The organism is Nocardia nepalensis, assembly GCF_048910785.1.
In the GTDB taxonomy this organism is placed as follows: domain Bacteria; phylum Actinomycetota; class Actinomycetes; order Mycobacteriales; family Mycobacteriaceae; genus Nocardia; species Nocardia nepalensis.
In genome coordinates, this window is sequence record NZ_JBKBET010000037.1 from 1 (window position 1) to 56,977 (window position 56,977).

Sequence of the window (56,977 nt, forward strand, 5' to 3'; positions counted from 1 at the left end):
CCCCTGCGGCCGCCGCACCCGCTCCGGCCCCGGCCGCACCCGCTCCGGCCCCGGCCGCCCCGGCACCGGCTCCGGCCCCGGCTCCCAAGCCTGCACCGGCTCCGGCCGCGACGGCTCCGGCCCCCACCCAGGAGCCCTCCGGCAACGGCGCGACTCCGTACGTCACTCCGCTGGTCCGCAAGCTGGCCGAGGAGAACGACGTCAATCTCGCCACCATCACCGGTTCCGGTGTCGGCGGGCGCATCCGCAAGCAGGACGTGCTCGCCGCCGTCGAGGCCAAGAAGGCACCGGCTCCGGCCGCGGCCGCCCCCGCGGCAGCCGCACCGGCCGCGAAGGCGCCCGCCGCCGCGGCCCCGTCGCAGCTGGCGCATCTGCGCGGCACCGTGCAGAAGGCGAGCCGCATCCGCCAGATCACCGCGACCAAGACCCGGGAATCGCTGCAGACCACCGCGCAGCTGACCCAGGTGCACGAGGCGGATGTCACCAAGATCGCGGCGCTGCGCAGCCAGGCCAAGGCCGCGTTCAAGGACCGCGAGGGCGTCAACCTGACGTTCCTGCCGTTCTTCGCCAAGGCGGTCGTCGAGGCGCTCGGCGTGCACCCGAACGTGAACGCCAGCTACGACGAGTCCACCAAGGAGATCACCTACCACGCCTCGGTGCACCTCGGCATCGCCGTCGACACCGAGCAGGGTCTGCTGTCCCCGGTGATCCACAACGCCAGCGACCTCTCGCTGGCCGGACTGGCCCGCGCCATTGCCGATATCGCCAACCGCGCCCGCCACGGCGGCCTCAAGCCGGACGAGCTGGCCGGTGGCACCTTCACCATCACCAACATCGGCAGCCAGGGCGCGCTGTTCGACACCCCGATCCTGGTTCCGCCGCAGGCGGGCATGCTCGGCACGGGTGCGATCGTGAAGCGTCCGGTAGTGGTCACCGACGAGACCGGCAACGAGTCCATCGGTGTGCGCTCGATGTGCTACCTGCCGCTCACCTACGATCACCGCCTCATCGACGGCGCGGACGCCGGTCGCTTCCTGACCACCATCCGGCACCGGCTCGAGGAAGCGGCGTTCGAGGCTGACCTCGGCCTGTAGTCGGAAGGTCGTCTGTCACGCATGAAGGTGGTGATCGCCGGTTCGTCCGGGCTGATCGGAACGGCACTCGTCGCGGCATTGCGCCGCGACGGGCATGACGTCGCCCGATTGGTACGCCGCTCCCCCAACGCGCCGGACGAATACCGCTGGGATCCCGCTCGCGCCGATCTGGACGAGCGGGCCCTGCGGGGCGCCGACGCGGTGGTCAACCTCTGCGGGGCGAGCATCGGACGACGACGCTGGAACGGCAGCTACAAACAGGAGCTGCGCGACAGCCGACTCACCCCGACCGATGTCCTTGCCAACGCGGTCGCCGCCGCGGGCGTGCCGGTGCTGGTGAATGCCAGCGGTGTGCACTACTACGGCGGCGCTACCGGCAACCGGGTGGTCGATGAAAGCACTCCCGCGGGAACGGGTTTCCTCGCCACCCTCTGCCGGGATTGGGAGGCCGCGACCAAACCCGCCGTCGACGCGGGTGTGCGCACGGTGCTGCTGCGCAGTGCCGTGGTGCTGTCGCGCCACGGTGGCATGCTCGGCATGCTGCAGCCGCTGTATTCGCTCGGCCTCGGCGGCAGATTGGGCGACGGACGGCAGTACACACCGTGGATCTCGATGGCCGACGAGATCGGCGCGATCATCTTCGCGCTCACCCACGACAGCCTCACCGGGCCGATCAATTCGGTCGGCCCGGCACCGGTCACCAATGCCGAATTCAGTCGGGCGCTCGGCCGCGCCCTGCACCGGCCGACGCCATTTGTGGTGCCCGCGTTCGCATTACGCGCGCTGATCGGTGAATTCGCCGAGGAGGCGATTCTGCGCGGACCGCGGGCGATTCCGACGGCGCTGGAGGAGGCGGGCTATCCGTTCCAGCACCAGACCATCGGTGCCGCGCTCGCGGCCACCCTCGGTCGTGACGACGACCGCTGACCCCCGGCGCCCGAAGACGCAGCGCCCGAAGACCCACCGCCGCACGGGAGTAGATCGATGGCCGAGCTGAAAACCCGACCTGCCACCGTCATTCGTGACGCACATGTGGGCGATCTGCCCGAGATCCTCGTCATCCACAACGCGAATATCGCCACCTCCACCGCCATCTGGGATCACGAGCAGGTCGATCTCGACGATCGGCACGCCTGGTTCCGCGACCGCACCGCCGCCGGTCTGCCCATTCTGGTCGCCGAGATCGACGGTGAGGTCGCCGGTTACGCCAGCTACGGACCGTGGCGGACCCGGTCGGGTTATCGCTTCACCGTGGAGAACTCGGTCTACGTCGCCGATCGCTTCCACCGCCGCGGCGTCGCGAGCGCCCTGCTCACCGAGCTGATCGAGCGCGCGCGCCGCGGGGGAACCGTGCATGCCATGGTCGCCGCCATCGAATCCAGCAATACCGGCTCCATCGCCCTGCACGAGCGCTTCGACTTCCGCACGGTCGGCGAATTGCCCGAAGTGGGCCGCAAATTCGGCCGCTGGATGGATCTGACGCTGATGCAGCTGACGCTGCCGGTCGAGGGCGACTGATTCTCGGGTCGGCCGGCGGCAATATTCCGGCCCGGTGAACTGAAGCTACTCTGTGGCATCCGCCACACCGTGCTGGTGCATACGGTGGTGGCTCTGGGCGTACCGTCAACGTTGTGAACGACACGCGCACCACGTGGTCCGCCCGATTCGATACGACCCCGATCGTGGTCGAGGATCTCGGACTCATCGACTACCACAGCGCCTGGGACCTGCAGCGGTCGATCGCCGCACAGCGGGCCGAGGGGCAGGGATCCGATCATCTGCTCCTGCTCGAGCATCCGTCGGTCTACACCGCTGGCCGCCGCACCGAGGCCGAGGATCTGCCGATCGACGGCAGTCCGGTGGTGCAGGTCGATCGCGGCGGCAAGATCACCTGGCACGGGCCCGGCCAGCTGGTCGGCTATCCGATCATGCGGCTCGCCGAGCCGGTGGATGTCGTCCAGTACGTGCGCAGGCTGGAAGAAGCGCTGATCACCGTGTGCACCGACCTCGGGCTGCACTGCGGCCGGGTCGAGGGTCGTTCCGGTGTCTGGCTGCCCGCCACCGAGTTCTACTCCGAACGCAAGATCGCCGCGATCGGCGTGCGCGTCCAGCGCGGCGTCGCCCTGCACGGCATCTCGCTCAACTGCAATTCCGCCCTCGACGGCTTCCAGGCGATCGTCCCGTGCGGCATCCGTGACGCCGGTGTCACCACGCTGACCCGTGAGCTCGGCCGGGAGGTGACGGTGACCGAAGTGAAGCCGCTCGTCGCCGATGCGATCGCCCGCGCGCTGAACGGCGAACTCCCGGTGACGGCGCACGATATCGCCCGCGTCACACCGGCCGGAGCGCCCACCACCGCCGAATGAGCGCGTGTCTCGCCTTCGCTCGGCCCGGCGCGGGCTATGGGCGGACTGCGTCCGGCTGCGTTATCGGGCAAGGCGTAAGGTCGATCGAGTGACCTCAGCTTCAGCACCGGCAGGACGCAAACTGCTACGCATCGAGGCGCGCAACGCGGAGACCCCGATCGAGCGCAAGCCTCAATGGATTCGGACCCGAGCGAAGATGGGCCCCGAGTACACCGAACTCAAGGGCCTGGTGAAACGCGAAGGCCTGCATACGGTGTGCGAGGAGGCGGGCTGTCCCAATATCTTCGAATGCTGGGAAGACCGTGAGGCCACCTTCCTGATCGGCGGCGAGCAGTGCACCCGTCGCTGCGACTTCTGCCAGATCGATACCGGCAAGCCCGCCGCACTCGATCGCGACGAGCCGCGCCGGGTCGCCGAGAGCGTGCAGGCGATGGGCCTGCGCTACTCCACCATCACCGGTGTCGCGCGCGACGACCTCGAGGACGGCGGCGCCTGGCTCTACGCCGAAACCGTCCGCGCCATCAAGGCTTTGAACCCGAACACCGGCGTCGAACTGCTCATCCCCGACTTCAATGCCGTCCCCGAGCAGCTGGCCGAGGTCTTCTCCACGCGCCCGGAGGTGCTCGCGCACAACCTGGAGACGGTGCCGCGCATCTTCAAGCGGATCCGTCCGGCGTTCCGCTACGAGCGCTCCCTCGCCGTGCTCACCGCGGCCCGCGAAGACGGCCTGGTCACCAAGTCGAACCTGATCCTCGGCATGGGTGAAACCCCCGAAGAGGTCACCCAGGCCATGCGCGACCTGCACGAGGCGGGCTGCGACATCCTCACCATCACCCAGTACCTGCGCCCCTCCCCCCGCCACCACCCGGTCGACCGCTGGGTCAAGCCGGAGGAGTTCGTCGAGCACTCCCGGATGGCCGAGGAGATCGGTTTCGCTGGGGTCATGGCCGGACCGCTGGTCCGCTCGTCCTACCGCGCGGGCCGGCTCTACGCCCAGGCCATGGCCCACCACGGCCGCGAAATCTCCCCCGCCATGGCGCATCTCGCAGCGGAGGGCACCGCCTCCCAGGAGGCCAGCTCCGTCCTGGCGCGCTTCGGCAGCTAGTCGATCAACATCCCGGCTGGAACGGAAAGCACTGTGGTTCCGGTGGCCGAGGCGGAGCCTGTGGTTGCTGCGGCGCAACCAGCTCGGTACTCGACGCGGGGCGCGGCTGGACGTCGCTACGGTGCTGGTCCGTGCCCGCGGAAACCAGGATCCAGACGGTACCGATAACGGCCGCGACCATCAGCAAGGTCGGGAGCAGTTGCGGAAGCTGGACGATGAGCTCCGCTGCTTTCGCCCGCGCGGTCGAAGTACGCGGGAGCGCCGCCGCGGACGCCCGCCGGAAGAACGAAACCCGGTTGGGCCGCTGCGGGGCGGCGGGCGGGGTTCGCGGCCGCACGGGTTCCGGCTCCGTCTGCCGGAAGAACGAAACCCGGTTCGGCCGCTGCGCGGCGGCGGGCCGCACGGGTTCCGGCTCCGTCTGCGGTGGGGTCGGTGTCGGCAACGGGGTCGCAGGGAATGATCTACCGTCGTCCGATGGTCTCCCGGAATCGACCCACGATGACCACAGGTCCGTGAAGGTCGACGACGGCGGTGCCGACCGAGCCGGCTGCGCCCGATCGGCATCGGCCGGGGCCATCGGTTCCGGCTCCATCGGTCCCGGGGCCATCGGTTCCGGCTCCACCAGTTCGGGGGCCGCCAGTTCCGGCTCCACCAGTTCGGGGGCCGCCAGTTCCGGCTCCACCGGTAGCGCGGACACGTGCGAACGCGGCGCGGCATTCGCGCGGACCGCGAACCGCGAGCGTTGCGCACCCCGCGACTGCGCCCTGGCGATATCGGCCTCGAGCCATGGCGGATACGGAGCCATGGGAGGTGCCGACAAGGGCCGCAATCCGCCGGGTGCGGTCCCCGAACCTACTATCGCGGACGAAACAACCTGCGGCCCATCATGCTTCGACAGTGATACAGCTCCGACGAGCGCCCGCGAGTTATCCGCCGTCGATGTCAGGTGATCGTCGACGGGAACTTCGGTGACATCGGAAGGCCGTGGCGGGACCGGCTCCACGAACCGTGGTTCCGAGAGCCGATCCGAATCCGGCTGTCCGGCAGCCACATTCGAACCGTCCACCGGCGGTGTATCGGAGCTGGCACCCAGCGGAGAAGACGCATGGGCAGCACCGACCAACGCCCTGGATTCCGTACGCTTACGCCGTCCCGACTGTGACGGAAATCCCTCGGCCTCGAGATCTTCGACGGTGATCACCTGCGACAGGCGAAGCTCGCCGAGTAGCGCGTGCGCCTGCTCCGCGGTCCAGATCAGCTTCCGATTCGCCGTCCGATGGAACCAAGCCCGCAACCCGGCCGACGACCCGAGGACAACAGAGTTACCGTGCTCGGGCGCTTCGACATTCGTCACGTCCCGCAGCGGCACCACCACGACCAATCCGTCGACGGAGGCATCCGGGTGCCGCTTGCGCACCAACTCCGCCAGATCGAGCGCATGGCTCGACACCTGGTCGAGCGAGCTGCTGTCGCCGTCGCGGATATGAACCGGGTCACCCTCGAACCCGAGAAGCCGCGAGCGCCCGTCGGCCTGCACCGAAAGCACCCCGGTAGCGGCCTCGGGTGCGGTCTCCTCGGCTTCGATCACGACCACCGCACGTGGTGTGATCACGACCAGACTCGCCTCCCGCGCCTGCCCTGCGCCGTTGCGGTCGGGCAGGTGGCATCCCGAAATAGCAAGCCCCACAATGACATATTGACCGGTCCAGGTTCGCATCCAGTCGAGCACGCACTGCTCGGATCGCGTAGCGGCCGCCCGTTCGTTGACAACCAGCATCGAGGTCACCCTCCCTCTCGTCGCACAGTCGACCCACCAACGGTATTCAGCGCGACCACCTCGCGAGAATTCGAAAGGCACCGTAAGAGTGGTGTTTTGGCGACAAAGGGCGTCGCAACGCCAGCGGAACGGCGACGGACGGGCCCGCCTCCTAGCAGGGCCAGCTCCGCCCTGGCACGCTTCGGCCACTTGCTCGGTTCAGTCGAGGAGCTGCATCAGCGCGCCGAAGAGCCTCGGTCCGATCAACGGGAGATGACGATCTGGTCACGGTCGAGGTTCGCGGTTGCTCGGCGTAACCCCGACCTGAACCCGACCTGCACGCCACCTCACGCGAATCTGAACACATCGGATCGTCCGATCCGTGCACGCGAGGGGACCGCTGGTGGGAAGCTCGAAGGACCGCAGGGCCGACCGAGGAAGCGAGACTCATGGTCGAGAAAGCGAGTGCGTCCGCAGGGACCAACGGTAAGGCTGTGACGGCGCAGCGGCCGGAGGACATCCGGAATGTGGTGCTGGTCGGACACAGTGGGTCGGGTAAGACCACGTTGGTGGATGCTTTGGCGCTCACGGCGGGCGCGGTGAATCGCGCGGGCCGGGTGGAGGACGGGACGTCGCTGTCGGATTACGACGAGATCGAACACCGCCAGCACAGATCGGTGCAGCTGTCGGTGGTGCCGATGGCGTGGCGCGGGATCAAGGTCAATCTGCTGGACACCCCCGGATACGCCGATTTCGTCGGTGAGCTGCGCGCGGGTCTGCGTGCGGCGGATGCCGCCCTGTTCGTCATCTCCGCGGCGGAAGGTGCCGAGGCCGTGAGCGGCGCGACCCGCGCGCTGTGGGAAGAGTGCGCGGCGGTCGGCATGCCACGGGCCATCGTGATCACCCACCTCGATACCGCACGTGCCGAATACGACGAGATGACCGAGACCTGTCGGCTGGTACTCGGCGGCGGTTCCTCGGAAAACATTCTGCCGCTGCATCTTCCGGTGTACGGGCCGAAGAATCCGGACGGTCATCGCCCGGTGACCGGATTGGTCGAACTGCTGCCGCACTGCGTCGCGGACTACTCCTCCGGGGAGGAGATCCAGTGCGAACCGTCCGCCGATCAGCTGCCGCAGCTCGAGGAGGCGCGCAATCGGCTGATCGAGGGCATCATCGCCGAGAGCGAAGACGAAACGCTGATGGAGCGCTATCTCGGCGGCGAGGAGATCGAGCTGGCGGCACTGGTCGAGGACCTCGAACGCGCGGTCGCCCGCGGCAGCTTCCATCCCGTGCTGTTCGGCGCGCCCGCCCCCGAGGGTGCCAAACAGGGCCTGGGCACCATCGAACTGCTGGAGTTGATCACCGGGGGATTTCCCACGCCATCGGAACACGCCGTCTCGGCGGTCACCACCTCCGACGGTGCGGCGTCGACACCATTGCAGTGCGATCCCGACGGTGCGTTGGCCGCCGAGGTGATCCGCACGGCCTCGGATCCGTATGTCGGGCGCGTCTCGCTGGTCCGCGTCTTCTCGGGCACCCTGCGACCCGACGACACCGTGCATGTCTGCGGTCACGGATTGGAGGACCGCGGCCACGAGAGCCACGATGTGGACGAGCGCATCGGCGCCATCACCGCACCCTTCGGCAAACAGCAGCGCCCGCTCGGCCAGGCCATCGCAGGTGATATCGCCTATGTCACCAAGCTGAGCCGCGCGGAAACCGGCGATACCCTGTCCGGTACCGCCACACCGCTGCTGATCGAACCATGGCAGATGCCCGATCCCCTACTGCCCATTGCCATTCAGGCACGCAGCAAGGCGGATGAGGACAAGCTCTCCAGCGGTCTGGCTCGGCTGGCGGCCGAGGATCCCGCGATCCGGCTGGAACAGAATCCCGATACCCATCAGATCGTGCTGTGGTGTCTGGGCGAGGCGCACCGCGATGTCGCGCTGGAGCGGCTGCGCACCAGGTTCGGCGTGCAGGTCGACGTGATCGAGCACAAGGTCGCGCTGCGAGAAACGTTCGCGGGCAAGGCAACCGGCAAGGGCAGGCACGTCAAACAGTCGGGCGGGCACGGACAGTACGCGGTCTGTGAGATCGAGGTGGAACCGCTACCCGGCGGATCGGGTATCGAATTCGTCGACCGGGTAGTGGGCGGAGTCGTACCGCGGCAATTCATTCCGTCGGTGGAGAAGGGTGTGCGCGCCCAAGCGGCGCGCGGGGTGGCGGCGGGGTACCCGCTGGTCGATATGCGCGTGACACTATTCGATGGCAAGGCGCATTCGGTCGACTCCTCCGATGCCGCATTCCAGACCGCGGGCGCGCTCGCGCTGCGCGAGGCCGCGACCGCCGCGGGTATCGACCTACTCGAACCGATCGCCGAAGTGTGGGTCGTGGTAACCGACGATTATGTCGGTCCGGTACTCAGCGATCTGTCCGGACGCCGCGGGCGCGTCCTCGGCACCGAACCGCACGGCATCGGACGCACCCGCATCCACGCCGAGGTACCCGAACTCGAACTCACCCGCTACGCAATAGATCTGCGCTCGATCTCACATGGCGCTGGTGATTTCACGCGCTCGTATACCCGGCATGAGCCGATGCCGAACGCGTTGGCGAATACGGTCCGCGAGCAGGCCAAGAAGTCGGGCTGATACCGGGCTACGGCAGATGTTTCGTCAGCGTCGAAGGAGCCGGGTGAGCAGTCCAGAGCGTTTCATTGTCGACACCGAGCATTTCGGCAAGATCGTGATCACGCGGACCGACGAAAGAGTAATCACCACACCGGTATTCGATGACTCCACCGTGGTGACCATCGAGCGCATCGGCCCGCGCACTCGGCAGCGCGTTCCCATCGGTACGCGCAACGCCAAGCGGCTGCGGGCATCGATCAATGATCGACCCATCAGGTTGACGGTCGGGCGCGGGCATTTCTACCACCGGTCGACCTATCGCGCGGTCGCCGAGGTCGACGGCAAGATTCTGCGGCTCATGCCGACGGATCTGCACGCCAGCAGATTGGTAGTCGGGCAGTGGAATCAGGGCGAGCATGTGCTCGGCGAATTCACGTTGACGGGGACGCACCAGATCGAGGCCGCCTGGACGTTGCCATTCACCTCGCGCGATCCCAGGGCAACTGTTCGCCAGCCCACCATGGAGGACGCGCTCATCGCGTATGCGCTGGTCGCGGCATTCGGCACCGGAGGCGTCTCACTATGGGACCTGGTCGAGATGGTCCTCCCGATCTGAACTTCTGCTGTCGCACAAGGTATGCGGAGTTCGCACAGGCTAGGCGGTGAGCGGTTGGGCGACAGCTCGCGGGTTCGGATGCCCGACTGAACATGGTTCGGGCCCACCCCTTCGGAAAGGAGTGGGCCCGAACCGTTCTCGCTAGCTCACCAGGTTCTTCCGAAGTTGTACGAGGGTGCCGCCATCGAGGCCCAAGCCCTGGGTCAGGAACTTCCCGAAATCGCCGATAGGCCTGCTCCATCGCAGCGAGCGCGGTGTCCAGGTACTCGTCACGAACCTCCTGCAGCGGAATGAGCAGATCCGGATTCTGCATCAGCCCGGCCTGCTTCACCTGCTCGCGCAGCTTGGCATCCGCCGCGGCCCGGTACTGGTTCGACAGCAGATAGTCCTGCCGCGCAGTCGTTTCCGGCACACCGACCGCGCGCAACACCACATACGTCAACCAACCAGTGCGATCCTTACCCGACGTGCAGTGGTACAGCGTCGCCCGATCGGTCGCCGCCAGATCTCGAATCGTCTGCCCGAACTTCGCCCGCGAATCATCGGTGAGGAAGCTCCGATACACATTCGCCATGATCTCCTCGGCCTTGCCGTTTCCGAGCAACGCCTCCTGCTTCTGCGGATCCCGAGACTGAATGGCCGCCAACATCTGCTGGAACAACCCGGTGTCATCGATCGGCCGCGCCACCTTCTGCACCCCGGCCGGCACCTTGTCGGCACCCGCGAACTGCACCTCCGCGGGCGTCCGCAAATCAATGACAGCCTTGAGGTTCAGGGTTGCGAGCTTCTGCACATCGGAGTCGGTCAACTTCTCCAGCGAATCCGCCCGAATGGCCCTGCCGGACTTGACCGTAGCGCCGTCATAGGTCCGATATCCGCCGATATCCCGAACATTGACCGCCCCTTGCAAATCGATCCGCGCCCCGGCGCTCGCCACCGTCGGCTCGGCCATCGCCACCGGAGGCGCCCCGGTAGCGGTCAACGCGAATGTCGCAAGGACAGAACCAATTAGACCAACAACTGAAATCTTCATGGCGCGGGACAGTAGAACGTGTTCCACCGCCCCTGCTGGCTTTCCCACCCAACCCGCCGCCCCTACCCCACTCACCGAGACCCCCATGCCACCCACCGAGATTCGGCGCCTACCGCCGACGACTCTTCAGGTATTCAGCCGACGGCTCCAACAACTCCGGCCGCTCACGCCAGTACATGGCACCACCCCGACACCGCATCCTCAGATCGCAATCACACGAACTGTCGCGCCGCAGAACGCACGCGTGTTGTCAGGGTCGGCATGACCACCGGAGATTGCCGAGCAGGGCCGCACCCAACCGTGAATATGATCGAGCCGACCCGTCAGGCACCTTTCGCCCATGCCCATGCCGTCAGCCGCCAGCGTGTCCCCGCCTTGCCGAGCGCGACGGTGAAGATCGAGCCGGTTTGCGTTACCTGCTTGCCCTGCAGATCGACCGTCATGGTGGCGGGAACTACGACGTACGCATGGTCACCGGTGACGTCGATGTGCCGTGGCTCGCCGAGCGCAATGTGGTAGCCCGACGCTCCTGCGTGCTCGCCCTCCCTGCGCACATCCCTCCACCAGTCCTCGCTGGCTGTCGGTCCCTGCCACACATGCGGCGACATACCGTCGAGTATCTGCATCGGGTCAGCGCAGAGCGCAGCCATCGCCTTCGAGTCACCGTTGTTGAAGGCATCGATGTATTGGAGCACCACCGCCATGGGCGGGTCGAGGGCGATGTCCATGCTGGGGACGGTAACTCGAGTCGCCCAGCGCCGGGACGAATGATGCCGTCGTGTCGTCGTTCGTCTTCGAGACCCGGCATCGAAGTCGGCAACCGCATCAATGCGCGGTGCGGGCATCGATCGAGGGCTCGCCGGTAACCGCGCCGGGCTGCCGGTTGTGGTCATCGGATGCGGTGGATCCGATGATGACGGTGATCACCAGGATGAACGCGACCAGGGCGCACCCGGTCCGAGTGAAATGAAACAGCTCCCAGCGCCGCAGGATGTCGGCATAGTCGCTGGGTGGCGTCCCCACCGCCCAACGCTTGATCTGCTGGTTGATCGGCACATTCCCGAAACGGGTCACCAGGAACGAGACGAACGCCAGCGCCGAGGCGCATGCCGCGACCCACCGCGGCCACGACGTCGATCGCACCGCCAGCAGCACTGTGCTCAGCACGGCCAGCCCCATCAGCGTCTGCATCACCGGGCCGTTGACCCGCATCAGCGCGGTATGAAACGTGAACCGAACATCAAGGGGCACTTCGCGAAACGCGTACAGCACGTTCACCGCGCCGTATCCGAACGCCCCGGCCAGCAGGCCGGGAAACAACAGGGCCGCCGCTCGGACGGATTTCGACAGCATCGGAACTCCCATCTCAGCATCGCAACACCGAGTTGCGATAGGGTCAGCATGCCCAGTTATCGCCGATATCGCAACAAGGAGTTGCAATGAGTTCTGCCGCACCCCTCGGACGAGGGCCGAAGGTTCGCGCGGCGGTGCTCGCCGCGACCGTGAATGAGCTGAGCGAACGGGGATACACCGCGTTCACTGTCGAAAATGTCGCCCAGCGCGCCGGTGTGCACAAGACCACCGTCTACCGGCGATGGCCCGACCGCGACACCCTGATAGCCGATGCGCTGGCCGACAGCGTCGCCGCGGAAATCCCCATCCCCGATACGGGTTCGATCGAGGACGACCTGCGCGCGCTCGCGCGCAGCCTGGTCGCGTGGATCAACAGCCCATCCGGCCGGGCGGTCCTCGCGGTCATGCTGTCCACCGCCGCCGGACTGCCATCACCACCCGAAGCCACTCGCCATGTCTTCAGGGACCGCATTCGCCGGGCGCTGCCGGTCGTGGCGCGTGCGGTCACACGCGGCGAAATCCCCTCGGGGACCGACCCTGCCGAGCTGGTCAAAGCCCTTGTGGCACCGATCTATCTACGCGTGCTGATCACCGGCGAGCCGGTGGACGACGATACCGCCGACGCGGCGGCCACACTGGCGCTGACCGCAGCACGCGCCGGCCTCTTCGGCTCCGAGAAAGACCCGCCAAGCCACGGCCAGTCGGGTCATTTCGTGCTCACGGAAGGTACGCTGACCCCAAATCCCGGCAATTAAGGGGGCACAATGCCAGGTGAACAAATCGCAGGGGAGGACGATCCCGGACGCACAAACAACACTGCCTCAGCTCGCCGAGAGTTCGGCGCAGCACTCGGCCGAATTCACCAAGAGCGAGGCATGAGTCTTCGGGAACTCGAAGAACGAACTGGAATAAAGCGAGACGTTCTTCACCATTGGATTCATGGAACGAGACTCCCCAGAAACCAGTTCCAAGTGCGCGATCTCCTGGCCGTGTACGGCGTCGATGCGGATTTAACGAACCGTCTGATGGCTCTTCATGCCGCTGCCTCCTTCGGGGGCGCGCAGCAGGTCAATATCAGTGGCGATAACTACGGCGTCATCGTGCACAGTCAACCGCAGGTAGTGGACACCTCGCCCAATCTTGCGGAGCGCCAGCAAGAGTTCTTCTTCGACTTCCTCCGGGAGTCGTTGAAGCAGTACGGGATGACGTTTCGAATCAGCATCGGCGTCGCACTGGCCGGTGCGCTGGTCGTCATGGCCGGGGGCATTCTCGCTCTCGTCAACGCCGGGAATCCGGATTGGAGCTACGTTCCGGTGGTGACAGCCCTCGCTGGTGTGCTGATCACAACGACTGCGGGCGCCTTCGCGGTCCACGCGAACCGTGCGCGGGTACATCTGACGCACGAAGTGAGCTCGCTGAAGTCCAGCATCCAGGCAGACCACGACATGGCGCAGTCGCTGAAGTTGTCCGAGCATCAACTGTCGCAGACATTGAAACTCATCGACGGGGTCGCGGATACCGACACGCAGGACCGGCTCAGGTCTATCGCGGCCGCGTGGGCGATGGGGTTGGCACCCGATCCGATCGATCTGTCGAAACATCTGCCGCCGAAGCATGTCGATTCGATTCGAGAACCTGCAACAGATTGATCATGTAGATAAACAGCGGGTCATCCGCCCAGCCGGAAGCATTCGTTTCGAACCCCAAGCAAGCCGCAAAATTTCACTACCACCAGGAAGCTTGGACATTCGACTCGGCATCGAATTCATGGCACGACGACAATCGCTTGTTCAGGGTTCTACCTCTGAAAGGAAGCTGGCGATCAGAATTACCGTTCCAAAGGAGGCCGCCCAGGGCGAGCAAATAACCATACGCTCGCAATCCGGAGAATGGTTCGCTACATGGCGCGGCAGAGCGATCTATCACCAGCCGCCAAGGAGGGGCTTTCGATAGCCAAATTCTGTCCAACTGTTCCCACTGAATTACCGAGCCCTGGCTCCAAGGAATTCCATCGAGCGTAGTCGAATGCTGGTCGCACACGCTGCATTCAACCGCCATATCACTACGTTCGTCGAGTCCAGAAGCTCGTCCGGACCGGGCCCGGATACAGACGAGTCCACCCGCCAGACGATCGCCGGAGTGATCGCCCAACGGGTGGACTCTGGTTCTACTGCTGCGTACTCTCCGCGTACCGAGAGCCCGAATCAGGCGTAAAAGCCCTGGTCCGGCTTACACGTCGAAGTACAGCTCGAACTCATACGGGTGCGGACGCAGGTTCACCGGCGCGATTTCGTTTTCGCGCTTGAGGTTGATCCAGGTCTCGATGAGGTCCGAGGTGAAGACGTTGCCTTCGGTCAGGTAGTCGTGGTCCTGCTCGAGGCGGTCGATGACCGAGGCCAGGCTGGTGGGGGCCTGCGGGATGCCCTTGGCCTCCTCCGGCGGGAGCTCGTAGAGGTCCTTGTCGACCGGGGCCTTCGGCTCGATCTTCTTCTTGATGCCGTCCAGGCCGGCCATCATCATGGCGGCGAAGGCCAGGTACGGGTTACCCGAGGAGTCCGGCGCGCGGAACTCGATGCGCTTGGCCTTCGGGTTGTTGCCGGTGACCGGGATGCGGACCGCGGCGGAGCGGTTGCGCTGCGAGTACACCAGGTTGATCGGGGCCTCGTAGCCCGGGACCAGGCGGTGGTAGGAGTTCACGGTCGGGTTGGTGAACGCCAGCAGCGACGGGGCGTGGTGCAGGATGCCGCCGATGTAGTGGCGCGCCAGGTCCGACAGGCCGGCGTAGCCGGACTCGTCGTGGAACAGCGGCTTGCCGTCCTTCCACAGCGACTGGTGCACGTGCATGCCCGAACCGTTATCACCGAAGAGCGGCTTCGGCATGAAGGTGACGGTCTTGCCCTCGGCCCACGCGGTGTTCTTCACGATGTACTTGAACAGCTGCAGGTCGTCGGCCGCGTGCAACAGGGTGTTGAAGCGGTAGTTGATCTCGGCCTGACCGGCGGTGCCGACCTCGTGGTGGCCACGCTCGAGCTCGAAGCCCGCGTCCTGCAGGTTGGTCGAGATCTTGTCGCGCAGGTCGACGTAGTGGTCGTACGGCGCGACCGGGAAGTAACCGCCCTTGTTGCGGACCTTGTAGCCGCGGTTGCGGGTGCCGTCCGGGTTGAACTCCGCGCCGGTGTTCCAGGAGCCCGAGATCGACTCGATCTCGTAGAAGGCGCCGTTCATGCCCGAGTCGTAGCGGATGGAGTCGAAGATGTAGAACTCGGCCTCGGCACCGAAGTAGGCGGTGTCGGCGATGCCGGTGCTCTTCAGGTACTCCTCCGCCTTGCGCGCGATGTTGCGCGGGTCGCGGCTGTAGGCCTCGCGGGTGAACGGGTCGTGCACGAAGAAGTTGAGGTTCAGCGTCTTGGCCGCGCGGAACGGGTCCAGCCGAGCGGTGCTGAAGTCGGGGAGCAGCAACATGTCCGACTCGTCGATGGACTGGAAGCCACGGACGGAGGAGCCGTCGAACGCTAGCCCTTCCTCAGCGAGGTCAGCGGTGAAAGCCTTCGCGGGGATCGAGAAGTGCTGCTGCACACCCGGAAGATCGCTGAAGCGAATGTCGACGTATTCGACTTCCTCTTCCTTGATGTGCTGGATGACCTCGTCGGCCGTGCTGAACGTCACTTGTTCTCCTTACGGATCGGTTCCCAGCCAGTGTCGATTGCATGGGTTCGTCGCGTCCAGACGGTATGGACGCGGTGTTTCGCAGCAATCAAGGCTGTGTTTCGCCAGTGTTACACGTGCGGTTGGCCAGGTAGTGAATGCCATCCGCGCTCGAACAGCATGGTAGTCCTGCCGTCCGCGGCACTGCTCGCCGAGGTCAACTCCGATTTAGTGCGGTGTCCTACGACCGGTCGTAGGGGCCTATTCTGGGGGTCATGGCACGCATCAGCGGATCCTGGCTCTCCGGACCTTCGGCGGACCCGGGCGATCCGGCAACCCCCGAGTTCCCCGGCCAGAACCTCGGCCTGCCGCGCTCGGGCGCGGGGTCGCTCGTCGGCCTGATGCGGCGCATCGCCGCGCTGATGGTGGACTGGTTCATCGCGCTCGGTGTCACCGCGATCATCGTGCGGCCGAATCCGGCCAAGATCATCGCCGGGATGGACATCCCCGCCGGGAAGCCGCGCCCCTCGAATTTCGAGGTGGTCGTGAGCGCGCTCACCACCCCCAACCTGCTCGTCTGGTTCGTGATCGGTGTCGTCGCGGTGTCGTTGTTCGGCTTCACCCCGGGCCAGTACTTCCTGCGCCTGCGGGTGATCCGGGTCGATGCGCCGGTGGCCGTCGGTTTCGTGCGCGCGCTGGCCCGGCAGGTGCTGCTGGTCTTCGTGGTCCCGGCCCTGTTCACCGATGCCGACGGTCGTGGCATGCACGATCGCGCCACCGGCACCGCGGTCGTCCGCTCGCGCTGAGTCCCCCCGCGGACGTCGGGGACAGTACGCTCCGGCGGTGTCTCTGAATCCGGTCATGTTGGCGGTCCGGCTGTTCCTCGAACTGGCCGCCATTTCCTCGTTCGCGGTCTGCGGTTGGCGCGCGTTCGACTCGCCCTGGCGCTATGCGCTGGTTGTACTGCTGCCGCTCGCGGCCGCGGCGGCCTGGGGGACGTTCGCGGTGCCCGGCGATCCGAGCCGCAGTGGAAAGGCCCCGGTCGGGGTGGATGGCTGGGTGCGGCTGCTGGTCGAGATCGTGGTGCTGTTCGGCGGCGCGGCCGCATTCTGGATCGCGGGACTGCCGCGCTGGGCCCTGATCTTCACCGCCGTGCTCGTCGTCTACCACGCCATCGGCTACGACCGGATCACCTGGTTGCTCAGTACCGGGCGGACCGGAACGACCCCTTAGAAAACGCGAAGGCCCGCACCCCGGCGCACGGGATGCGGGCCTATCGGATCCGAAGAAATCAGCGCCGACGGATGGTGCGCTGCACACCGCGCATCTTGGCGCCCGCGGGCATCGGGCCCTTGGGCAGTGCGGGTCCGCTGCGCGAGCTGAGCGCGGAGAGACGGCCTTCGATGAGCTCCATCCGCTTGGCGTCGATATTGCGCGGCAGTTTGGTGAGGTGCTTCTGCAGCTCCTTGAGCGGGATCTGGCCCTCGTCGTTGCCGATGATGATGTCGTAGATCGGGGTGTCGCCGATGAGCCGGGCGGTGCGCTTCTTCTCCTGCGCCAGTAACGATTTCAGTCGCTGCGGGGAACCCTCGCCGATCAGGATGACGCCGGGCAGGCCGATCACCCGATGCACCGCGTCCAGCTGGGTGGTCGCGGCGATGCCATTGTTGACCCGCCACTTGCCCTGCAGATTCTCCAGCACCCACGCCGCCGCGCCGGCCTGGCCCTCGGCCTTGGCGTAGACGTTGCGCTGCACCCGGCGGCCGAAGATGATGAACGCGACCAGCACGCCGAGCAGCAGACCGAGCGGCAGCAGGAACCATTGCAGCCCGAAGATCAGGCCGACCACCAGGAATACGACGGTGATGCCGACGACGGCGCCGATCATCAAAGGCAGCAGCAGCTTGTCTTCCTTGCGCTGCATCTGGAACGCCTGCCAGAGCTGCTGGCGGCGTTCTTTCGACTGCTGCTTGCGGGCCGCCTTCGCCGCGGCCTTCGCTTCCTTCGACGGCGTGCCGCCCTTGCCTACTGCCATGGTTCACAGAATAGTGCCACGTAGCGCGGGTCTCCCCACCGCGTCAGTTCGCGCCGCGGCGGGCGATCGGCCCCAACGCCGTGAGATCCAGATCACCCGAGGTCTCGGTCCAGCCCATGGCGCGCAGTTCCGCCGGCGTGCCGACACCGAGCGCGTCGCGCAGGCCGATGGCGACCGAGCGGGCGAGTGCGACCAGGGTGTCCAAAGAAAGGGGCCACAGCAGGATGCGGGTCCAATTGTCGATCTCGCGTCGCGCGACGGGCTCGCGCCAGCCGAGGTCGCGCAGCATGCGCTCACCGGTCGGTGAGATGGGCTGCGCGAGATAGGAATTACCCGCCAGTTCGACGGACAGTTTTATGTCGTATTGCACGAATTGGACGTAACGGTTGCCGGGCGCGGCGATGATCAGCGTGGCCCGGGAAGGTAGTTCGGATAGGCATTGCGCCAGTGCCTGCACGAATCTGTCCCAATCCGTGGTCACCGGCTCGCTCATACTTCCCCCGGGGACTCGCACTGGCCCGATCATACGCCGCGCTGCCTGAGACACCAGCCGAATCTTGTTGGCGGAGCTCGAACTTCACAATGGCCATAGCAAAAGCAAATGGCCCGCCGTTCATTTCTCATCGCGGCTCTCCCGCCTCGTACCATCGGCACGCGCCGTCACACCCCTGACCAGCGCGGCGACCGAGATGTGACAGGCGAGACTCTGCCCGCCCGCAGCTCGAGTTCCATGAGTTACAAGGTCTCCGGGTCGGCGAGCAGGTCGATGGCGACGAGAGACGGTGAAATCGCGGTGTGCCGCCGACCCGCCCAGATCAGGCCGACACGCCCGTCGATGAGGGCGAGTCGCGCCGCCGTGGCCGGCTCAGGGCGGCAAATGTCGAGAGCGGACCTGAGCACATGGTGATCAGCCGTCCGGGACAGCTCGGCCGAGCGGAGCGCGAAAGTGCGCGCCACAGCAGGGTAAGAAGGACAGAGTCGACGCGTGGGCACCCCGGTACTGGATCTGAAGCCCGTCCTCGGCGGTCCGGCCGCGGAGCGACGAGTGACACCCCCGTTCCGGGGGCTGGACTCTCGACCAGCGGCGGTCGATAGTTCTCGGGTGGCTGTGGGTTCGGTTTTGTGGCGTGGGTTGGCCGGGGTTCTGTTGATGCTGGGCGTATTGGCGCCGGTGACGGCGGCCGAGCCGGTGGGCGTGCCGTATCAGTGGTCGCAGAGCTATATCACCGCCGCGGACGGCACTCGGCTGCACGCCGATATCCTGCGGCCGGAGGGCATCGCCGAGGACGCCCGCACGCCGGTGGTAATGACCGTCAGCCCGTATCGGTCGCATGCCGCCTATCTGAGCGTGCCGCGGCTGGAGAGCGGTCCGTCGACCGACGACCTGCATGTGGCGATGTTCCTGAATGCGGGCTACACCTACGTCATCGTCGATCTGCGCGGATTCGGCGGCTCATCGGGCTGCCCGGATTTCGGCGGGCCGGGCGAACGCTCGGATGTGGCCACCGCGGTGGAGTGGGCGGCGGGCCAACCGTGGTCGACCGGCCGGGTTGGCATGGTCGGCACCTCCTACGAGGGCTGGACCGGGATGATGGGCTTGGCGGCCAAACCCGCGGGCCTGGCCGCCGTCGCCTCGTTCGGACCGGTTGTCGATCCGTATTCGTATGTGTACATGCGGGGCATTTCCTGGAAGTTCTCCGGTAAGCCGGTGACCGAGCAGGGCATTCGGCCCGCGGATACGACCGGTATCGAGCATCTGCTCATCGCCTCCACACCGGGGCGACCCGACGACTCGCCCGAGTACCAGGCCAATGCGGTCCAGATATCCCCCGAGTGCTACGCGCAATTCGCGGCGAATACGACGAATCACGATGGCGGCACCGAGTTCTGGCGCGCACGTGATCTCGTGGAACAGTTGCGCGGCAATACGATTCCGCTGCTGCTCGGCCAGGGCTTCCTGGACTACAACACCCGCGCCTATCGGGTATTCGACGTCTGGAACGCGCTGGGCCCCGGCGATCACCGCGCCTGGTTCGGCGAATGGGGTCACAGCGATTGCCACAACAAATGCGGCACACCGGATTTCGACAGCGAGCTGCTCGCCTTCTTCGACAAGCACGTCGCTGGCCGCGATGTCGAAGTGCCGGGCCCACGGATTACCGTCGAGCAGTTCGACGGCCGCTGGCGCTCCGAAACCGCTTGGCCGCCAGCGGACTCGCGCCGCGTCCCGATCGACCTGCGCACCGGCGTCTACACCGACCGTGGTCTGCTTCCCGGACCCGACCGCGAAATCTGGTCCATCTCCGAACCGCTGACCACCGACCAGCACATCTCCGGCATCCCGACGGCGTCGCTGCGCCTGTCCGGTTCACCCGCCGCGACGGTCGCGGTCGAGCTGTTCGATATCGCGCCCGACGGCCGCGCCACGGTCATCACCCGCGGCATCGCTCCCGTCGCCGACACCGCCGACATCAGAATGCTGGCCCAGGACTGGCCGCTGCGCGCCGGGGACCGCCTCGGCGTCCGGATCACCGATGTCGTCGACGACGTCTGGTCCCATGCCGCCGCCAACAGCCAGGTCACCGTGCTCGCGGCCCGCTTGGAACTCCCGCTGCTCACCTCCCCACGCACCCCCGACCTCACCGGCGGCACCAGCGAGGCCTGGGCGAAGTGGCGCGACCAGAAGGTGCGCACCCTCGGACCCGATGTGTTGAACAATGCAGTGATGCCCATGAATTTGCCGAACGAGTCCGGCCCTCGATGACAGGTAGCGCAGCGCAGACCCGCCCGACCGCCGTGGTGGTCGACGCGCAAGTCGCCGAACGCCTCGCATATGCCCTGCGATGCGCGACGATTTCGCACGAGCCGCCGGATATCGCATCGACAACGCAGCAGGGTGCGGTGCTCTCCGCGCAGTCGGATAGAGAGTCGACTGAGCAGACGGGTACCGGGTCGACCCGCCAGGCAGACACACCGCGCACGGGCGCTGCGTCCATCGAGCAGTCGACCACCGGGTCCATCCTGCAGCGAGATGCCGAGTTCCCCGAGCGGCCGAGTGCCGGGTCCACCGCGCAGTCGGTTATCGGGCCCACCTCGCAATCGGATACCGGGTCGACTGGGCAGACGGGCACCGGGTCCGGACAGGCAGACACCGCGCGCACAGGCGCCGCACCCGTCGAGCAGTCGGCTGCCGGGTCCCTCGGACGCCGAGATGCCGAGTCCACCGAGCGGCCGAGTACCGGGTCGGCCAGGCAGGCTGATGCCACCGAGACAAGCGACCGCGAATTTGTCCGTCTCGCCGCGCACCTCGAACAGTCGTTCCCGCTGGTGCATGCCGAGTTGGAGTTGGAGCGGTTCGGGCATAGCAGGCTGTACCGGTGGGCGGGCGTCGAGCCGGAGCACGTGTCGGTGATCCTGCTCGCACATCAGGACGTGGTGCCGGTCGATGATCCGCGGCGCTGGACGCACCCACCCTTCGCGGGCGTCGTGGATGACGAATTCATTTGGGGGCGTGGGGCGATCGATGACAAGAGTCGGCTGATCGCCATCTTGGAGGCGGTCGAATCCGCGCTCGCGGCGGGAATTCGCCCGCGGCACACCATCTATCTGGCGTTCGGGCACGACGAGGAGGTGTTCGGGGATGACGGTGCGGTGCGGATGGCGCAGCGGCTGCGGGAATCCGGCGTGCGCGCGGATCTGCTGCTCGACGAGGGCGGGGTAATCCTCGACGGCGTCGCGGACGGCATAGACCGCCCGGTGGCCTCCATTATGGTCGGCGAGAAAGGCTATGCGACCGTTCGGCTTTCGGTATCGGCGGTGGGCGGACATTCGTCCATGCCGGGTAAGCAGACCGCCGTGGGCCGGATCGCCCGCGCCGTGGGCCGAATTCAGGACCATCCGATGCCGCTGCGCTTGACGCCGGTGGTGTCCGATATGGTCGCCAGACTGCGCCGAGTCATGCCGGAATATCGCCGCCGCCTGCTCGGATTCGCCAGACTGGCCAGGCCGGTCATCACCCGGATGCTGGCGGCTCGTCCGCAAACCGAGGCAATGGTGCGCACCACGACCGCGCCGACGGTCATCCGCGGCGGCATCAAACCCAATGTGCTGCCGCAGCAGGCCGAGGCCCTGGTGAATTTCCGCATCCTGCCCGGCGATTCGGTCGCATCGGTGCTCGAGCACTGCCGCAAAGTGGTACGCGACACGGACGTGCGGATCGAACTCGTCGGCATGACCTCCGAGCCGTCCCCCGGCAAGCCGCCCGGCCCGGCCTTCGACCTGATCGCCGACCTCGCCGAGACCGTCGTCCCCGGCATCGCGGTGACCACCGGAATCGTCCCCGGCGCCACCGACTCCCGGCATTACGACGACCTCGCTACCACTCGGTGCAACTTCGCCCCCATCGTGCTGACCCAGGCCGATGTGGAAACCATCCATGGAACCGACGAGCGCATCTCGCTGGTGAACTACGCTCGGCTGATCGAGTTCAACCGGCGGCTGATCGATCAGCTCGCGGCGCCGCCACCGACCCCAGGAGCCGATGCATGACAACCGATCCGCAGGCCAGCGCGTCCCCCGAGCCGGCACCGGGCACCGAGACCGGCGAATTCGACGGCATCGGGAGCCGGATCGCTTGGCGCGCATGGCTTCCCGAGACCGAGGCGCGCGCGGTGATCGTGCTCGTGCACGGCGTCGCCGAGCACTCCGGTCGCTACGCCCATGTCGGAAAGCGCCTGGCGGACAGCGGCTTCGCCGTCTACGCGCTCGACCACCTCGGCCACGGCAAGTCCGCGGGCAATAATGCGAATATCGGCTCCATGGCGGGCTCGGCCGACAATGTCGCGGAGATGCTGAAGATCGCCAGCCGCGAACATCCGGATGTGCCGCGGTTCCTGGTCGCGCATTCGATGGGCAGTCTGATCACGCTGTATCTGGCCACCCGCGCACCGATCGACGTCGAGGGCATCGTGCTCTCGGCGCCGCCGCTGGATATCGCCGTCGGCAATCCGCTACAGCGCCTGCTCGGCCCGCTGCTATCCCGGTTCGCCCCGAATCTCGGTGTGCTGAAACTGGATTCGTCGATGATCAGCCGCGATCCCGAGGTGGTCCGCGCCTACGACAACGATCCGCTGGTCTTCCGCGGCAAACTCCCGGCCCGCACCGGCATGGAGATGCTGAACGCCACCGAATTCGTCAAGAGCCGCTTGGACAAGCTCACCGCGCCGCTGCTGGTACTGCACGGCACCGCCGACGCCATCGCCGCACCATCGAGCACCGACCTGATCGAACGATCCGCGGGTTCGAAGGACCTCACCGTGATCCGCTACGAAGGCCTCTACCACGAGGTATTCAACGAACCCGAACAGGACAAGGTGCTCTCCGACGTGCTGGAGTGGCTGGAGTCGCACCTGACCGGCGAGTAGGGGCAAGTAGGCTCTGCCCATGGGAGAAAGAGTCGCCTTCATTCGCGCCACCTGGCACAGCTCGATCGTCGGCAAGGCCTACGAGGGCTTCACCGCCGAATACGCCGGGCTCGGCCTCGACCCGGCCAACGTCGATGTGTTCGAGGTGCCCGGCGCATTCGAGATTCCGCTGCACGCCAAGCGACTGGCACGCAGCGGCGAGTACTCGGCGATCGTCGCGGCCGCGCTGGTCGTGGACGGCGGCATCTACCGGCACGATTTCGTCGCTTCCGCGGTGATCGACGGTCTGATGCGGGTGCAGCTCGACACCGATGTGCCGGTTTTCTCGGTGGTGCTCACCCCGCATCACTTCCATGAGCACAACGAGCACGTCACCTACTTCACCGAGCATTTCGTGACCAAGGGAGCCGAGGCCGCCCGCGCGCTGGCGACCACCCTCAGCTCCCTGCGCTCACTGCCGGTGAACTAGCGGTAGTTCGTCAGGCAGGTCTGCTCGCCGTCGAGCACGCCGGTGCGGAACGCCTCCAACCGCTGGAAGCCGCTCCCCACCACCTTGCCGTCCACATCGCTGGCGACCAGGCCGTCGGCGAGCAGTCCGGAGACCGCCTCGTCGAGGTCATTGGCCGAGAGCCGCGGATCGCTGCCCGGTTCGCTCAGCTTGGTCGTCACGACTCCGGTGAGGCATGCGGTGCGCAGTCCGGCGGTCTCGGCTCCGGTGATGGAGAGTTTGCGTTCCTGTTGCACCGCAAGCACATAGCGGGAGATGAAGACGGCGAAGGCGTTGTAATCGCCGTCCACGACCGCGGAGAGCGGTTCGTCGTCGCCCTTCATCGGCCCGCCGCGCTTGGCGAGTTCGGGCACGTCGGTGCCGATCTTGTTCGAACTCGGGCAGTAGGAGACCGGCTCGGTGGCGGTGACCTTCGAGCAGTTCTTGACGATCCCGTTGTAGTCGTACTGCGGCGCCCGCTGCAGCGGGAAGATCTTCGCCAGCGCCTGACTCAGGCTGGTCAGCGAGGCGACGTCGACCGGAAGCTGGGCGTCCTTTTCGCCGTCCTCGTAGGTCTTGGGCAGGGTTCCCCTGCGCTGCTCGATCTCCTTCTTGTTGATCTTCTTGCAGCCCTGGGCGCCGTCGGTGTAGCCGATCTGCACCGCCGTCACGCGCTCGAAGGCGGAGCCGTGGACATTCTTCGGGTTATCCGGATCGCTATCGCGCACCGCGATGGTCGCACCGAGCACCGCGTTGAGGCCGTCGGTCATATTCAGCGTGAAGTGCGCCGAATTCCCTTCCGCCACATGTCGAAGGAAGACACCGGCCAGGCAGTCGGCCTGCTGCTCCTTCACCAGCGCCCCACTGAAGAATCCGGCGATTTTGGCCTGCCCCTGGATGGAGTGGCCGTATTCGTGGGCGAGCACCATCACGATCGCCATATCGCTGTACTTCTGCTGCAGCAGCGGCAGCAGCACGCCGCGATCCCAGCCGATGGTGTGGTCCAGGCTGCAGTAGGCGGCGTTGACCAGGTGGTAGGTGCTGGACTTGCAGAAGTTGATCGCCTGCTCCTTGGGCGCCTTGGCATTCCAGGAGATATAGCGGCTCACGGGCTTGAAGGTGCCGGGAAAGTTCTTGCCGTACTCGGTCTTCCAGAAATCTTCCAGATCGGCGATGGTGTTGAGGGCGAGCTTGTCGACCGCGCCGCCGTCACCGTTCTCCGCGGTGAGCGGTGCGTCCGGCACGCCCTTGCGCGGGCCGCTGGGCCCGTTGTTCGAGACCGCGCCGGTCAACTCCCACGGATTGTCCGCGGTCACCGCGCTCGCCGCCTGCTGGCCCGCCTTGCCGTCGCATCCGACCAGCGCCGCGCCGACCAGCATCAATACGGCGACCACCCCGAACCGCAGCCGTTTAGTCCTCATCAGGTCTTTCCTCCCCGAACTCACTGTGGGTCCGTCCTCGCGAACCGCGACTCGAGGGGTGCGGCGCATCGCATCCGCCGGCCCGTCGAGCGATCACATGGTAATCGCAGAAACCCCTGCGCGCGTATACGTCTGACGCGTTCGCTTTTGTCAGTCGTTCAACCGCACCTGTGCCAGTATCGCGCGATGATCCGATCCGGGAATGGTGAGCGAGCGGACCTCCGCTGCCGTGCCATCGGCGACCAGAATGTGGTCGATGCCGATCACCGGACCCCACCGGCGGTCCGCGGGATAGGTGAGCAGTGGCCCGGCACCCGACTGGTCCGCCGCCGCGACAAATCGCCCGCGCAGCAGATCACGGAATGCCGAATGATCGCGTGTGGCATTGAAATCCGCGCCGACGATCGCGGGACCCTGTTGCGCGTCCAGTATTTCGCGAATCCGGTCCAGCTCCGAACCCCACGCCGGGAAGTCGACCGACGGCGGCACCGGATGGAATGCGAATACCGCGACCGCACCGCGCTGTGGATGCTCCATCGTGGCAGACAGATTGTTCATCCAGAAGCCGTCGTACTTCTTGGTGTCCCGCAAGGGATATCGGCTGTAGATCCCGGTACCATTGGCGCCCCCACGGGCCTGGAGGAACTGATTCGGCAGCAGCTCCCCGATTCCGGCCGCCGCGAGCCGCTCGACCACTGCGGGTGTCAGCTCATCGACGGTGAGCAGCTCGACCCGGTTCTCCCGCACCGCCCGAACCACCGTGGCCGCATCAGCCTCTCCTAACAACAGATTCGACTGCATGACCGAGACTTCCGGCCCACTCGCCGCCCGCCCCTCCGGCACGAACATCGGCACCTGCGTCCACAACACCGCCGCGACGATCACCCCGGCCGCCGCCGCACTCCGCCACCCCCGCGCGATCAGGAACAGAACCAACCCCAACACCGCACCGAGCATCAAATACGAAGCCCCTGACGCCAACAGCACAAAAACCTGTCGCCGCCACGTCCCGAAATGCAGCACGATCCCGAGAACTCCCGCCACCGAGGCGCACCACCCCAACCCGAGTACCACCCGGTCCACCCATCTACGCATGCCCAGACCCTAACCGGCACCTATGGAGACCAGGTGCGGCGATTGTGGAGATCCCGTGTGGACGCCGTGCTCCTAGACTGGCCAGCAGCGACAGCAGAGAGTAAGGGGGTCGCGATGTATGTCGAGGAGTTCACGGCGACGGGTGCGCTGACTGCCGACGCGGCCGAGGATCTTGCCGACACCGCGGGCCGGTTCACCTCTCGGATCACGGTGACCTGCAATGGGCACACCGTGCAGACACCGGTGCTGCCGTGGAGTTGGGACGAGTTGCGGGTGCGCGCCGGGAGCACGGTATCGGTCACCGCCGAGCGGGGGTACCACCCGCCCGACGATGAGGACCGGGTTGCGCTGCGGGAGTTCGTGCGGCGCTTCCAGGTGCTGACCGCGCTCGCTCCGGCGCGACTTCCGCTCAGTGGCGGTTCATCTGCGCGGCGAGCGCGGCGGCGTCCGTGGTGAAGGAACCACCGGCGAAAGCCAGTGTGGCCAAGGAACGTTCGGCCGCCGCCGGATGGCCCGCGCCGCAGGCATCGGTCACCAGGATGGGCAGGTAGCCCAGGTCCAGGCTGTGTCGGACGGTGGGTTCGATGCCGACCTCCATGGCGATGCCCGCGATGGCGAAGGTGTCGATTCCCAAGTCGCGCAATGCGATATCCAGCGGGGTGGCCGCGAACGCGGACATGGTGATCTTGTCGATGACCACCTCGTTCGGGCCCGGGGTCAGCTCGGGGACGAGCTGATACTGGGGCGAGCCCTGCGGGAAGCTGGAGTGCACCTCGTTCGGGTTCTCGACCCGCTGCCACTCCATGGCCGTGCGCAACTGGCTGACACCGGCGGCGGCGGGCGGCAGCGACATGTGCCGGGTGTAGAAAACCCGAAACCCGTTCTCTCGCGCGGCATCCCGCAATTGCAGGCAGGCCTGGACGATCTTGTCGCCATCGGGCAGCTGCCGCACGATGCCGACCTGCATGTCGTAGATGAGCAGCGCCATCCTGGTCGGGTCGCACGCATCCTCGAGGGTCTGCGGAATGCTGAGACCGTAGGCGTATTGCATCAGGCCGACGCCACCTTCGTCCGGTCGTAGGGCTCGGCGACGTCGACGGACGGATCCATCAGCGCCTCGAGCGGCAGGGGCGCCTGCACCGGAACATAGGTCCATTCCAGGTGACCGGCCTTGGTCAGTGGGAAATCGGCGACGTAGCGCTTGGCCTCCTCGACGCTGTCGACCTCGAAGACGATCACCACGCCGGGCTCATCGGCGCGGGCGTAGTTCTCGCGGACGATGCCCGCCTTCCACAGCCGCCACACATTGGCGACCTCTTCGGGGAGATACGGGGTAATGGTTTCCATCGTCACGCCGGGCTTGAAGCTGTCGAAAACGATGACTTTCATGGGAATCGAGCTCCATGTCTGCAGAATGTGGTGCGGCCGCGCCGCAGGGCGAGTTCCATGAAAGCCTGATGATTACAGTGTTACAAGAACGCACTTTTTGGTGAGTACCGGGAGGCGAGCAATGCCGGACAAGCGCTACTACTGCGCGGTGGAGGTGACCGTCGACCTCATCGACGGCAAATGGAAGCCGGTCATTCTGGCCCACCTCAAAGAGGGCGTGCGTCGCTACGGCGAACTGCGCCGACTGATGCCGAGTACCAGTGAGAAGATGCTCGTCCAGCAGCTGCGCGATCTGGAAGCCGACGGCCTCATCCGCCGCACCATCTTCGACACCGTCCCGCCACAGGTCGAATACGACCTGACCGAGGAGGGCTGGAGCCTGGTCCCGGTCCTCACCGCCCTCTACGAATGGGGCCAGAAACGCGCCGACCGCGTCGGCATCACCCTGCCCTGAGCGAACTCGCCGACGGTAGTCGAATGGCGGTCTGGAGCCCCGTCGCGAACCACCATTCGACTACCGTCGGCGCGCGTGTCAGCCGCCGAAGACGCGCTCCACCACGGCTTTTGCGCGGCGGGTTACGCGCATGTAGTTGTCGAGGAATTCGCTGCCGTCGTCGTTGGGCCAGCCGGCCACGCGCGCGACGGCCGATAGTAGACGGCCCGGGCCGGGTAGTTGATCGGCGGGCTTGCCGCGCACGAGCACCAGCGCGTTGCGTGCCTTGGTGGCCGTGAGCCAGGCCTCGCGCAGCAGCGAAACATCCTCGGCCGCAAGCAGTTTGGTGTCATGGATGACATTCAACGATTCCAGCGTCGAGGTGTTGTGCAGCCCGAGCACATCGTGGGCGTAGCGCAACTGCATCAACTGCACGGTCCATTCGATATCGGCCAGGCCGCCACGGCCGAGTTTGGTGTGGGTCGCCGGGTTCGCACCGCGCGGCAGGCGTTCGGCGTCCACCCGGGCCTTGATCCGGCGGATCTCGCGCACGGCCTCGGCCGACACCCCGCCCTCGGGATAACGCACCTTGTCGATGATGTGCAGGAACCGGACACCGAGGTCCTGGTCCCCGGCGACCTGATGCGCGCGCAGCAACGCCTGCACCTCCCACGGCTGCGCCCACTGCTCGTAATAGGCCGCGTAGGCGGCCAGCGTGCGCACCAGGCCGCCGTTGCGGCCCTCCGGACGCAGTCCGGCGTCGACCTGCAGCGGCGGATCGGTGCTCGGCGCGCCGAGCAGCCGCTGCACCCGCTCCGCGACGCCGATAGCCCACTTCACGGCCTTGGTCTCGTCCTGACCGGGCCGCGGATCGCAGACGAAGAGCACGTCGGCATCGGAACCGTAGCCCAGTTCCATACCACCGAGGCGGCCCATCCCGATCACCGCGAAATCGGCCGGCGCCGGTGCGCCGAGTTCGACCTCACTGGCCCGAATCACCGCGCGCAGTGCGGCTTCCAGCACCGCGACCCACACCGAGGACAGCGCGCGGCACACCTGCGGCACATCCAGCATGCCGAGCAGATCGGCCGAGGCCACCCGGGCCAATTCGTGTCGGCGCAGCGAACGAGCCGCCGCAACGGCACGTTTCGGATCGTCATAGCGCGCCGACGCGGTCAGGATCCCGCGCGCGACATCTTCCGGCTGCGGACTGAGCAACAGCGGCCCGCCCGGCCCGTCGGCGTACATCCGGATCGTGTCCGGCGCATTGATCAGCAGATCCGGCAGATATTCCGAGGAGCCGAGCACGATCATCAACCGCTGTGCGATCGCGCCCTCGTCACGCAATTCGCGCAGGAACCAGATCTGGTCGTCCAGGCCCTCCGAGACCCGCCGGTAGGCGAGCAGTCCGGCATCGGGATTCGGTGTGTCCCCGAGCCATTCGAGCAGCGTCGGCAATAGCAGCGCCTGGATCCGGCCCTTGCGCGATACCCCGCCGGTGAGCGCCTTCAGATGTCCCAGTGCGTTTTCCGGCGCGGCATAGCCCAGGGCAGCCAACTGCCGGATGGCCGCGTCCGGGCTCAGCCGCAGCGCGTCGGGTTCCATCTTGACCACCGATTCGAGCAGCGGCCGGTAGAAGAGTTTGGCGTGTAATCGCCGCACCCGCACCGCATTACGCCGAATCTCATTGCCGAGCACACCGACCGCGTCCTGTCGGCCGTCGGGCCGGATATGGGCGGCGCGGGCCAGCCAGCGCATGCCCTCCTCGTCATCGGCGGCGGGCAGGGTGTGGGTGCGCTTGAGCCGCTGCAACTGCAGCCGGTGTTCGAGCAACCGCAGGAATTCATAAGAGGCAGTGAGATTCGCGGCGTCGTCGCGGCCGATATAGCCGCCCGCGGCCAATGCCGTCAGCGCCTCGACGGTGCCTTGTACATGCAGGGTCTCGTCGACCCGTCCGTGCACCAACTGCAGGAGCTGGACGGCGAATTCGACATCGCGCAGGCTTCCGTGCCCGAGCTTGAGTTCGCGCTCACGCAGATCGGCGGGCACCAGATCCTCCACCCGACGCCGCATCGCCTGCACATCGGCGACGAAGTCTGGGCGCTCGGAGGCGGTCCACACCATCGGCATCAGCGCGTCGCGGTACTGCTCGCCCAGCGCCAGATCGCCGGTCATCGGCCGCGCCTTGAGCAGTGCCTGGAACTCCCAGGTCCTGGCCCACCGCTTGTAGTACGCGATATGCGAGTCCAGGGTGCGCACCAGCGCGCCCGCCTTGCCCTCGGGGCGCAGTGCCGCATCGACCTCGAAGAAGGCCGCACTGCCCACGCTCATCATCTCGGCGGCCAACCGGGTGGCGGTGGCGTCGGCGGGTTCGGCGACGAAGACGACGTCGACATCGCTGACGTAGTTGAGTTCGCGCGCACCGCTCTTACCCATGGCGATGACGGCCAGCCGGGCCGGAACCGGCGCGTCCTTGCAGACCCGCGCCACCGCCACCGACAGGGCGGCGGTCAATGCGGCATCGGCGAGATCGGTGAGATGGCGGCCGACCACCTGATACGGCACCACCGGCTCGTTCTCCACGGTCGCCGCCAGATCCAGCGCGGCCAGCAGCATGAGCTGATCGCGATATCGCTTGCGCAGCAGCGGAATTGCCTCCGGACCCGATATCCCGGCCCGATACAGCACCGCGTCCGCATTGGGACTCTCCGCGGGCACGGCCTGCACCGAAGCCAGCAGATCCGCGATCAACTCCTCGCGCGCGGGCAGCTTGTCCCGCCGCAGAATTCGCCACGCGGCGGGATCGGCGACCAGGTGATCGGCGAAGGCGCTCGACGATCCGATGAGCGCGAAAAGCCTGCCGCGCAACGCATTATCGACCCGCAGCGCCGAATCCAGCTCGGGCCACTCGGCGTCGAGCGCGGTCCGCAGCCGCGTCAGGGTGAGCAGTGCGAGATCGGCATCCGGCGCGCGGGACAGCGCCCACAGCACCGGAATGCTGTCGATATTGTCCCACGCCAACTCTCGCAAGGAGGCGGCGGCGGTCGGCTCGAGCAAGCCGAGCCGACCGACACCGGGGACAGCTGAACGAGCAGACGGCGGCCGGACCATATGTCCAACTTAGTTGCCCGAACATCTCTTTCCACCTGGCACGGTGGAAAGAGTCGCAAACGTAGCCCTCTGGAGACGGTTTAACGGCCTAGAGGCCGAGGTACTCCTTGAGCTCGAACGGGGTCACCTGGCTGCGGTAGTCCGCCCATTCCCGGCGCTTATTGCGCAGGAAGAAGTCGAAGACATGCTCACCGAGCGTCTCGGCGACCAGCTCCGAACGCTCCATCGCCTGCAGCGCCTCGTCCAGCGTGCCGGGCAGCTCGCGGAAGCCCATGGCGCGCCGTTCGGCGGCGGTCAGCGACCACACGTCGTCCTCGGCCTCCGGCGGCAGCGTGTAGCCCTTCTCGATGCCGCGCAGACCGGCCGCCAGCAGTACGGCGAAGGTCAGGTAGGGGTTACAGGCCGAATCTGGGCTGCGGATCTCGACACGACGCGAGGATGCCTTGTTCGGGGTGTACATCGGCACGCGCACCAGCGCCGAGCGGTTGGACCGGCCCCACGAGGCGGCCGTCGGGGCCTCGCCGCCGTGGATCAGTCGCTTGTAGGAGTTCACCCACTGGTTGGTGATCGCGCTGATCTCCGGGGCGTGCTCGAGAATGCCCGCGATGAACGCCCGCGCGGTGTCCGAGAGGTTGATCGGGTCGTCCGGATCGTGGAAGGCGTTGGCCTCACCCTCGAACAGGCTCATGTGGGTGTGCATGGCCGAGCCGGGGTACTGGGCGAACGGCTTCGGCATGAAGGTCGCGCGCACGCCCTCGTCGATGGCCACTTCCTTGATCAGGTAGCGGAAGGTCATCACGTTATCGGCCATGGACAGCGCGTCGGCGTAGCGCAGGTCGATCTCCTGCTGACCCGGCGCGCCCTCGTGGTGGCTGAACTCCACCGAGATGCCCATCGACTCCAGTGCGTCGATGGCGTGGCGGCGGAAGTTGGGCGCGGAATCGTGCACGGCCTGGTCGAAGAAGCCGCCGGCATCGGCCGGGGTCGGCATGGAGCCGTCCCGCGGGCCGTTCTCCAGCAGGAAGAATTCGATCTCGGGATGCACGTAGCAGCTGAAGCCGACGTCACCGGCCTTGTTGAGCTGCCGCCGCAGCACGTGGCGCGGGTCGGCCCAGGACGGCGAACCGTCGGGCATGGTGATATCGCAGAACATGCGCGCGGAGTGCTGGTGGCCCTTGCTCGTCGCCCACGGCAGCACCTGGAAGGTCGAGGGATCCGGCCGCGCCACCATATCGGCCTCGGACACGCGGGCGAAGCCCTCGATGGCCGAGCCGTCGAAGCCGATGCCCTCTTCGAAGGCGCCCTCTAGCTCGGCCGGAGCGATGGCAACGGACTTCAGATAGCCCAGCACGTCGGTGAACCAGAGACGCACGAAGCGGATATCCCGTTCTTCGAGCGTCCGCAGCACGAATTCCTTCTGGCGATCCATGTCGCCGAGCGTAAGCATCCGGCGTTAAATCCGTGTTACATACACGCTTAGGGATTGCAATCCCATCATTCGGAATGAATCGCACTGTGTGCAAGATCGCGCTGTGAGCGGGCGTCAGCGAGTCAACCGCGACGCGGGACGCCTCGGCGAACGATTGAGCCGAGCGCCGGCGTGGCGCGGTCGTGAGCGGGCATCAGCGAGTTGAACCGTAGACACAGCCCGCCTCCGCGCACGACGGAGCCGAGCACCGGCGTGGCGCGGTCGTAGGCGGGTCAGCAGGTCAGACCGGGCGCTGGGACCTTCAGATCGGTGAGGTAGGCGATCACCGCGTCGTCCAGACATTGATTGCCCGCGACCAATGCCGCGGTGTGCCTGGTGCCCTGGAAGGTGATCAACGCCGCGCCCAACTGGGCGGCCAGGTCGACACCGGCCTGATAGGGCGTCGCAGGATCCTCCGTCGTCGACACCACCACCGTCTTCGGCAGACCGGGTACCGAAATCTTGTGCGGGTTACCCGTATTCGGCACCGGCCAGACGGCGCACATTTCCAGCGGTGCGGCGCCGGTGCCGCGGCCGTCGTCCAGGAACGGCGCCGCCTTGCGGTATTCGGCGTCCTGTCGGCCCGCCACCGCGCGATCGTCGATGCGCGGATCATCGACGCAGCGAATCGCGTTGAAGGCCTCCTGGGTGTTGTCGTAGGAGCCGTCGTCGCGGCGGCCGTCGTACAGATCGGAGAGCTTCAACAGCGTGTCGCCGCGCCCGTCCCGCAATTCGGACAGGCCCATGGTGAGCACCCGCCAGAAATCGTCGGAGTACAGCGCCTGCTGCACACCGGTGATGGCGTCGCCATAGCTGAGCCCGCGCGGATCGGTGGTCGGGGCGGGCTTGGTCTCCAGCGGATTCACCAGCGCGCGGAACTTCGCGACCGCTTGGGCCGGATCGGTGCCGAGCGGGCACTCCGCCTGTTTGGCGCAGTCGGCGGCGTAGGCGTCGAACGCCTTCTGGAATCCGGCCGCCTGCCGCAGCGACTCCTGCACCGGATCCTGCGAGGAGTCGACGGCGCCGTCGAGCACCAGCGCGCGCACGTTGTCCGGGAACTTCTCGGCATAGGCCGAGCCGAGCTTGGTGCCGTAGGAGTAGCCGAGGTAGCTGAGCTTCGGATCGCCGAGCACGCCACGGATGACGTCCATATCCTGCACCACCTCCCGGGTGCCGACATGGGACAGGAACTCCGTGCCCGTGCGCTCCACACAGTGGCCGACGAACTGTCGGTTCTCGTCCTCGGCCTTGGCGATGCCCTCCGGGGTGTTATCGGTCGGCGGTTCGGCCCGTTCGGCGTCGTTCTGCTGCGGGGTCAGACACGCGATGGCCGGGGTCGAGGAGCCGACGCCGCGCGGATCGAAGCCGACCCGGTCGAAGCGCTCGGCCAGTGGCGTCTTGCCCGCGATGCCCGACATCGACAGGCCCGAAACCCCCGGGCCGCCCGGATTCAGCAGCAGCGAACCGATCCGCTTGCCACTGGCCGGGATTCGAGCCAGCGCGATCGACGCGGTCGCACCGTCGGGCTCGGCGTAGTCGACGGGCACGTTGATGCGCGCGCATTCGGCATTCGGCGCGGGGCGATCGTCCGGGGAACCGAAGTCGTCGCAGGAGCCCCAGTTCACGGTCTGGCTGTAGAACTTCTCCAGTCCCGCGGGCGTTGCGGGTAGCGGCTGGCCCGGCTCGTCCTTCGACACGGTGCACCCCGCCACCACCGCCAACGCCACCGCGATCAGCACACCACGCCCACTCCGCACCAATGACATGTTCTTGATCCTGGCATGGCTGCCCCGCCTCCCCGAAACTTCTGCCGGTGGCGCGTGCCCGAACCTTGGGTTGGGAGTGTGTGACCAATTGCACCGTTCATGGCCTTAAGCGCGCCGCGCGGGCGGTGCACACTGGATGTCGTCAACAAACCCGGGGACCCGGACGGGCCTCGAGGCGACAACCACGAAAGGGACGATGATGTCCGTATCCGATTCGGAAACCCCTGCGTACGGCGCTGCCCCGACCACTGCCAAGGCGGCAAAGCGCAAGACGCGGGTGCATCATCTGCAGCAGATGAAGGCCGATGGCGAGCGCTGGTCCATGCTGACCGCCTACGACTATTCCTCCGCGCGCATCTTCGAAGAGGCCGGAATTCCGGTGCTGCTGGTCGGCGACTCCGCGGCCAACGTCGTCTACGGCTACGACACCACCGTGCCGATCACCGTCGACGAGCTCATCCCGCTGGTTCGCGGTGTGGTCCGCGGCGCACCGCATGCGCTGGTGGTGGCCGATCTGCCGTTCGGCACCTACGAGTCCTCGCAGCAGCAGGCGCTGGCCACCGCCACCCGGTTCATGAAGGAGGGTGGCGCACACGCGGTCAAGCTGGAGGGCGGTGAGCGGGTCGCCGAGCAGATCGCGCTGATCACCTCGGCCGGTATTCCGGTGATGGCGCATATCGGCTTCACCCCGCAGAGCGTCAACACCCTCGGCGGCTTCCGGGTGCAGGGACGCGGCGACGGCGCCGAACAGCTCATCGCCGACGCCATCGCGGTGCAGGAGGCCGGCGCGTTCTCCGTGGTGATGGAGATGGTGCCCGCCGAACTGGCCGGACAGGTGACCCGCAAGCTGACCATCCCGACCGTCGGCATCGGCGCTGGCGCGGAATGCGACGCACAGGTGCTGGTCTGGCAGGACATGGCGGGCTACACCTCCGGCAAGACCGCCAAGTTCGTCAAGCGTTTCGGCAATATCGGCGATGAACTGCGTTCGGCCGCAGCCGCTTACGCCGACGAGGTGCGTCGCGGGACCTTCCCGGGCCCCGAGCACAGTTTCTGAGTTCACGATGACCGGCCGGGCGGTGCACGCACCCGCCGCACTGCTCGGCCAACCCGTGTGGCCGATGCTCGATTGGGCCACCGAGATTCTCACCGCACGCGGTGTGAAAATCGTTGGCGCACCGGAGGAAACCCGACGTCGCGCCTGGTCGTTGCTCGTGCGCATTCCGACCGACGCGGGTCCGGTGTGGTTGAAGGCCAACTCCCGTGCCTGCGCACACGAGGGTCCGCTGCTGCAGACATTGTCCCGGTTGCGGCCGGGCGGTGTGCTCGAACCCATTGCGGTGCAACCCGATCACGGCTGGCTGCTCAGCCCCGACGGCGGCGCCACCGCGCGGGATTCCGAGGCCGCGTGGACCCAGCTGGTCCGCTCCTACGCCGACCTCCAGTTGGCGATGGCCGACCATGTCGATGAGCTGCGCGCCACCGGCACACCGTATCTGCCACCGCCCCAACTGATCTCGGTCTATCGCCACTTCGAGCCCCGGGTCCCCGGCCTCGGCGCCGCGATCACCGAGGCCGCGGCGGCGCTGGCCGAATTCGGCAGGCTGAGCATCGAACACAACGATCTGCACCCCGGCAATGTCTTCGCCGATTCGGCCGCGGACACCGGGATGCTGTTCGATTGGGGCGACGCGGTGCTCACCCACCCCTTCCTGTCCTGGCGTGTGTTGCGTGGGCGATACCGCACCGAATACTTCGACCGATGGCGGCAATCCGGCACCGTCTCCGACACCGAGATCGCACTCGCCGACCGATTGGCCCCACTGGTCGCCCTGCACCCCTGGCGCACCATCGACGCCTCGACACCGCGCTTCGCACGCTTCCTGCAGGGATTGCTGGACGATCTGCGCGCGGGCTTCCGCTGAGGCCCACGACCAGGGCTGATCCGCCGCAGCGCGGCGCTGCCCAGCAAACTCGTTCGGGCCACGGGGGGCAAACAATGGCAGACTCGAAGCCGACAATGTCGACACGAGCAGAGGTACCGATGCCGCAACCCCGTTGGATTTCACGCAGCACGCTAGTGGTGGCGGGCGTTTTCGCCGCCGCGGCACTGACCGCCTGCGGAAACAGCTCGAACCCGGCGCCAACCGGCAGCTCGAGCTCGACCACCGGATCGGCGACGGCCACCGCCGCGCCGGGCAAGACCACCGGCGCCGCACCGACGACCCTGGAGATCTCCGACGCCTCGGCCACCCAGCTGTGCGACATGATCCGTCCCGAGCTATCGAACTGGCGGGTCCAGGGTCCGACGCTCGGCCGGATCGGATTCAACGCGCTGGTGCACGAATGGGCACTGCGCAATGGCGGCATCAACGGCCACGTGCTGGCCGATAAGGCGATGATCGACCGGATCACCACCAAGAGCTGCGCAGATGTGCGCCAGCAAGCGATCGAGGCGCTGGAACTGACCGATCTCGCTTCCGGACTCGCCTTCTGATGCGTACCCTCTACCCTCCGATCCAGCCCTACGACTCGGACATGCTCGACGTCGGCGCTGGTCAATCCGTGTACTGGGAGGTCAGCGGCAATCCGGAGGGCAAACCGGTGGTGTTCCTGCACGGCGGTCCCGGCGGCGGCACCGAGCCGTTCCACCGGCAATTCTTCGATCCGGCGGCCTACCGGATCGTGCTGCTCGATCAGCGCGGCTGCGGACGTTCGACCCCGCACATCGCCGACGGGGCAAGTCTGGAAACCAACACCACCGAACATCTCGTCGCCGATATCGAGGCGCTGCGTACACATCTCGGTATCGAGCGCTGGCAGGTTTTCGGCGGCTCCTGGGGTTCCACGCTCGCGCTCGCCTACGCGCAGCGGTATCCGCAGCGCGTCACCGAACTGGTGCTGCGCGGGATCTTCCTGTTGCGGCGCAAGGAAATCGACTGGTACTACAACGGCGCGGCGGGCAACATCTACCCGGACGAGTGGGAGAAGTTCCTGGCCCCGGTGCCCGAGGACGAGCGCGACGGCGATCTGGTGCAGGTGTATCACCGGCTGCTGCACTCCCCCGACGAGGAGGTCGCGCTCGCGGCCGCCGTCGCCTGGTCCACCTGGGAGGGCGCGACGAGTTCGCTACTACCGCACCCGGATCGGGTGCAGGACAGCGCCGAGCCGCGGTTCGCACTGGCCTTCGCCAGAATCGAGAACCACTACTTCGTCAACGGCGGATTCCTCGACGAGGGGCAGCTGCTGCGCGATATCGGTATCATTGCGCATATCCCGGCCGTCATCGTGCAGGGCCGCCACGACGTGGTGTGCCCGGCGACCAGCGCATGGGAGTTGCATCGCGCTTGGCCCGGTTCGGTCCTGCACATCGTCGACGACGCCGGACACGCCGCAGCCGAGCCCGGCATCACCCATCATCTCGTCGAGGCGACCGACGGATTCGCGAAAGTGAGCTGAGTCATGGGGGTCACGGCCGGAAACGCCATCATCGCGGCGCTGCGCGACGATGTCGACCGGCTGCTGGCCGCCGAACCGGAAGTCCGTGCGGACGAATGGGATTCGGTACACCAGATGCGGGTCGCCACACGCAGACTGCGCAGCGTGCTGCGCTCCTATCGCAAGCTGTTCGAGCCCGCACCGGTGGCCGCCATGCAGGAGGAGCTGAAGTGGCTGGCCGGGCTGCTCGGCGTCGCCAGAGATGCGGAGGTGCGCGGCGACCGGTTCGCCGCGCTGCTCGCCACGCATGCCCCCCAGGACGAATTCGCCCGGCTGGCAACGGAGTCCAGAGCGGCCCAAGCCGCGGGCGAGGCCGAGGCGAGCACCGCCGGAAACGGATACGTCCCCGGGGCCACCGAATATGTCCGCACCGAACTGGTCGAGGCCGAGAAGACCCGGTACGCCATCGCGCACGCCGAGATCCTGGCCGCACTCGACGGCAAGCGGTATCACGCACTGCGCGATGAACTTTCGGCATGGCGCAAGCATCCACCCCTCGACTCGCACCGGGCCGAACTCCCCGCCGCCGAGGTCTTCGAACGCATCCTGCGCAAGGACCGCAAGCGATTGCGGCGCCTGGTCTACGCCGAACCGGCCGTCTCGGCCGACGAGCGCGTCGAACTGCTGCACGATATCCGCAAGGGCGCAAAGCGCCTGCGCTACTCGTGTGAGGGCGCGGTCGACGTACTCGGCAGCGCCGCAAAGGATCTCGGCAGCGAGGCGAAACGCCTGCAAACCGTGCTCGGCGACCACCGCGATGCGATCGAATCCCGCGAAGCGATCCTGGCCCGCGCCGACGAAACCCACGCCACCGGAGTCAACGCCACCATCTACGAACTACTGGCCGACGCCGAGGAAGTGGCCGCGGGCGAAGCTCTCGCCAAATACCCCGCCGCAGCCGCCTTCGTCTCCGCCTGAGCGCCGATCCACAACCAGCGGGCCAACCTGCCGGTTCACCCCGCCGCCCGCTCTGCCGCGACAGTAAATCGACCTCTGCACCCACGGGCATGCCCTTCCCCGGGGGATTGGAAGTCATGGCAGACAACGATTGCCATCGCGGTGATGCTTCGCGGCGCATCCGGGGCATCGACGTGGCCGGTCGTGATGTCGACCGGCCGTGCGGCCGGAATGCCGGTCACACCACCGCGACGGCGAGATCAGGGGCGCAGCACCGACACCAGGAACTCGGTCTGGTCGTATACGGTCTGCTCGAAGACCTCATCGAAGTAGACGTCGAAATGTCCTACCGGATAACGCTTCACGATCGCGTGCTTGGTGCGTTCGGCCGCGCGCAGCGTCGGCTTGGGCGGTGCGATGGAGTCGTTATCGGCGACCGCGTAGAAGACCGGCATCTTCAATGCCTTGGCGCGGCGGCCGGGTGAATCGAACAGCGTCGAGAATGCGACGCGGGCAGCGACTTTCGGTTCGTAGGTCTCGCTCTCCTCGGCGAGCCTGCCGAAACCCTCCGGCACATCCGGCGCGCTCATCAGCGCCGCCGCGCGCTTGCGACCGGCCAGCCGGATGCGGACCGGCTTGCGCCGAATCGGGCCGATGAGCAGATCGGTGGCCGCGATGGTGGCGACCTTGGTCAGGCTGGTCGGGCCCTTGGCCATGGCCGAGGCCCAGCCGCTGGTGAACGGCACCTGCGCGACGACGGCGGCGATGTAATCGTCGTCGGGCGCGACAGCCAATACATGCCCGCCGCCGAATGAGGTGCCCCACAAGGCGATTCGAGTGGCGTCGAAGCCGCGCAGGGTTCGTCCGTAGGCGATGGCCGAGCGCCAGTCCTCACGCTGCCGGGCGATATGCAGTAGCTGGCGCGGCGCGCCCTGACTGGCCCCGAAGTGCCGGTAGTCGAATACCAGCACACCCATGCCCGCGGCGGCGAATCGCCGGGCGTACCGGTCCAAACCCATCTCCCGGTTGGCACCGAGACCATGCCCCATCACCACGAGCGGGCGGGGCTTGGGGATGCCGTCGGGGGGATACAGCCAGGCAGCGCAATGCTCGCTACCCGAGGGAAAACTGACCTCGACACGTTCCATGGCACCCCACCGTACTAATTGGTCCGAACTATTGCGCTCCGACCGGTCGCCAGGTCAGGCCAATGAACAAGGTACCCCGTGATCAAAGTAAGCTAAACGCGCGGACGAGTTGGCCGGGCGGCCGCGGTGACGGGAACGGGCACGCGAGTGCCGCCGCCCGGCGCCGAGGAAAGTCCGGACTCCACAGAGCAGGGCGGTTGCTAACGGCAACCCGGGGTGACCCGCGGGACAGTGCCACAGAAAACAGACCGCCCACGATCCTCCGGGATCGTGCGGTGAGGGTGAAACGGTGCGGTAAGAGCGCACCAGCGCCCCGGGTGACCGGGGCGGCTAGGTAAACCCCGCCCGGAGCAAGGTCGAAGGTCGCATCGTTCGCGGTGCGGCTGCGCAGGTGTTCGAGGGTTGCTCGCCCGAGCCTGCGGGTGGACCGCTCGAGGCACCCGGCAACGGTGTGTCCAGATGGATGGCCGTCACCCGGTGTGAACCGGGGACAGGATCCGGCTTACAGGCCAACTCGTTCGCCCCAAATCCAATGCTCGCGGAGGGCATCCGGTGCCATGATGGAAGTGGACCGCTGAGCCGGGATTCGGTGCGGTCAGGCACTTCGTACGGGGTGTAACCATGGATATTCTTGCCGTTATCGGGGCGATCTTCGGGGTGGGGGCCATCGCGGGCGGGGTGATCACCGCGATGAGCGCGCGCATTGTCGCCCAATATGAAAAGGGGCTGGTGTTCCGGTTCGGGCGGGTGGTCGGGACCCGAGATCCCGGACTGCGCATGCTGATTCCGTTCGTCGACCGGATGCGCAAGGTCTCCACCCAGATCGTCACCATGCCGGTGCCCGCGCAGGACGGCATCACCCGAGACAACGTGACGGTGCGCGTCGACGCGGTGGTCTACTTCCGGGTGATCGACCCGGTGTGCGCGGTGGTCGAGGTCCAGAACTATCTGTTCGCGGTGGGACAGGTGGCGCAGACATCCTTGCGGTCGATCATCGGAAAGAGCGATCTGGACAGCCTGTTGTCCAACCGCGAGGAGCTGAACAAGGGGCTGGAGATCATGATCGATAGCCCGGCGCTCGGCTGGGGCATCCATATCGATCGGGTGGAGATCAAGGATGTGTCGATACCGGATTCGCTGAAACGCTCGATGTCGCGGCAGGCCGAGGCGGAGCGGGAACGGCGGGCGCGGGTCATTTCCGCCGAGGGCGAGTTCCAGGCGTCGAAGAAGTTGGCGCAGGCGGGCGCGCAGATGTCGGAGTCGCCAGCGGCGCTGCAACTGCGGCTGCTCGAAACCGTGGTTCAGGTTGCGGCGGAGAAGAATTCGACATTGGTGCTGCCATTCCCGGTGGAGCTGCTCCGGTTCCTGGAGCGCGGTACGGCGCCGGGGCCGAGCACCGCGGCGGCCACGTCGGAATCCACCCCGGCGGCACCGGAATCCACCACACCGGAAATCGCCCCGTCCGAGCCGACCCCGGCACTGGGTCAGGCCAACATGCCAGCGGCGGAACAAGATGGAATGCGCTCGTAACACAAGGGGCGTATACCGATACGGGTACGGCAGACCATTTCGAGCGACCCGCAGCAGTCGCCACGGTCGATTGCCTGCCGTACGACCCGCATCGGTAGCACAACGTAAGGAACCGGGCCGATGTCCATACTGATTCCCGTGATCTCGATAATCGTCATGATCACCATCGGGTACGTATTGAAATACCTGCCCAATTACCTGCCGTGGCTGAAGGATTGATCAGCCGGAAAGCTGATCAGCAGAGCATCTTCGCCATTTGGTAGATCGCCTGGGCCTCTTCCTTGGAGGCCTCGGTGCTGCCCTTGGTGCGCTTGATGACGTTCTGGACGACCTCGTCCTCGCTCTTGCCGCCCTTGATGTCCTTGCAGGTGTCGACCAGGATGCCGCTGATCTTGGCGTCGTCTTTGCCCTCGGCGAGTTTGGGGAAGGCGCTGCGGTAGCTGACGACGAACGTCCCCGCCTTGACGCTGTCTAGAGTCTCACTGCCCGCCGCCTTGGCCGCCGAAGTCGTTGCGGCACCGGTTGCGGGGGAAGCGGCTTTGTCATCATTGCAACCGGCGAGGAGCAGGGCGAGGACGGCGGAGCTGGCCGCGATCGCGGCGGTAGTTCTGGTCACGCAGCGGGATGCTAGCGGCACTTGGGAAACGTCGCCTTCCGTGTGGTTAACGGAAGGCGACGAAGACCGCATCGGTGACTGTGAGGTCAGAGCGGGTTGACCATGAACACCTGAGCCCAATACGTCGCCTGCTCGGGACCGAGCAGCGGCATCAGGTAATCGAAAAGAATCGTTGACATCAGTGGACAACTCCCAATTGTCGACGTACGGGACACTTGCGACTGTGCGGGATAGCTGGACCCCGCTACGCCGGGGAACCCTAGCAGCCGGGATACGGCAATGCCGGGCACGGCGTGTCCGGCACGGCGATTCGGCGGGAACTGGCCTAGAACGTGAGCGACGTCATAGAGTAGGCGCCGTTGGTAAGCCCCGTTGCCGGGATGCCACGAATCTCACATTCTTCGATCATGGAAGCAGGTCACAACTCTATGCGGATTGTTCGTTCACTGGTCGCCGGTGCGCTTATCGCCGGGGCCGCATCGGTTTTCGCCATGCTGGGCACCGGGTCCGCCTCGGCGGTCGCGGTCACCCCGCTGGCGGGTGGGGTCCAGGTCGACCTCAACCCGGCCGACACCGCCTGGGTGCACCAGAACCACATCGGGCAGGCCATCGCCGGTCTGCCGCATCCGTCGGCGGCGTCGTTCGGCGAGGCGCTGGACGCCGCGGCGGACGTCTCCGCCAGCGTCCCGGGTGGACGGGTGACCTTTACCGTGTACGGCCCGTTCAATCAATTGAACGGCACCATGTTGGCACTGCAGTAGAGCACGACTGCGCCAGCGTGGAACTCCACCAGCGGATCGTCTCGGCGCCGGTCGATTTCGGCGCCATTCGATCCGAATTCGGATTGGCCTCGGCGTATCCCGCCGAGGCCACCGCGGCGGCCCGCGACGCGATCGACGCGTTCGCGGGCATTCGCACCGATCGCACCGATATCCCATTCGTGACGATCGACCCGCCCGGCGCCCTGGATCTGGACCAGGCGGTACATATCGAACGCACCGCATCCGGCTTCACCGTGCATTACGCGATCGCCGATGTCGGCGCCGTCATCGACCCCGCCGGCCCACTGGCCGAAGAGGCGGGCGCGCGCGGCCAGACTTTCTACCTCCCCGACGGCACCGTGCCGCTGCATCCGCCGATCCTGTCGGAGAACTCCGCGAGCCTGCTCCCCGAGCAGATCAGGCCCGCCGCCCTGTGGACCATCGAATGCGACGAAAACGCTGAACCGCAACGGTTCTCGGTGATCCGGGCCACCGTGCGCTCCCGGGCTCGGCTCGACTACGCGAGCGTCCAGGCCGACGCCGACGCCAACCGCCTGCATCCCTCGATCGCGGCCCTGCCGGAATTCGGCATGCGGCGCATCGAGGCCGGGCTGGCCCGCGGCGCGATCGGGCTCCGATTGCCTGCCCAGAGCGTTATCCGCGACGACACTGCCGCCGGGCACTGGCGCCTCGTGGTGGAACCGCGCACCGCGGCCGATGACTGGAACGAGCAGGTATCGCTGCTGACCGGCATGTGCGCGGCGCGAATCATGTTGGACGGCAATGGTTCTGGCACGCCCGGTGGGGGCGAGCGCATCGCGCTGTTGCGGACGATGCCGCCGCCAACCGAATCGGCGATCGATTCGATGCGCAGGACCGCCGCGGCGCTCGGGGTCGCGTGGCCCGCCGATCAGTCCGTCGGGCGGATGCTGGCCGGGCTGGATCCGAATGCTCCCGCGACGTTGGTGCTGATGTCGGAAGCCACGGGGCTGTTGCGGGGTGCTGGCTATACCGTGCTGGGCGGTGCGGTCGACGAAGCGGCGGATGGTTCGCCGACAGGTAGTGGGCAGTCAACCGACGGTGCGGCGGCAATCGGCGGTGCGCAGACGACCCGTGGCGGGCAGACGACCGGCGGCCCACAGACAACCAGCGGCCCACAGACGACCCGTGGCGGGCAGACGACCGGCAGCTCGCGATCGGCGAACGGTGGTCGGTCCGGGAACAATTCGCATTCGCCGAACAATCTGCAGCACAGCGCGATCGGCGCGCCCTACGCGCACGTGACCGCGCCGCTGCGTCGCCTCGCGGATCGGTTCGCCATCGAGATATGCCTGGCCCGCTGCGCCGGAACCGAAGTGCCGCAATGGGTTCGCGACGGACTGGTCCCCACCGCCGAATCGATGAAGCGCAGCGACAGCATCGCGGGCAAGGTGGAACGCGCCTGCATCGACCTGACCGAAGCCACCCTGCTCGCCGAACGCAGCGGCACCGTCTTCGATGCCGTGGTGGTGCGCGAAGCCAATGGCAGCCGCCCCGCCGAAGTCTTCGTCGCCGACCCACCCGTCGTCGGCCCCTGCCTCGGCGCACCCCCCGAGGGCTCAAAAGTCCAGGTACGCCTGGTCGCCGCCGACCCCGCAACTCGCAAAGTCGGCTTCACCTTCCCGGCCTAGCCCCGAATCGACGGTAGTCATATGTGGCGTAAAAGATCTTGGTGAACCACCGTATGACCAGCCTCGATGGGGCCACGTGCCGCATCGGCCGAAGGGACGCTCCGGGGACTAGCCTGAATCCACAGTTACCTGCGGTGGGAGGTCTGATGAGATCGACGATGGCCTTGATCTGTGCGGTCCTCATTGTGGCCGGGTGTGGTACCTCGACACACGACGCGGGCCCGTCGGACACGGGCCCATTGCCGCTGCGTCAGCTCGGGCAGCTCGACCTGCCGGGTGCGGCGGTGCGCTTCGACTACATGAGCCTCGACGCCGGATCGGGACAGCTGTGGGTGGCGCATATGGGCGCGGGCGCGGTCGTCGAAGTCGATATCCGCGCACATCGCGTGGTCCGCACCATCGCGGACCTGCCCGATGTACACGGCGTACTCGCGGTTCCCGAGCGGCATCGGATCTACGCGACAGCGACCGGACGCAACGAGCTGGCGACCATCGACGCGGATACCGGCACGATCCTGCGAACCTCGCCGACCGGCGAATATCCGGACGGACTCGCCTACGATCCGCGACGCGGCGCGGTATGGACCACCAACGAGCGCGCCGGGACCGAGACCGTCATCGATGCCGACACCGGAACCGTCCGCGGCACAGTGGCATTGGGCGGCGAGGTCGGCAATGTCGTCTACGACGCCGGTACCGACCGCATGGTCGTGGCGGTGCAGGGCAAGGACGATCTCGCCGTCATCGATCCCCAGACGCTGGCGGTGACAGACCGGATTCCGGTGCCCGGCTGCGCCGGACCGCACGGTCAGGCATTGGATGCGGCCGACCGACTCATGTTCGTCGGCTGCGAGGACAACGCCCGCCTCGTCACCGTCGATCTCACCGGTCGCACCGTGCTCGACGAGAACAGCGTCGGCCCGACTCCCGATGTGCTGGTCTACGACGATGCGGCCCATCGGCTGTATGTGGCCGCCGAGAGCGGGTGGGTGAGCCTGTTCGATCAGCGCGCGGCGCACACCACCGGCGTCGCATCGAGTCACCTCGCCGACGGCGCGCATACGGTTGCGGTCGATCCGAACAACCATCACAGCTTCTTCCCGCTCCCGAAGGGCCCGGGTGGCGGACCGGTGCTGCTGGAGTTCGAACCCTCGACATAGATCAGCGGTAAATTGCGGTCAGCGAGGAACTGGCGACACGGCCGAACTGGGGAGCGTGCGATGACCGATCCATTGGCACTGGAGATTCGACGGCAGCAGTTGTTCGATCGGCTGCGCGAGCTGCGCGGGGAGCTGGCCGAGCTGGATACCGGATACGGGACGCTGCAGGCCTCGGGGATGCTGGTCGATACCGAGGGCATCGGGGCGCTCACCACCCCCGCCTACTGCATCGCGGGGGCGCGGGAAGTGTTCGAGGAGGCCATGATCGAGCTCGACGCGGCGGCCGATGCGCTCGACCGCGCGGGGGTCTACACCACCAGGTTGCGCCCGGTCGTCTTCGACTGATTCGCGGCGCGCCAACCTGTCGGTGCCTGCGGCTACAGTCGCCTGCCATGAACCTCGCGACCGCAGCCGTCGCCGATATCGTCGACGCCATCAATCCGCTCGACGAGCTCGAGCGCCGGCACATCGCGGAAACGCTGACCTGGCTCGCCGCCACCGACGACGTATTCCGTCGCCGCAAACCTGATACTCCCCCACGACATCTGGTGTCCTACGTCGTGCTGGTCGATCCGCGAACCCGCGATGTCCTGCTCGGCCGCCATCTCCTCGCCGGACTGTGGCTGCCCACCGGCGGTCATATTTCGCCGGGCGAACACCCACTGGCCGCCGCCGGACGCGAAGCATCGGAGGAGCTGGGCATCGACGCCGAATTCACCGTCACGGGAACCGAACCACTATTCCTCACCATGACCACGACCGTCGGAATCGACAGCGGCCATGAGGATGTCAGCCTCTGGTATGTCATCCGCGGCGACCGCACCCGCGAATACACCCTGGACCCACGCGAATTCGGCGAGTCCCGCTGGTGGGATATCGATACCTTCGACCGCACCGACGCGGACCCGCACTTCACCCGCTTCTTGGCGAAGCTCGAACCCTTACTCCCCGAAAGGATCTCGGACCGATAAGCATTACTGTTCGATGTCCTCGGTCCCGACATACTCGATGCCGGTGACGATATCGGGCAGGATCCTGGTCACCCGATCACCCGCCCCGACCGTGCGCGCTGGCAAGAACTGTTGGTAGTGCATGATTTCGTGTTGGTCGCGGACCGTGTCGGCAACGCCGGTCACGATCACGCACCAGCCGAGGGAGGTCTCGTGGTCGATGGCGTCCACCTCGTAGGCGACAACCTGACGATCGAGCGAACTGGTCGTCGCGGAGTCGGCGTAGAGCACCAGATGGTCCTCTACGACGGCGTGGCTGACCGGCCGAATAGCGGGTAAAGCGTAACGCGAGAACGCGACACGACCGAATCCGATCGTGCCGAGCAAATACAGTGACGCATCGACCGACAGTTCGCGTGACTCCCGCACACCGTTTACTGTCATACCTCCATTGTCCACCCGTTCGCACTGCGAAGCAGCCCCCCAATCGATCACCACGCGGCACGCGCGGAGCTTGGAGGTGAGGAACCGGGATCGATGAGTTCTTGATCCTGTTATGTACCAGGCGATTACCCGATGAGTGCAACGAAAACTGGTACAGAAGTATCGAATTCCCGGAGGAACCGATCATCGCCGCGCTATCGTGCGCGTTAGAATACACACGTCTCCGGGTCCCGAAGCGTGGGCACCAATACGAATCAACGACTCAGGAGGAATGCGATGCCCGACAATGCACGGTCGAGCCCCCAGAGCCCCAGCACGCGCCGACAGCTCAGCAGCCGCATTGGCGTCAGTAGAGGTCCCCGGAGCAAGTCGCGACGAACTCTCGTCCCCGCCAAGGAGCTCTCCACAAGCGCGACCGCTGTCACCGACTCCAGCGACCGGCTGGTGCGCCGCCTCTTCGATGTCGGACTCCGACTACATAAGCTCCGCGGCGTCTTCGATCGGCGCGACCCGAGGGCCGAGGATTTACAGACGACCAGCGCTGCCATCGCCGAAATGCTCGACGATCTGGACGGACTCATCCGCGAAACCGGGCTGGCCATGCTCGAACTCGCCCGCGAACGGCACGCGGAGCCACCGCATCAACCCACACCGACGCGTCGCACGACGGCCGAATGACCAATAGCAGCGGATGACTGCGCTGAACCCGCCTGGGCGTCTCCAGCCGGCCGATGAATCAGCCGCGGAACTCTCCGAGGCGGTCCTGCACGACCGAGATATGTCGGTGCAGGATCGCCGAATGAGCGTGCGGCAGTTGGGCGGGGACGAATGGACGGTCGCTCGAGAGATCCGGCTCGACGCCCTCGCGGGATCGCCACCGGGACCCTTCGCGACGACCTACGAGGTGGCGTCGCAGTGGGACGAACGGCAGTGGCGGCAATGGATTTCACTGGACGCAAAAAGCGCTGCGCCGAGGATGATCCACGCTTCGAGAGCGAGATGATCATCGCGCTGGCTTCGTCATAGCCCGGCCCGACGCACCCCACGGGCCTCCAGCCCCGCGAACACCACGACCCACACCGCCCCGATCAGCAGGAATACCACCCCGAGCCCGGTCAGGTCGATCACACCGGAGAATGCCAACACCACCAGTGCCACCGCCGACGCCGCGTTGACCCCGATGACCGCATTCACGTGGCCAGGCACGAGCTCCGGATACCCGGCGATGAGCAGCAGCGCGAGCCCGCCGCCGACCATCGCGACACCGAACGGAATGGACCAGGACGTCGGCAACCCCAACGGCCCGCTCAGGGCCGCCGCCCCGGCGAGCATGACGATGCCGAAGCCCCCGGTCCCCCACCCGTCCATGCGCAGTGCGGTCCGCAAGAAATCGGTGTCCACCGAGGGCCGGGCGCTGAGGGTTGACGTGCTCATATCCTTCTCCTGAGGTCGATCCGCGGCAGCCGATCGGCTCCCGGCACCGACAATGCCGGGTCCGAGGTGAAGGTCTCAATAACCTCCGAGGTCATGGCCGAGCGCATGCGGCGCCGATTAGCCTGCCCAGGTGGCACCAACTCAGACGGAATCGCGCATCGGCGCACTGCTGCGCGACTGGCGACAGCGGCGCAGGCTCAGCCAGCTCGATCTGGCACTGTCGGCGGATAGCTCCGCGCGGCACATCTCCTACGTGGAGACCGGACGCGCCAAGCCGAGCCGAGCCATGATCCTGCGGCTCTGTGATGCGCTGGAGGTGCCGCTGCGCGAGCGCAACACCCTGCTGCTGGCCGCCGACTACGCCCCCGCCTACCGGGAGACCAGTCTCGACGACGCGGGCCTGGCATCGGTCCGCTCCGCGCTCGATATCATGTTGGCCGCGCACGAACCCTATCCGGCGGTCGTGTGCGACCGACTATGGAATGTGATCACCGAGAACGCCGCGATGAGCCTGTTCATGACCGGCATCCCCGATGAGCTACTGCTGCCGCAACCGAATGTCTACCGGCTGGTGCTGCACCCCGAGGGCCTCTCGGGCCGGCTCGCGAACCTGACGCAGGTGCGAGAGTTGTTCCTGGAGCGACTGTCTCGCCAGGTCAACGCGACGGGCGACGCCGAGTTGCGGGCACTGTACGACGAGGTCGCCGCATATCCCCTGCCGCCGGACCTTGTCGTGGAACCGGATGATGATGCGGCCCAACCGAGTCCGTTCGAAGTCCCATTGCGCATCCGAACCCCGTTCGGCGAGCTGCGCATGTTCAGCACCATGGCCACCTTCGGCGCGCCCGCCGACGTCACGCTCTCCGAGCTGGCGATCGAATTGTTCTACCCCCTCGACACATTCACCGCCGAAGCCCTGCGCGGGGTCGCGGCGGTGAAATCCTCGTCGGATCAGATGGGCTGGAATCCGCTGCCGACACCGCCGGTGGCGTCAACGGCCTGACGGATCTGATCGATCGGCGCGAAAAATGCCGGTGAGTGAATGGGATTCGCGGCGACGGTGCACGGAACATTGAATCCGACGCCGCCGAATCCGGTCACCCGTCCCTGATTCATCCCGACCAGTCGATCACCCACCGTGACCGGACCACCGGAATCGCCCGGCTTGGAGCAGGTTTGGTTGATGGTGCTGCCCTCCAGCGTGCCCCACACGATGCCGCAGTCGATTCCGCTGCTGCGCCCGCTCGTGCACACCGATTGGCCCGGGAAGGGTGCGGCGCCGAACCCGGCGATGGTGGTCGGGCCGACATTGCGCACCGGCGTGACCCTCGCCGGATCGAATGCCAACACCGCGAAGTCCGCGCCATCGCCGTCATCGGAGTACGCGACGGTGCCGATCACACCGGCGTCCAGGAATTGCTCGGCGCCGAATCGAGAGCCGGTCGGGGCGCAGTGTCCCGCGGTCAGCCCGACCAGTCGCCCGGCGCTGTCGTGGCCGATAGCGGTCAGCGTGCACGCCGCGTTGTTGTCGAAGACCAGACCGGAACTGCCGCCGACCACCGCGTTTCCCGCCGCCTGCGCGGTACCCGCCGCCATGGAACCCACAGCGGCGACCGCGGCCAATACGATCATTCCGAACTTCACGGCAAGTACTCTCCTTCTCGAAAAGCGCTGGCCGACGTCGCGATCGACTCAGGCGTCGGCCAACCGCAGGCGCGATGGAGAGCCGCCCGCGACAGCTGCGGCCACCTCGGAACTGAAGTTCACCATGGCGTGAGTCGCGCACACCGACGGCCAGTTAACCATTAGCTATCTCAGCATGGCGACAACGTTCCTCGTTGCGCAACAGCCTGTGTGCCGAGCGACAACGCCGAAACCCAACCGTTATGCGGCTTCCATTGCATAACGGTTGGGCCGCACCATTCAGGCGTCGAGCATTTCGGCGCCCAGCTCGCGATCCAGATCCGGATCGGCCGCCGCCAGCGCCGCGTCCAGCTGCACCGCGACCTCGCCGACATGCGGTTCGGTCATCATGTGCAGGTGGTCGCCGGGCACCGGCACCAGTGTGAAGCGCCGGGCCGCGTATTGCTGCCACCCGTTGTTCGCGCTGTCGAACATGCTGCCCACGGCCTGGTGCGCGAGATCGACACCGGGCGGCAGACCCTCTTCGGCCCGCAGCAGGGTGATGTCGCGATCGTAGGGCTCGAGCTGGTACTCCAGCAACGCCGTGTAGTTGGCGTAGAACACGTCGTAGAGCCTGCGGATCGCCTGCGGTGAACTGTCGGCGGGCAGGATCGCCGACCTGATCGCCTCGGCGAGCATCGCCTCGAACAGCTCCTCGGAACCGTGCACGTCGGGTTCGAAATCGACGAGCGCGGCCTGATTTCCGCGGGCGTACCACAGCAATTCGAGGAAGAACCAGCGGATGAGCTGCTCCTCGGCGATCGGCTCGCGGGCCTGCTGACGCAATGCCATGGTGTCCAGCAATGTCACGCTGGCCACCTCGTCCTCGGGCAGCTGACGCGCCATTTCGAGTGCGACATTGCCGCCGAAGGACCAGCCCGCCAGGTGGTACGGCCCCTCCGGATGCACCCGGCGCACCGCCGCCAGATAGGACTCGGCCATCCCGATGATCGACTTCTCCGGTGTACTGCCCGGGTCCGCGCCCGCGGCCTGCAGGCCGTAGATCGGGCGATCGGGATCGAGGTAGCGGGAAAGGGCCAGGTAGCACAGCACATTTCCGCCGATCGGATGCACCAGGAACAGCGGCGGCTTATGACCGCCGACGCTGATCGGCACCAATGGGTCGAATGTGCGCTGGGTATTGCCGGACCGGATCAGCGCCGCGAGCTCGGTGGCCGTCGGCGCACCGATGAACGAGTCGAGGGGCACCTCGACGCCGAATCGCCGGGACAGCCCCATCACCACCCGCATGGCGCCGATGGAGGTGCCGCCCGAGACGAAGAAGTCGTCGTCGAGTCCGATCGAGCGCAGACCGGCGTATTCGGCCAGCAGTTCGACGGCGCACTGCTCGTACTCGTCGGCCGGTTCGCGCTGCTCGGCGACCGATTCCGGTGCGACGTCGACGATCGAGCGCAGCGCGCCGTCGTCGCGCTTACCGCTCGGGGTGCGGGGCAGTTCGTCGAGGAATACGAACCGTGACGGCACCATATGCGTGGGCAGCACGCCACGCAGATCGTGACGCAGTGCGACCAGATCGGTCTGCTCGGCATCGCCGACCAGGAATGCGATCAGCGCACCATCGATCCCGCCGAAACCCCGTGCCACCACCGCCGCTTCGGTGATGGCCGGGTACTTCTCGACCAGCCCGAGAATGCACAGCTCCACCTCCGCGGGCTCCACCCGGAAGCCGCGGATCTTCACCTGACTGTCACTGCGGCCGAGGCAGACCAGATCGCCGGAGGCCAGCCGCACACCCAGATCGCCGGTGCGGTAAAGGATTCCGCCGCCGTGGGTGGCAACGAACCGCTGTGCGGTCAGTGCGGCCCTGCCCTGGTAACCGCGCGCGAGGGAACGACCGCCCAGGTAGATCTCACCGATGACGCCGTCCGCCACCGGACGCAGTGCGCCGTCGAGCAATTCGACGGTATCGCCGTCGACCGGGCGGCCGATGGGCGGCAGCGGCGGATAGTCGTCGGGCGAGCCGGTGAGCGTGAAGGTGGTCGCGACGTGGGATTCCGTTGGGCCGTATTGGTTTTCCAGTAGCAGGCCCGGCACCACCTTGCACAGTGCGCGGATCTCGTCGGTGATGCGCAGCTGCTCACCGGAGGAGGCCAGCACCTTCAGGTTGACCGGGAACATCCGCCGGGCCACCACGGCCTCGGCGAAGGCCTGCAATGCGACGTAGGGCAGGAACAGCCGCTCGATGCCCTCGGCGACGACGGTATTGAGCAGTTCCTCGACATTGGAGCGCAGATCCGCCGAACTCACCCGCAGCGTGGAGCCTGCGGCCAGGGTCGTGAAGATCTCCTGGAACGAGACGTCGAAGCTCAATGGCGCCAGCTGCAAGGTGCTGGCCAGATCCATACCCGATGCGCTGCGGTTCTGCCAGTCCACCAGTGTGGTCAGCCCGCGGTGCGGCATGGCTACACCCTTGGGTTCGCCGGTGGAGCCGGAGGTGAAGAGCACGTAGGCAACCGCGTCGGGTGAGATGCGCTCCGGGACGACGGCTTCCGCATGACTTTGCGCGGCCGCCGGATCGAACAGCGTGGCGGTATCCAGCACAAGTGCGGCATTGTCGACTATGTCGGCGTAGTCGGCGTCGGCGATCACCCGGTGCGGGTGAGCGCGTTCGATCATCCGGTTCAGCCGGGCCCGCGGATAGCTGACATCGAGTGGTACGCAGGCCGCGCCGAGCCGCATGAGCGCGAGCACGAGCAGCACCAGCTCCGGGCGACGGCCCATCAGAATGCCGACTCGATCCCCGGTCCGTATGCCGAACCCGCTGAGCCGCCGGACAAGTCGGTCGCTGCGCTCTATCAGTTCGTCGTAGGTGATGCTGGACTCGTCGCCTTGGACGGCGATCGTATCCGGGTTGAGTGCCGCCGCCTCGGCGACCAGTGTCCCGACATCGCGGGCGGTCGCCGGGCCCGAGCCGCGATCGATCGCGGCATCCGGATCCGCGACAATGCTCGCCAGTATGCGCAGTTGGGTGACCGCGACGGTCTCGCACTGATCCCTGGTCAATGTGTGATCGCCATTGACCCGCACCCACATTCGCCCGTCGCGCGGATCGTTGGCCACGGTCACCAGCAGCTGGAAGTTGGTGTCCTCGCGAACATCGAAGTCGCGCAGTGCGACTCCGTCCGTGCCGACGATCGGCGCGAAGACGTGGTAGTTGATGAAGTTGAACGCCGTCTCGAAGGCGGGGCCGCCATCGGCCAGGATCGACCGCAGCGGGTAGCGCCGGTGCGGGTAGGCATCGTGTTCCCGGCGCGCGATCTGGTCGACGGCCGCGCGCCAAGTGGTAGCGGTTTCGTCCAGCCGCATCGGCAGTGTGTTGAGGAACAGGCCCGCAACGCTCTCCGCGCCCGCACGGTCGGGACGGCCGTGGCTGACCACACCGGTGGTGATATCGGCACGGCCGGTCACCGTGCGCAGCGTCAGGCAGTGCGCCGCCAGATAGACGGCCTTCTCGGGCACCTGGTGCCGGGCGGCGAAGGCGGTCACACGCTGGGCCAGCTTGCGCGGCACCACCGCACTGGCCTGCGGTTCCTCTGCCGTGGCGCGGTCGTGCACACCTAATGCGGTCAGCGCCGTCGGCTCGGCCCCCGCCAATGCGTCGCGCCAGAACTCACGGGCCGAATCATCATGCACCGCGGTGATTTCGGCCTGTGCGTATTCGGCGAGCACGGTGGCCGCATGCGGGGTGTCATCGATACCGGTTTCGATCAACCCCAGCTTGTTCAGGTAGTCGAGCAGCAGTTCCAACACCGAGGTCGCGACGCTCCACCCGTCGAGGATCGCGTGGTGGAAGCTGAGCACCAGATCGACTGTCCGGCCCGCGCTTTCGGACGGACGCAGGAACACGCGTACCGCATGCAGCGGGGCGCGGGTGAGGTCGTACTGGGCGTGCCGGCGCTCCTGGATGTAGTCCTCGACCTCTTGATCGGCGAGCACCGCATCGATATCGGAGATATCGACGATCTCCAGTTCGTATTCGATCGCGGTGTGCACGACCTGTAGCGGCACCGAGTGCTTGCTCAGCTCGAACGACGAGCGCAGCGCGGGCTGACGACGCACGAGCCGATCGAACGCGGCACGGAATTGCGCGGCCTCCCAAGGCATTTCGAGGCGGTAGCGGAATACGTCCTTGTAGGTCACCGAATCGGCGCGCTCGATGCTGTGGAAGAGCATGCCGAGCTGCAGGGCGGTCGCCGGGAAGGCATCCTCGGCCTGGTGCAGCGCGGCGCGGTCGATCAGCGGCACCGTTTCCAGCGCCGTGGCGATCCGAATCCGGTTGCCGTCCGGACCATCCGAGACGATTCGGGCCAGCTCGGCGATGGTCGGATGCTCGTAGAAGGCGTCCACATCGAAGTACATCCCCGCCCGCTCGGCGGCGGTGCGCACCGATAGCGCGAGTATCGAGTCGCCGCCGTGGGTAAAGAAGTTGTCGTGTACACCGATGGAGTCGATACCGAGCACGGTCCGCCAGAGGACTGCCAGCTCGGCCTCGACCGGTGTCCGGGGTTCGACCACGCCGACGATGCCGACATGCTCCGCGGCCGCCGCCGCTCTGGCCAGCGCCTTGCGATCGGCCTTGCCATTGTGGGTCAACGGAATTCGGTCCACCCGCAGCAGCCGGGTCGGAATCATGTAGCGGGGCAGGCGGGTCGCGATCTGTTCGGCGATCTCGTCGCCGGTCACCGCGTCGCCGACGAAGTAGCCGACCAGATGCAGACCGTGCGTGTCCGACTGCTCGTCGACCACGGCCGCGGCGCGCACGCCCTGGCAGCCCAGGATCGCGTTCTGCACCTCGCCGAGGGTGATGCGGTTACCGCGGATCTTCACCTGATCGTCGAAGCGTCCCAGGTACTCCAGGGTGCCGTCGGCCAGCCAGCGCGCCAGATCGCCGGTGCGGTAGCGGCGGCGGCCGGGCACGGACAGATCGTCGACGAACGCGGCGGCGGTCAGCTCGGGGCGGCCGCGATAACCGCGTGCGACGCCGACACCGGCGATATTGAGTTCACCGGGCACACCGATGGGCATGCGGCGTCCGGATTCATCCAGCACCAGCAGATCGATATTGTCGATCGGGCGGCCGATGGGCACCAGATCCAGCGAATCCTGGTTGTTTCGATCGACCGGCGAGCAGTCGCCAGCGGCCGGGCAGTCGAAATACGAGACGTCGACGGTGGCTTCGGTCGGTCCATAGAGGTTCACCAGCTGCGGCGGCTGCTGTCCGACCGCGGCGAAGGCCGCGTGGAAGCGGCGCACCAGCGCGGGCGGCAGCGCCTCACCACTGCAGAACACCCGGCGCAGTCCGGCGATGCGCGGCACGATCGTGCGATCGGCCGCCAGCTCGTCCACGAAGGCGGCCAGCATGGACGGCACGAAATGCATGACGGTCACCGCATGCGCCTCGATGGCCTCGACGATGCGGCGCGGGTCGCGCTCGCCGCCGACCTCCAGCAGTGCCACCTTGGCCCCGGTGATGGCCCACCAGAACAATTCCCACACCGAGACATCGAAGGTGACCGGCGTCTTCTGCAGGATGACGTCGTCGGCGGCCAGCGGATAGCGGCGCTGCATCCAGATCAGCCGGTTGACCACCGAGCGGTGCTCGACCATCACACCCTTGGGCACGCCGGTCGAACCCGAGGTGTAGATCAGATAGCTCAGATCGTGCGGGTGCGAGACATTTTCGACGGCGCCCGGCAGGGTGTCGGCCACCGTGACCCGGGTGACGCCGAGGTCGGCATAGACGCGCGCGTGCTCGCGTCCGGCGACCACGAATCGGGCCTCGCAGTCGGCGAGCACCGTCGCGATGCGCGCCTGCGGATATTCCGGATCCAGCGGCACATAAGCGCAACCGGCACGCAGAATTCCGAGCACCGCGATCAGCATGTCCGTCGAACGGGACAGGACCACCGGAATGCATTCGTTGCCGGTGGCCCCCAGCTCGTGCAGCCGGGCCGCGAAACCGTCTACCAGACCGGACAATTGGGCGTAGGTCAGCGGTTGTTCGCCCGAACCGGCGGCGGTCAGGACGGCCACCCGCTCCGGGTGATCGGCGACCTGTTCGGTGAAGAGCCGATCAATGGTGGTGTAGGGGAACTCGATACGTGGCCCGGCCTCGAAGGCCGCCACTTCGGCGCGCATCCGCTCCGACAGCAACGGCAGCGCGCCGACCGGGGTCTGCGGGTGATCCAGCGCCGCGGTGACCAGTACGCCGACGCCGCGCAGCGCCGATTCGATCGGGAAGCTCGCGTCGAAGACGTCCTTGTCGTAGAACAACTGGAGACTGACCGAGCCGTCCCTGCCGTTCTCCGCGGTGACGATGGTGAGCGCGTTGGTCACCGAACCCGGATTGTGCACCGTCCACTTCGAGAGCAGCTCGTGGACATAATCGGCATCCGGCAGCTTGGTGTGGGAGAAGGCGACGTCGTACAGCGGCGGCGCGGCCGGATCCGGATTCAGCGCGCGGGTCAGCTCGCCGTAGGGGAATCGCTGATGCTTCTTGAGCTTTCGAATCTGCTGGGTGACCTGCTCCGCGATCTGGGCGAGCGGCACGTCCCGATCGACGCGCACCGGCAGCGGTACGACATTGGCGCGATGGCCCTGCGTGCGGTACGTCTCCGCGGAGTGCCGGTTCAACATCGGGACGCCGATCACCACCTGGTCGGTGCGGTGGATCGTCGCGAGATAGGTTGCCACCGCGGCGGTCAGGTAGGCGAAGACGGTGACGCCGGTGGCGCGGACCCGGTCGAGGTACTCCCCCGAAATCATCGTGTTGTAGTGTCCGCGGGCGATTCTCGGCGAGGTGGTGCGGTTGGGGAACAGCGCGGGTTCGACACCGTCGAGTGCGGCGAGCAGTCCGTCGCGATCCGCCTCGTACTGCTCGGAGGCCCGGTAGGCCTCGTCGTCTTCGATGATCCGCAGGTAGGTGGCAACGGA

At 66.7% G+C, this 56,977-nt stretch carries 51 protein-coding genes and 1 other RNA gene (1 of these 52 cut by a window edge); 31 read left to right on the forward strand and 21 right to left on the reverse strand.

The window, feature by feature from the left end; all coding sequences use genetic code 11:
• The 5 genes from sucB to lipA form a co-directional block, all read left to right on the forward strand.
• Positions 1-1,094, forward strand: a 1,094-nt coding sequence (gene sucB / locus ACHQ4I_RS31670; RefSeq protein WP_420775548.1) for a 2-oxoglutarate dehydrogenase, E2 component, dihydrolipoamide succinyltransferase, incomplete at its 5' end; no start/stop codon positions are given.
• Positions 1,095-1,115: 21 nt separating this feature from the next.
• Positions 1,116-2,021 (forward strand): TIGR01777 family oxidoreductase, encoded by a 906-nt coding sequence (locus ACHQ4I_RS31675; protein ID WP_420775549.1) that lies wholly within the window; start codon positions 1,116-1,118, stop codon positions 2,019-2,021.
• Between the two features lie 57 nt (positions 2,022-2,078).
• On the forward strand, positions 2,079-2,612 hold the full coding sequence (locus tag ACHQ4I_RS31680) for a GNAT family N-acetyltransferase (protein WP_420775550.1): 534 nt from the start codon (positions 2,079-2,081) through the stop codon (positions 2,610-2,612).
• 113 nt (positions 2,613-2,725) lie between these two features.
• On the forward strand, positions 2,726-3,460 hold the full coding sequence (gene lipB, locus ACHQ4I_RS31685) for a lipoyl(octanoyl) transferase LipB (RefSeq protein ID WP_420775551.1): 735 nt from the start codon (positions 2,726-2,728) through the stop codon (positions 3,458-3,460).
• An 88-nt stretch (positions 3,461-3,548) separates the two neighbouring features.
• The gene (lipA, locus tag ACHQ4I_RS31690; RefSeq protein ID WP_420775552.1) at positions 3,549-4,565 is read left to right on the forward strand and encodes a lipoyl synthase; all 1,017 of its coding nucleotides are present in this window, start codon (positions 3,549-3,551) and stop codon (positions 4,563-4,565) included.
• A 4-nt stretch (positions 4,566-4,569) separates the two neighbouring features.
• On the opposite strand, the gene ACHQ4I_RS31695 is transcribed toward lipA, so the two are convergent.
• Positions 4,570-6,342: a hypothetical protein gene (locus tag ACHQ4I_RS31695; RefSeq protein ID WP_420775553.1), complete on the reverse strand. Its 1,773-nt coding sequence runs from the start codon at positions 6,340-6,342 to the stop codon at positions 4,570-4,572.
• A gap of 428 nt (positions 6,343-6,770) precedes the next feature.
• On the opposite strand from ACHQ4I_RS31695, the gene ACHQ4I_RS31700 reads away from it, so the two are divergent.
• A complete protein-coding gene (locus tag ACHQ4I_RS31700) occupies positions 6,771-8,978 on the forward strand; it encodes an elongation factor G-like protein EF-G2 (RefSeq protein WP_420775554.1) in 2,208 nt (735 codons plus the stop codon).
• Positions 8,979-9,021: 43 nt separating this feature from the next.
• Positions 9,022-9,573 carry a hypothetical protein gene (locus ACHQ4I_RS31705; RefSeq protein WP_420775555.1) on the forward strand — a complete coding sequence of 184 codons (552 nt, stop codon included), beginning with the start codon at positions 9,022-9,024 and terminating at the stop codon, positions 9,571-9,573.
• Here ACHQ4I_RS31705 and ACHQ4I_RS31710 read toward each other — a convergent pair.
• The 3 genes from ACHQ4I_RS31710 to ACHQ4I_RS31720 form a co-directional block, all read right to left on the reverse strand.
• Positions 9,491-10,525, reverse strand: a complete 1,035-nt coding sequence (locus ACHQ4I_RS31710; protein ID WP_420776061.1) for a tyrosine-protein phosphatase — start codon at positions 10,523-10,525, stop codon at positions 9,491-9,493. The two genes, ACHQ4I_RS31705 and ACHQ4I_RS31710, sit on opposite strands and share 83 nt — an antisense overlap.
• A gap of 404 nt (positions 10,526-10,929) precedes the next feature.
• A complete protein-coding gene (locus ACHQ4I_RS31715) occupies positions 10,930-11,334 on the reverse strand; it encodes a nuclear transport factor 2 family protein (RefSeq protein ID WP_420775556.1) in 405 nt (134 codons plus the stop codon).
• Between the two features lie 97 nt (positions 11,335-11,431).
• Positions 11,432-11,959, reverse strand: coding sequence for an anthrone oxygenase family protein (locus ACHQ4I_RS31720; RefSeq protein ID WP_420775557.1), 528 nt, complete (start codon positions 11,957-11,959; stop codon positions 11,432-11,434).
• A gap of 86 nt (positions 11,960-12,045) precedes the next feature.
• On the opposite strand from ACHQ4I_RS31720, the gene ACHQ4I_RS31725 reads away from it, so the two are divergent.
• Both ACHQ4I_RS31725 and ACHQ4I_RS31730 read left to right on the forward strand, forming a co-directional pair.
• The gene (locus tag ACHQ4I_RS31725) at positions 12,046-12,714 is read left to right on the forward strand and encodes a TetR/AcrR family transcriptional regulator (protein WP_420775558.1); all 669 of its coding nucleotides are present in this window, start codon (positions 12,046-12,048) and stop codon (positions 12,712-12,714) included.
• A gap of 9 nt (positions 12,715-12,723) precedes the next feature.
• Positions 12,724-13,608 carry a helix-turn-helix domain-containing protein gene (locus tag ACHQ4I_RS31730; protein WP_420775559.1) on the forward strand — a complete coding sequence of 295 codons (885 nt, stop codon included), beginning with the start codon at positions 12,724-12,726 and terminating at the stop codon, positions 13,606-13,608.
• Positions 13,609-14,188: 580 nt separating this feature from the next.
• On the opposite strand, the gene glnA is transcribed toward ACHQ4I_RS31730, so the two are convergent.
• A complete protein-coding gene (glnA, locus tag ACHQ4I_RS31735) occupies positions 14,189-15,625 on the reverse strand; it encodes a type I glutamate--ammonia ligase (protein WP_420775560.1) in 1,437 nt (478 codons plus the stop codon).
• A 254-nt stretch (positions 15,626-15,879) separates the two neighbouring features.
• On the opposite strand from glnA, the gene ACHQ4I_RS31740 reads away from it, so the two are divergent.
• On the forward strand, positions 15,880-16,410 hold the full coding sequence (locus ACHQ4I_RS31740; RefSeq protein WP_420775561.1) for an RDD family protein: 531 nt from the start codon (positions 15,880-15,882) through the stop codon (positions 16,408-16,410).
• Positions 16,411-16,447: 37 nt separating this feature from the next.
• Positions 16,448-16,837: a YrdB family protein gene (locus tag ACHQ4I_RS31745; protein ID WP_420775562.1), complete on the forward strand. Its 390-nt coding sequence runs from the start codon at positions 16,448-16,450 to the stop codon at positions 16,835-16,837.
• 58 nt (positions 16,838-16,895) lie between these two features.
• On the opposite strand, the gene ACHQ4I_RS31750 is transcribed toward ACHQ4I_RS31745, so the two are convergent.
• The 3 genes from ACHQ4I_RS31750 to ACHQ4I_RS31760 all read right to left on the reverse strand — a co-directional run bounded on the left by ACHQ4I_RS31750 (position 16,896) and on the right by ACHQ4I_RS31760 (position 18,539).
• On the reverse strand, positions 16,896-17,639 hold the full coding sequence (locus ACHQ4I_RS31750; protein ID WP_420775563.1) for a DUF4191 domain-containing protein: 744 nt from the start codon (positions 17,637-17,639) through the stop codon (positions 16,896-16,898).
• Between the two features lie 43 nt (positions 17,640-17,682).
• Positions 17,683-18,132 carry a TY-Chap domain-containing protein gene (locus ACHQ4I_RS31755; protein ID WP_420775564.1) on the reverse strand — a complete coding sequence of 150 codons (450 nt, stop codon included), beginning with the start codon at positions 18,130-18,132 and terminating at the stop codon, positions 17,683-17,685.
• Positions 18,133-18,374: 242 nt separating this feature from the next.
• Positions 18,375-18,539, reverse strand: a complete 165-nt coding sequence (locus ACHQ4I_RS31760; RefSeq protein ID WP_420775565.1) for a hypothetical protein — start codon at positions 18,537-18,539, stop codon at positions 18,375-18,377.
• 202 nt (positions 18,540-18,741) lie between these two features.
• Here ACHQ4I_RS31760 and ACHQ4I_RS31765 point away from each other — a divergent pair, with 202 nt between their 5' ends.
• From ACHQ4I_RS31765 to ACHQ4I_RS31780, 4 genes are read left to right on the forward strand one after another with little or no spacing between them, the layout of a single operon-like run.
• The gene (locus ACHQ4I_RS31765) at positions 18,742-20,403 is read left to right on the forward strand and encodes a CocE/NonD family hydrolase (RefSeq protein WP_420775566.1); all 1,662 of its coding nucleotides are present in this window, start codon (positions 18,742-18,744) and stop codon (positions 20,401-20,403) included.
• Entirely contained in the window at positions 20,400-22,187 is a 1,788-nt protein-coding gene (locus ACHQ4I_RS31770) for a M20/M25/M40 family metallo-hydrolase (protein ID WP_420775567.1), read from the forward strand. The genes ACHQ4I_RS31765 and ACHQ4I_RS31770 overlap by 4 nt, the downstream gene beginning before the upstream one ends.
• Entirely contained in the window at positions 22,184-23,062 is an 879-nt protein-coding gene (locus tag ACHQ4I_RS31775) for an alpha/beta hydrolase (RefSeq protein ID WP_420775568.1), read from the forward strand. The genes ACHQ4I_RS31770 and ACHQ4I_RS31775 overlap by 4 nt, the downstream gene beginning before the upstream one ends.
• A gap of 19 nt (positions 23,063-23,081) precedes the next feature.
• Entirely contained in the window at positions 23,082-23,531 is a 450-nt protein-coding gene (locus ACHQ4I_RS31780; protein WP_420775569.1) for a 6,7-dimethyl-8-ribityllumazine synthase, read from the forward strand.
• On the opposite strand, the gene ACHQ4I_RS31785 is transcribed toward ACHQ4I_RS31780, so the two are convergent.
• Together ACHQ4I_RS31785 and ACHQ4I_RS31790 are read right to left on the reverse strand one after the other, a co-directional pair.
• On the reverse strand, positions 23,528-24,970 hold the full coding sequence (locus tag ACHQ4I_RS31785; RefSeq protein WP_420775570.1) for a neutral zinc metallopeptidase: 1,443 nt from the start codon (positions 24,968-24,970) through the stop codon (positions 23,528-23,530). The two genes, ACHQ4I_RS31780 and ACHQ4I_RS31785, sit on opposite strands and share 4 nt — an antisense overlap.
• 150 nt (positions 24,971-25,120) lie before the next feature.
• A complete protein-coding gene (locus ACHQ4I_RS31790) occupies positions 25,121-26,065 on the reverse strand; it encodes an endonuclease/exonuclease/phosphatase family protein (protein ID WP_420775571.1) in 945 nt (314 codons plus the stop codon).
• A gap of 114 nt (positions 26,066-26,179) precedes the next feature.
• Between ACHQ4I_RS31790 and ACHQ4I_RS31795 the strand changes: the two genes are divergently transcribed.
• A complete protein-coding gene (locus ACHQ4I_RS31795) occupies positions 26,180-26,521 on the forward strand; it encodes a hypothetical protein (RefSeq protein ID WP_420775572.1) in 342 nt (113 codons plus the stop codon).
• Here ACHQ4I_RS31795 and ACHQ4I_RS31800 read toward each other — a convergent pair.
• Both ACHQ4I_RS31800 and ACHQ4I_RS31805 read right to left on the reverse strand, forming a co-directional pair.
• Entirely contained in the window at positions 26,475-27,116 is a 642-nt protein-coding gene (locus ACHQ4I_RS31800; protein WP_420775573.1) for a cysteine hydrolase family protein, read from the reverse strand. The two genes, ACHQ4I_RS31795 and ACHQ4I_RS31800, sit on opposite strands and share 47 nt — an antisense overlap.
• Entirely contained in the window at positions 27,116-27,454 is a 339-nt protein-coding gene (locus ACHQ4I_RS31805) for a YciI family protein (RefSeq protein ID WP_420775574.1), read from the reverse strand. Before ACHQ4I_RS31805 ends, ACHQ4I_RS31800 begins: the two co-directional genes overlap by 1 nt.
• A 121-nt stretch (positions 27,455-27,575) precedes the next feature.
• On the opposite strand from ACHQ4I_RS31805, the gene ACHQ4I_RS31810 reads away from it, so the two are divergent.
• Entirely contained in the window at positions 27,576-27,908 is a 333-nt protein-coding gene (locus ACHQ4I_RS31810) for a winged helix-turn-helix transcriptional regulator (protein ID WP_420775575.1), read from the forward strand.
• A gap of 78 nt (positions 27,909-27,986) precedes the next feature.
• On the opposite strand, the gene ACHQ4I_RS31815 is transcribed toward ACHQ4I_RS31810, so the two are convergent.
• From ACHQ4I_RS31815 to ACHQ4I_RS31825, 3 genes are all read right to left on the reverse strand, one after another.
• Entirely contained in the window at positions 27,987-30,998 is a 3,012-nt protein-coding gene (locus ACHQ4I_RS31815; RefSeq protein ID WP_420775576.1) for a bifunctional [glutamine synthetase] adenylyltransferase/[glutamine synthetase]-adenylyl-L-tyrosine phosphorylase, read from the reverse strand.
• Between the two features lie 88 nt (positions 30,999-31,086).
• Positions 31,087-32,427: a glutamine synthetase family protein gene (locus tag ACHQ4I_RS31820; protein WP_420775577.1), complete on the reverse strand. Its 1,341-nt coding sequence runs from the start codon at positions 32,425-32,427 to the stop codon at positions 31,087-31,089.
• Between the two features lie 272 nt (positions 32,428-32,699).
• Positions 32,700-34,232 carry an alpha/beta hydrolase gene (locus ACHQ4I_RS31825; RefSeq protein WP_420775578.1) on the reverse strand — a complete coding sequence of 511 codons (1,533 nt, stop codon included), beginning with the start codon at positions 34,230-34,232 and terminating at the stop codon, positions 32,700-32,702.
• 199 nt (positions 34,233-34,431) lie between these two features.
• Here ACHQ4I_RS31825 and panB point away from each other — a divergent pair, with 199 nt between their 5' ends.
• The 5 genes from panB (at position 34,432) to ACHQ4I_RS31850 (ending at position 38,648) form a co-directional block, all read left to right on the forward strand.
• Entirely contained in the window at positions 34,432-35,289 is an 858-nt protein-coding gene (gene panB, locus ACHQ4I_RS31830; protein ID WP_420776062.1) for a 3-methyl-2-oxobutanoate hydroxymethyltransferase, read from the forward strand.
• A 7-nt stretch (positions 35,290-35,296) separates the two neighbouring features.
• A complete protein-coding gene (locus tag ACHQ4I_RS31835) occupies positions 35,297-36,157 on the forward strand; it encodes a phosphotransferase (protein WP_420775579.1) in 861 nt (286 codons plus the stop codon).
• 119 nt (positions 36,158-36,276) lie between these two features.
• Positions 36,277-36,729: a hypothetical protein gene (locus tag ACHQ4I_RS31840; protein WP_420775580.1), complete on the forward strand. Its 453-nt coding sequence runs from the start codon at positions 36,277-36,279 to the stop codon at positions 36,727-36,729.
• On the forward strand, positions 36,729-37,691 hold the full coding sequence (gene pip, locus ACHQ4I_RS31845) for a prolyl aminopeptidase (protein ID WP_420775581.1): 963 nt from the start codon (positions 36,729-36,731) through the stop codon (positions 37,689-37,691). The genes ACHQ4I_RS31840 and pip overlap by 1 nt, the downstream gene beginning before the upstream one ends.
• A 3-nt stretch (positions 37,692-37,694) precedes the next feature.
• Positions 37,695-38,648, forward strand: a complete 954-nt coding sequence (locus ACHQ4I_RS31850; RefSeq protein WP_420775582.1) for a CHAD domain-containing protein — start codon at positions 37,695-37,697, stop codon at positions 38,646-38,648.
• 239 nt (positions 38,649-38,887) lie between these two features.
• On the opposite strand, the gene ACHQ4I_RS31855 is transcribed toward ACHQ4I_RS31850, so the two are convergent.
• Positions 38,888-39,775 (reverse strand): alpha/beta hydrolase, encoded by an 888-nt coding sequence (locus ACHQ4I_RS31855; RefSeq protein ID WP_420775583.1) that lies wholly within the window; start codon positions 39,773-39,775, stop codon positions 38,888-38,890.
• 105 nt (positions 39,776-39,880) lie between these two features.
• Here ACHQ4I_RS31855 and rnpB point away from each other — a divergent pair.
• Together rnpB and ACHQ4I_RS31865 are read left to right on the forward strand one after the other, a co-directional pair.
• An RNA gene (rnpB, locus tag ACHQ4I_RS31860) (RNase P RNA component class A) lies at positions 39,881-40,296 on the forward strand.
• Between the two features lie 169 nt (positions 40,297-40,465).
• On the forward strand, positions 40,466-41,305 hold the full coding sequence (locus ACHQ4I_RS31865; RefSeq protein WP_420776063.1) for an SPFH domain-containing protein: 840 nt from the start codon (positions 40,466-40,468) through the stop codon (positions 41,303-41,305).
• A 235-nt stretch (positions 41,306-41,540) separates the two neighbouring features.
• Here ACHQ4I_RS31865 and ACHQ4I_RS31870 read toward each other — a convergent pair whose 3' ends face one another.
• Positions 41,541-41,921, reverse strand: coding sequence for a hypothetical protein (locus tag ACHQ4I_RS31870; protein ID WP_420775584.1), 381 nt, complete (start codon positions 41,919-41,921; stop codon positions 41,541-41,543).
• Positions 41,922-42,349: 428 nt separating this feature from the next.
• Here ACHQ4I_RS31870 and ACHQ4I_RS31875 point away from each other — a divergent pair, with 428 nt between their 5' ends.
• The 5 genes from ACHQ4I_RS31875 to ACHQ4I_RS31895 all read left to right on the forward strand — a co-directional run bounded on the left by ACHQ4I_RS31875 (position 42,350) and on the right by ACHQ4I_RS31895 (position 46,483).
• Positions 42,350-42,682: a hypothetical protein gene (locus ACHQ4I_RS31875; protein WP_420775585.1), complete on the forward strand. Its 333-nt coding sequence runs from the start codon at positions 42,350-42,352 to the stop codon at positions 42,680-42,682.
• 17 nt (positions 42,683-42,699) lie between these two features.
• Positions 42,700-44,352 carry an RNB domain-containing ribonuclease gene (locus ACHQ4I_RS31880; RefSeq protein WP_420775586.1) on the forward strand — a complete coding sequence of 551 codons (1,653 nt, stop codon included), beginning with the start codon at positions 42,700-42,702 and terminating at the stop codon, positions 44,350-44,352.
• Between the two features lie 146 nt (positions 44,353-44,498).
• Positions 44,499-45,512: a YncE family protein gene (locus tag ACHQ4I_RS31885; RefSeq protein WP_420775587.1), complete on the forward strand. Its 1,014-nt coding sequence runs from the start codon at positions 44,499-44,501 to the stop codon at positions 45,510-45,512.
• A gap of 60 nt (positions 45,513-45,572) precedes the next feature.
• Positions 45,573-45,857, forward strand: coding sequence for a hypothetical protein (locus tag ACHQ4I_RS31890; protein ID WP_420775588.1), 285 nt, complete (start codon positions 45,573-45,575; stop codon positions 45,855-45,857).
• Between the two features lie 47 nt (positions 45,858-45,904).
• On the forward strand, positions 45,905-46,483 hold the full coding sequence (locus ACHQ4I_RS31895) for an NUDIX hydrolase (RefSeq protein WP_420775589.1): 579 nt from the start codon (positions 45,905-45,907) through the stop codon (positions 46,481-46,483).
• Between the two features lie 3 nt (positions 46,484-46,486).
• Here the strand turns inward: ACHQ4I_RS31895 and ACHQ4I_RS31900 are convergent, their stop codons facing one another.
• Positions 46,487-46,906 (reverse strand): pyridoxamine 5'-phosphate oxidase family protein, encoded by a 420-nt coding sequence (locus ACHQ4I_RS31900; RefSeq protein WP_420775590.1) that lies wholly within the window; start codon positions 46,904-46,906, stop codon positions 46,487-46,489.
• 276 nt (positions 46,907-47,182) lie between these two features.
• On the opposite strand from ACHQ4I_RS31900, the gene ACHQ4I_RS31905 reads away from it, so the two are divergent.
• Positions 47,183-47,584 (forward strand): hypothetical protein, encoded by a 402-nt coding sequence (locus tag ACHQ4I_RS31905; RefSeq protein ID WP_420775591.1) that lies wholly within the window; start codon positions 47,183-47,185, stop codon positions 47,582-47,584.
• Positions 47,585-47,926: 342 nt separating this feature from the next.
• Here the strand turns inward: ACHQ4I_RS31905 and ACHQ4I_RS31910 are convergent, their stop codons facing one another.
• On the reverse strand, positions 47,927-48,340 hold the full coding sequence (locus ACHQ4I_RS31910; protein WP_420775592.1) for a hypothetical protein: 414 nt from the start codon (positions 48,338-48,340) through the stop codon (positions 47,927-47,929).
• 130 nt (positions 48,341-48,470) lie between these two features.
• On the opposite strand from ACHQ4I_RS31910, the gene ACHQ4I_RS31915 reads away from it, so the two are divergent.
• Positions 48,471-49,343: a helix-turn-helix domain-containing protein gene (locus ACHQ4I_RS31915; RefSeq protein WP_420775593.1), complete on the forward strand. Its 873-nt coding sequence runs from the start codon at positions 48,471-48,473 to the stop codon at positions 49,341-49,343.
• Here the strand turns inward: ACHQ4I_RS31915 and ACHQ4I_RS31920 are convergent.
• Entirely contained in the window at positions 49,292-49,984 is a 693-nt protein-coding gene (locus ACHQ4I_RS31920) for a chymotrypsin family serine protease (protein WP_420775594.1), read from the reverse strand. The genes ACHQ4I_RS31915 and ACHQ4I_RS31920 overlap by 52 nt on opposite strands.
• Before the next feature lie 279 nt (positions 49,985-50,263).
• Positions 50,264-56,977, reverse strand: the 3' portion of a protein-coding gene (locus tag ACHQ4I_RS31925) for an amino acid adenylation domain-containing protein (RefSeq protein WP_420775595.1). The gene runs 555 nt beyond the window's last position; the window shows 6,714 of its 7,269 coding nt (coding positions 556-7,269); its start codon lies off the right edge, out of view; the stop codon is at positions 50,264-50,266.

Coding starts and splice junctions, on each gene's coding strand:
- ACHQ4I_RS31675 (WP_420775549.1), top strand. CDS start 1,116: ATGAAGGTGGTGATCGCCGGTTCGTCCGGGCTGATCGGAACGGCACTC.
- ACHQ4I_RS31680 (WP_420775550.1), top strand. CDS start 2,079: ATGGCCGAGCTGAAAACCCGACCTGCCACCGTCATTCGTGACGCACAT.
- ACHQ4I_RS31695 (WP_420775553.1), bottom strand. CDS start 6,342: ATGCTGGTTGTCAACGAACGGGCGGCCGCTACGCGATCCGAGCAGTGC.
- ACHQ4I_RS31700 (WP_420775554.1), top strand. CDS start 6,771: ATGGTCGAGAAAGCGAGTGCGTCCGCAGGGACCAACGGTAAGGCTGTG.
- ACHQ4I_RS31710 (WP_420776061.1), bottom strand. CDS start 10,525: ATGGCCGAGCCGACGGTGGCGAGCGCCGGGGCGCGGATCGATTTGCAA.
- ACHQ4I_RS31715 (WP_420775556.1), bottom strand. CDS start 11,334: ATGGACATCGCCCTCGACCCGCCCATGGCGGTGGTGCTCCAATACATC.
- ACHQ4I_RS31720 (WP_420775557.1), bottom strand. CDS start 11,959: ATGCTGTCGAAATCCGTCCGAGCGGCGGCCCTGTTGTTTCCCGGCCTG.
- ACHQ4I_RS31725 (WP_420775558.1), top strand. CDS start 12,046: ATGAGTTCTGCCGCACCCCTCGGACGAGGGCCGAAGGTTCGCGCGGCG.
- ACHQ4I_RS31730 (WP_420775559.1), top strand. CDS start 12,724: ATGCCAGGTGAACAAATCGCAGGGGAGGACGATCCCGGACGCACAAAC.
- ACHQ4I_RS31740 (WP_420775561.1), top strand. CDS start 15,880: ATGGCACGCATCAGCGGATCCTGGCTCTCCGGACCTTCGGCGGACCCG.
- ACHQ4I_RS31750 (WP_420775563.1), bottom strand. CDS start 17,639: ATGGCAGTAGGCAAGGGCGGCACGCCGTCGAAGGAAGCGAAGGCCGCG.
- ACHQ4I_RS31755 (WP_420775564.1), bottom strand. CDS start 18,132: ATGAGCGAGCCGGTGACCACGGATTGGGACAGATTCGTGCAGGCACTG.
- ACHQ4I_RS31770 (WP_420775567.1), top strand. CDS start 20,400: ATGACAGGTAGCGCAGCGCAGACCCGCCCGACCGCCGTGGTGGTCGAC.
- ACHQ4I_RS31775 (WP_420775568.1), top strand. CDS start 22,184: ATGACAACCGATCCGCAGGCCAGCGCGTCCCCCGAGCCGGCACCGGGC.
- ACHQ4I_RS31780 (WP_420775569.1), top strand. CDS start 23,082: ATGGGAGAAAGAGTCGCCTTCATTCGCGCCACCTGGCACAGCTCGATC.
- ACHQ4I_RS31785 (WP_420775570.1), bottom strand. CDS start 24,970: ATGAGGACTAAACGGCTGCGGTTCGGGGTGGTCGCCGTATTGATGCTG.
- ACHQ4I_RS31790 (WP_420775571.1), bottom strand. CDS start 26,065: ATGCGTAGATGGGTGGACCGGGTGGTACTCGGGTTGGGGTGGTGCGCC.
- ACHQ4I_RS31795 (WP_420775572.1), top strand. CDS start 26,180: ATGTATGTCGAGGAGTTCACGGCGACGGGTGCGCTGACTGCCGACGCG.
- ACHQ4I_RS31800 (WP_420775573.1), bottom strand. CDS start 27,116: ATGCAATACGCCTACGGTCTCAGCATTCCGCAGACCCTCGAGGATGCG.
- ACHQ4I_RS31805 (WP_420775574.1), bottom strand. CDS start 27,454: ATGAAAGTCATCGTTTTCGACAGCTTCAAGCCCGGCGTGACGATGGAA.
- ACHQ4I_RS31810 (WP_420775575.1), top strand. CDS start 27,576: ATGCCGGACAAGCGCTACTACTGCGCGGTGGAGGTGACCGTCGACCTC.
- ACHQ4I_RS31815 (WP_420775576.1), bottom strand. CDS start 30,998: ATGGTCCGGCCGCCGTCTGCTCGTTCAGCTGTCCCCGGTGTCGGTCGG.
- ACHQ4I_RS31820 (WP_420775577.1), bottom strand. CDS start 32,427: ATGGATCGCCAGAAGGAATTCGTGCTGCGGACGCTCGAAGAACGGGAT.
- ACHQ4I_RS31825 (WP_420775578.1), bottom strand. CDS start 34,232: ATGTCATTGGTGCGGAGTGGGCGTGGTGTGCTGATCGCGGTGGCGTTG.
- panB (WP_420776062.1), top strand. CDS start 34,432: ATGTCCGTATCCGATTCGGAAACCCCTGCGTACGGCGCTGCCCCGACC.
- ACHQ4I_RS31835 (WP_420775579.1), top strand. CDS start 35,297: ATGACCGGCCGGGCGGTGCACGCACCCGCCGCACTGCTCGGCCAACCC.
- ACHQ4I_RS31840 (WP_420775580.1), top strand. CDS start 36,277: ATGCCGCAACCCCGTTGGATTTCACGCAGCACGCTAGTGGTGGCGGGC.
- pip (WP_420775581.1), top strand. CDS start 36,729: ATGCGTACCCTCTACCCTCCGATCCAGCCCTACGACTCGGACATGCTC.
- ACHQ4I_RS31850 (WP_420775582.1), top strand. CDS start 37,695: ATGGGGGTCACGGCCGGAAACGCCATCATCGCGGCGCTGCGCGACGAT.
- ACHQ4I_RS31855 (WP_420775583.1), bottom strand. CDS start 39,775: ATGGAACGTGTCGAGGTCAGTTTTCCCTCGGGTAGCGAGCATTGCGCT.
- ACHQ4I_RS31865 (WP_420776063.1), top strand. CDS start 40,466: ATGAGCGCGCGCATTGTCGCCCAATATGAAAAGGGGCTGGTGTTCCGG.
- ACHQ4I_RS31875 (WP_420775585.1), top strand. CDS start 42,350: ATGCGGATTGTTCGTTCACTGGTCGCCGGTGCGCTTATCGCCGGGGCC.
- ACHQ4I_RS31885 (WP_420775587.1), top strand. CDS start 44,499: ATGAGATCGACGATGGCCTTGATCTGTGCGGTCCTCATTGTGGCCGGG.
- ACHQ4I_RS31890 (WP_420775588.1), top strand. CDS start 45,573: ATGACCGATCCATTGGCACTGGAGATTCGACGGCAGCAGTTGTTCGAT.
- ACHQ4I_RS31895 (WP_420775589.1), top strand. CDS start 45,905: ATGAACCTCGCGACCGCAGCCGTCGCCGATATCGTCGACGCCATCAAT.
- ACHQ4I_RS31900 (WP_420775590.1), bottom strand. CDS start 46,906: ATGACAGTAAACGGTGTGCGGGAGTCACGCGAACTGTCGGTCGATGCG.
- ACHQ4I_RS31905 (WP_420775591.1), top strand. CDS start 47,183: ATGCCCGACAATGCACGGTCGAGCCCCCAGAGCCCCAGCACGCGCCGA.
- ACHQ4I_RS31910 (WP_420775592.1), bottom strand. CDS start 48,340: ATGAGCACGTCAACCCTCAGCGCCCGGCCCTCGGTGGACACCGATTTC.